The sequence below is a fragment of the Streptomyces sp. NPDC057002 genome (genome assembly GCF_042673825.1).
Lineage (GTDB): Bacteria > Actinomycetota > Actinomycetes > Streptomycetales > Streptomycetaceae > Streptomyces.
Map to the genome: position 1 here is coordinate 732,823 of NZ_JBHURZ010000004.1, position 56,850 is coordinate 789,672.

Annotated in this window: 51 protein-coding genes and 2 tRNA genes (2 of these 53 cut by a window edge); 24 read left to right on the plus strand and 29 right to left on the minus strand. The window is 71.8% G+C overall.

Features of this window, described 5'->3' with window-relative positions:
- Both cydD and ACFT32_RS23350 read left to right on the plus strand, forming a co-directional pair.
- Positions 1–2,296, plus strand: the 3' portion of a protein-coding gene (gene cydD / locus ACFT32_RS23345) for a thiol reductant ABC exporter subunit CydD (RefSeq protein ID WP_382492336.1). The gene continues 1,193 nt to the left of window position 1, outside the view; 2,296 of the gene's 3,489 nt are visible here — the last part of the coding sequence; the start codon falls outside the window, past its left edge; the stop codon is at positions 2,294–2,296.
- A gap of 118 nt (positions 2,297–2,414) precedes the next feature.
- Positions 2,415–3,467: a M23 family metallopeptidase gene (locus ACFT32_RS23350; RefSeq protein WP_382492339.1), complete on the plus strand. Its 1,053-nt coding sequence runs from the start codon at positions 2,415–2,417 to the stop codon at positions 3,465–3,467.
- 73 nt (positions 3,468–3,540) lie between these two features.
- Here ACFT32_RS23350 and ACFT32_RS23355 read toward each other — a convergent pair whose 3' ends face one another.
- The 4 genes from ACFT32_RS23355 to ACFT32_RS23370 form a co-directional block, all read right to left on the minus strand.
- Positions 3,541–4,428, minus strand: a complete 888-nt coding sequence (locus ACFT32_RS23355; protein ID WP_382492760.1) for an HAD hydrolase family protein — start codon at positions 4,426–4,428, stop codon at positions 3,541–3,543.
- Positions 4,429–4,517: 89 nt separating this feature from the next.
- Positions 4,518–5,420: an LLM class flavin-dependent oxidoreductase gene (locus tag ACFT32_RS23360; RefSeq protein WP_382492342.1), complete on the minus strand. Its 903-nt coding sequence runs from the start codon at positions 5,418–5,420 to the stop codon at positions 4,518–4,520.
- A gap of 83 nt (positions 5,421–5,503) precedes the next feature.
- On the minus strand, positions 5,504–6,052 hold the full coding sequence (locus tag ACFT32_RS23365; RefSeq protein ID WP_382492345.1) for an RNA 2'-phosphotransferase: 549 nt from the start codon (positions 6,050–6,052) through the stop codon (positions 5,504–5,506).
- Between the two features lie 152 nt (positions 6,053–6,204).
- Positions 6,205–7,962 (minus strand): SDR family oxidoreductase, encoded by a 1,758-nt coding sequence (locus tag ACFT32_RS23370; RefSeq protein WP_382492348.1) that lies wholly within the window; start codon positions 7,960–7,962, stop codon positions 6,205–6,207.
- A 181-nt stretch (positions 7,963–8,143) separates the two neighbouring features.
- On the opposite strand from ACFT32_RS23370, the gene ACFT32_RS23375 reads away from it, so the two are divergent.
- From ACFT32_RS23375 to ACFT32_RS23400, 6 genes are all read left to right on the plus strand, one after another.
- A complete protein-coding gene (locus ACFT32_RS23375; protein ID WP_382492762.1) occupies positions 8,144–9,112 on the plus strand; it encodes an ABC transporter ATP-binding protein in 969 nt (322 codons plus the stop codon).
- Positions 9,102–10,019, plus strand: a complete 918-nt coding sequence (locus ACFT32_RS23380) for an ABC transporter permease (protein ID WP_382492351.1) — start codon at positions 9,102–9,104, stop codon at positions 10,017–10,019. Before ACFT32_RS23375 ends, ACFT32_RS23380 begins: the two co-directional genes overlap by 11 nt.
- A complete protein-coding gene (locus ACFT32_RS23385) occupies positions 10,016–10,927 on the plus strand; it encodes an ABC transporter ATP-binding protein (RefSeq protein WP_184593781.1) in 912 nt (303 codons plus the stop codon). Before ACFT32_RS23380 ends, ACFT32_RS23385 begins: the two co-directional genes overlap by 4 nt.
- A gap of 9 nt (positions 10,928–10,936) precedes the next feature.
- Entirely contained in the window at positions 10,937–11,656 is a 720-nt protein-coding gene (locus ACFT32_RS23390; protein ID WP_382492354.1) for an ABC transporter permease subunit, read from the plus strand.
- A gap of 115 nt (positions 11,657–11,771) precedes the next feature.
- Positions 11,772–12,044 (plus strand): hypothetical protein, encoded by a 273-nt coding sequence (locus ACFT32_RS23395; RefSeq protein ID WP_382492356.1) that lies wholly within the window; start codon positions 11,772–11,774, stop codon positions 12,042–12,044.
- Positions 12,045–12,312: 268 nt separating this feature from the next.
- Positions 12,313–12,399 (plus strand) — tRNA-Ser (locus ACFT32_RS23400).
- A 37-nt stretch (positions 12,400–12,436) separates the two neighbouring features.
- On the opposite strand, the gene ACFT32_RS23405 is transcribed toward ACFT32_RS23400, so the two are convergent.
- The 9 genes from ACFT32_RS23405 to ACFT32_RS23445 all read right to left on the minus strand — a co-directional run bounded on the left by ACFT32_RS23405 (position 12,437) and on the right by ACFT32_RS23445 (position 22,386).
- Positions 12,437–13,255 carry an HAD family hydrolase gene (locus tag ACFT32_RS23405; RefSeq protein ID WP_382492359.1) on the minus strand — a complete coding sequence of 273 codons (819 nt, stop codon included), beginning with the start codon at positions 13,253–13,255 and terminating at the stop codon, positions 12,437–12,439.
- The gene (gene serS / locus ACFT32_RS23410; RefSeq protein WP_382492362.1) at positions 13,252–14,529 is read right to left on the minus strand and encodes a serine--tRNA ligase; all 1,278 of its coding nucleotides are present in this window, start codon (positions 14,527–14,529) and stop codon (positions 13,252–13,254) included. Before serS ends, ACFT32_RS23405 begins: the two co-directional genes overlap by 4 nt.
- A gap of 550 nt (positions 14,530–15,079) precedes the next feature.
- Positions 15,080–16,012 carry a prephenate dehydratase gene (gene pheA, locus ACFT32_RS23415; protein ID WP_382492365.1) on the minus strand — a complete coding sequence of 311 codons (933 nt, stop codon included), beginning with the start codon at positions 16,010–16,012 and terminating at the stop codon, positions 15,080–15,082.
- A gap of 62 nt (positions 16,013–16,074) precedes the next feature.
- Entirely contained in the window at positions 16,075–17,361 is a 1,287-nt protein-coding gene (gene efeB, locus ACFT32_RS23420; RefSeq protein WP_382492366.1) for an iron uptake transporter deferrochelatase/peroxidase subunit, read from the minus strand.
- A 6-nt stretch (positions 17,362–17,367) separates the two neighbouring features.
- Positions 17,368–19,434, minus strand: a complete 2,067-nt coding sequence (locus ACFT32_RS23425) for a copper resistance protein CopC (RefSeq protein ID WP_382492369.1) — start codon at positions 19,432–19,434, stop codon at positions 17,368–17,370.
- 13 nt (positions 19,435–19,447) lie between these two features.
- On the minus strand, positions 19,448–19,921 hold the full coding sequence (locus tag ACFT32_RS23430; RefSeq protein WP_382492371.1) for a copper chaperone PCu(A)C: 474 nt from the start codon (positions 19,919–19,921) through the stop codon (positions 19,448–19,450).
- On the minus strand, positions 19,918–20,571 hold the full coding sequence (locus ACFT32_RS23435) for an SCO family protein (protein ID WP_382492373.1): 654 nt from the start codon (positions 20,569–20,571) through the stop codon (positions 19,918–19,920). Before ACFT32_RS23435 ends, ACFT32_RS23430 begins: the two co-directional genes overlap by 4 nt.
- Positions 20,572–20,666: 95 nt before the next feature.
- A complete protein-coding gene (locus ACFT32_RS23440; protein WP_382492375.1) occupies positions 20,667–21,410 on the minus strand; it encodes a YcnI family protein in 744 nt (247 codons plus the stop codon).
- Positions 21,411–21,570: 160 nt separating this feature from the next.
- Positions 21,571–22,386, minus strand: coding sequence for a hypothetical protein (locus ACFT32_RS23445; protein WP_382492377.1), 816 nt, complete (start codon positions 22,384–22,386; stop codon positions 21,571–21,573).
- 244 nt (positions 22,387–22,630) lie between these two features.
- Here ACFT32_RS23445 and ACFT32_RS23450 point away from each other — a divergent pair, with 244 nt between their 5' ends.
- Positions 22,631–23,101: an ATP-binding protein gene (locus ACFT32_RS23450; protein ID WP_382492379.1), complete on the plus strand. Its 471-nt coding sequence runs from the start codon at positions 22,631–22,633 to the stop codon at positions 23,099–23,101.
- Between the two features lie 89 nt (positions 23,102–23,190).
- Here the strand turns inward: ACFT32_RS23450 and ACFT32_RS23455 are convergent, their stop codons facing one another.
- Positions 23,191–26,184, minus strand: a complete 2,994-nt coding sequence (locus ACFT32_RS23455) for a glycine--tRNA ligase (RefSeq protein WP_382492382.1) — start codon at positions 26,182–26,184, stop codon at positions 23,191–23,193.
- Between the two features lie 183 nt (positions 26,185–26,367).
- Between ACFT32_RS23455 and ACFT32_RS23460 the strand changes: the two genes are divergently transcribed.
- Together ACFT32_RS23460 and ACFT32_RS23465 are read left to right on the plus strand one after the other, a co-directional pair.
- The gene (locus ACFT32_RS23460; protein ID WP_382492384.1) at positions 26,368–27,285 is read left to right on the plus strand and encodes an intradiol ring-cleavage dioxygenase; all 918 of its coding nucleotides are present in this window, start codon (positions 26,368–26,370) and stop codon (positions 27,283–27,285) included.
- Between the two features lie 9 nt (positions 27,286–27,294).
- Positions 27,295–28,158, plus strand: a complete 864-nt coding sequence (locus ACFT32_RS23465; RefSeq protein ID WP_382492387.1) for a triphosphoribosyl-dephospho-CoA synthase — start codon at positions 27,295–27,297, stop codon at positions 28,156–28,158.
- Here ACFT32_RS23465 and ACFT32_RS23470 read toward each other — a convergent pair.
- Positions 28,148–29,611: an aminopeptidase P family protein gene (locus ACFT32_RS23470; RefSeq protein ID WP_382492391.1), complete on the minus strand. Its 1,464-nt coding sequence runs from the start codon at positions 29,609–29,611 to the stop codon at positions 28,148–28,150. The genes ACFT32_RS23465 and ACFT32_RS23470 overlap by 11 nt on opposite strands.
- 76 nt (positions 29,612–29,687) lie before the next feature.
- Entirely contained in the window at positions 29,688–31,202 is a 1,515-nt protein-coding gene (locus ACFT32_RS23475) for a PP2C family protein-serine/threonine phosphatase (protein ID WP_382492394.1), read from the minus strand.
- Between the two features lie 503 nt (positions 31,203–31,705).
- On the opposite strand from ACFT32_RS23475, the gene ACFT32_RS23480 reads away from it, so the two are divergent.
- Entirely contained in the window at positions 31,706–32,371 is a 666-nt protein-coding gene (locus ACFT32_RS23480; protein WP_382492397.1) for a bifunctional DNA primase/polymerase, read from the plus strand.
- 55 nt (positions 32,372–32,426) lie between these two features.
- Entirely contained in the window at positions 32,427–33,044 is a 618-nt protein-coding gene (locus ACFT32_RS23485) for a hypothetical protein (RefSeq protein ID WP_382492400.1), read from the plus strand.
- Positions 33,045–33,242: 198 nt separating this feature from the next.
- On the opposite strand, the gene ACFT32_RS23490 is transcribed toward ACFT32_RS23485, so the two are convergent.
- The 3 genes from ACFT32_RS23490 to ACFT32_RS23500 form a co-directional block, all read right to left on the minus strand.
- Positions 33,243–34,208, minus strand: a complete 966-nt coding sequence (locus tag ACFT32_RS23490; RefSeq protein ID WP_382492402.1) for a DUF5926 family protein — start codon at positions 34,206–34,208, stop codon at positions 33,243–33,245.
- Between the two features lie 111 nt (positions 34,209–34,319).
- Positions 34,320–34,871 (minus strand): ATP-binding protein, encoded by a 552-nt coding sequence (locus ACFT32_RS23495; protein WP_382492405.1) that lies wholly within the window; start codon positions 34,869–34,871, stop codon positions 34,320–34,322.
- Positions 34,872–35,111: 240 nt separating this feature from the next.
- Complete coding sequence (locus ACFT32_RS23500) at positions 35,112–35,939, minus strand: glycerophosphodiester phosphodiesterase (protein ID WP_382492407.1); 828 nt, start codon at positions 35,937–35,939, stop codon at positions 35,112–35,114.
- 288 nt (positions 35,940–36,227) lie between these two features.
- Here ACFT32_RS23500 and ACFT32_RS23505 point away from each other — a divergent pair, with 288 nt between their 5' ends.
- The 3 genes from ACFT32_RS23505 to ACFT32_RS23515 all read left to right on the plus strand — a co-directional run bounded on the left by ACFT32_RS23505 (position 36,228) and on the right by ACFT32_RS23515 (position 38,733).
- Complete coding sequence (locus ACFT32_RS23505; protein WP_382492410.1) at positions 36,228–37,700, plus strand: S1C family serine protease; 1,473 nt, start codon at positions 36,228–36,230, stop codon at positions 37,698–37,700.
- Between the two features lie 64 nt (positions 37,701–37,764).
- A tRNA-Ser gene (locus ACFT32_RS23510) sits at positions 37,765–37,851 on the plus strand.
- A gap of 90 nt (positions 37,852–37,941) precedes the next feature.
- Positions 37,942–38,733, plus strand: a complete 792-nt coding sequence (locus ACFT32_RS23515; RefSeq protein ID WP_382492412.1) for a glycosyltransferase family 2 protein — start codon at positions 37,942–37,944, stop codon at positions 38,731–38,733.
- Here the strand turns inward: ACFT32_RS23515 and ACFT32_RS23520 are convergent.
- From ACFT32_RS23520 to ACFT32_RS23530, 3 genes are read right to left on the minus strand one after another with little or no spacing between them, the layout of a single operon-like run.
- Positions 38,730–39,497, minus strand: coding sequence for a PIG-L deacetylase family protein (locus ACFT32_RS23520; protein ID WP_382492415.1), 768 nt, complete (start codon positions 39,495–39,497; stop codon positions 38,730–38,732). The genes ACFT32_RS23515 and ACFT32_RS23520 overlap by 4 nt on opposite strands.
- 9 nt (positions 39,498–39,506) lie before the next feature.
- Complete coding sequence (locus ACFT32_RS23525) at positions 39,507–39,716, minus strand: ferredoxin (RefSeq protein ID WP_382492417.1); 210 nt, start codon at positions 39,714–39,716, stop codon at positions 39,507–39,509.
- A gap of 43 nt (positions 39,717–39,759) precedes the next feature.
- A complete protein-coding gene (locus ACFT32_RS23530; RefSeq protein WP_382492420.1) occupies positions 39,760–40,251 on the minus strand; it encodes a hypothetical protein in 492 nt (163 codons plus the stop codon).
- A gap of 381 nt (positions 40,252–40,632) precedes the next feature.
- On the opposite strand from ACFT32_RS23530, the gene ACFT32_RS23535 reads away from it, so the two are divergent.
- Positions 40,633–44,712: a hypothetical protein gene (locus tag ACFT32_RS23535; RefSeq protein ID WP_382492421.1), complete on the plus strand. Its 4,080-nt coding sequence runs from the start codon at positions 40,633–40,635 to the stop codon at positions 44,710–44,712.
- A gap of 176 nt (positions 44,713–44,888) precedes the next feature.
- Here ACFT32_RS23535 and ACFT32_RS23540 read toward each other — a convergent pair whose 3' ends face one another.
- The 4 genes from ACFT32_RS23540 to ACFT32_RS23555 form a co-directional block, all read right to left on the minus strand.
- The gene (locus ACFT32_RS23540; RefSeq protein WP_382492424.1) at positions 44,889–45,461 is read right to left on the minus strand and encodes a GNAT family N-acetyltransferase; all 573 of its coding nucleotides are present in this window, start codon (positions 45,459–45,461) and stop codon (positions 44,889–44,891) included.
- A 41-nt stretch (positions 45,462–45,502) separates the two neighbouring features.
- Positions 45,503–46,054 carry a DinB family protein gene (locus ACFT32_RS23545; RefSeq protein ID WP_382492427.1) on the minus strand — a complete coding sequence of 184 codons (552 nt, stop codon included), beginning with the start codon at positions 46,052–46,054 and terminating at the stop codon, positions 45,503–45,505.
- A gap of 9 nt (positions 46,055–46,063) precedes the next feature.
- The gene (locus ACFT32_RS23550) at positions 46,064–46,522 is read right to left on the minus strand and encodes a hypothetical protein (RefSeq protein WP_382492429.1); all 459 of its coding nucleotides are present in this window, start codon (positions 46,520–46,522) and stop codon (positions 46,064–46,066) included.
- Positions 46,523–46,844: 322 nt separating this feature from the next.
- Positions 46,845–47,711 carry a bifunctional DNA primase/polymerase gene (locus tag ACFT32_RS23555; RefSeq protein WP_382492431.1) on the minus strand — a complete coding sequence of 289 codons (867 nt, stop codon included), beginning with the start codon at positions 47,709–47,711 and terminating at the stop codon, positions 46,845–46,847.
- A gap of 368 nt (positions 47,712–48,079) precedes the next feature.
- Here ACFT32_RS23555 and ACFT32_RS23560 point away from each other — a divergent pair, with 368 nt between their 5' ends.
- The 6 genes from ACFT32_RS23560 (at position 48,080) to ACFT32_RS23585 (ending at position 53,814) form a co-directional block, all read left to right on the plus strand.
- Positions 48,080–48,406 (plus strand): hypothetical protein, encoded by a 327-nt coding sequence (locus tag ACFT32_RS23560; protein ID WP_382492434.1) that lies wholly within the window; start codon positions 48,080–48,082, stop codon positions 48,404–48,406.
- A gap of 167 nt (positions 48,407–48,573) precedes the next feature.
- Positions 48,574–49,530 (plus strand): bifunctional MaoC family dehydratase N-terminal/OB-fold nucleic acid binding domain-containing protein, encoded by a 957-nt coding sequence (locus ACFT32_RS23565; RefSeq protein WP_382492437.1) that lies wholly within the window; start codon positions 48,574–48,576, stop codon positions 49,528–49,530.
- The gene (locus ACFT32_RS23570; RefSeq protein ID WP_382492440.1) at positions 49,527–49,946 is read left to right on the plus strand and encodes a MaoC family dehydratase; all 420 of its coding nucleotides are present in this window, start codon (positions 49,527–49,529) and stop codon (positions 49,944–49,946) included. Before ACFT32_RS23565 ends, ACFT32_RS23570 begins: the two co-directional genes overlap by 4 nt.
- Positions 49,947–50,130: 184 nt before the next feature.
- Positions 50,131–51,339 (plus strand): lipid-transfer protein, encoded by a 1,209-nt coding sequence (locus ACFT32_RS23575; protein WP_382492442.1) that lies wholly within the window; start codon positions 50,131–50,133, stop codon positions 51,337–51,339.
- Positions 51,340–51,436: 97 nt separating this feature from the next.
- Positions 51,437–51,997 (plus strand): SigE family RNA polymerase sigma factor, encoded by a 561-nt coding sequence (locus ACFT32_RS23580; RefSeq protein WP_382492444.1) that lies wholly within the window; start codon positions 51,437–51,439, stop codon positions 51,995–51,997.
- A gap of 137 nt (positions 51,998–52,134) precedes the next feature.
- Positions 52,135–53,814 carry a long-chain fatty acid--CoA ligase gene (locus ACFT32_RS23585; RefSeq protein WP_382492447.1) on the plus strand — a complete coding sequence of 560 codons (1,680 nt, stop codon included), beginning with the start codon at positions 52,135–52,137 and terminating at the stop codon, positions 53,812–53,814.
- A 41-nt stretch (positions 53,815–53,855) separates the two neighbouring features.
- On the opposite strand, the gene ACFT32_RS23590 is transcribed toward ACFT32_RS23585, so the two are convergent.
- Together ACFT32_RS23590 and ACFT32_RS23595 are read right to left on the minus strand one after the other, a co-directional pair.
- A complete protein-coding gene (locus ACFT32_RS23590) occupies positions 53,856–54,398 on the minus strand; it encodes a GNAT family N-acetyltransferase (RefSeq protein ID WP_382492449.1) in 543 nt (180 codons plus the stop codon).
- 104 nt (positions 54,399–54,502) lie between these two features.
- The gene (locus ACFT32_RS23595) at positions 54,503–55,708 is read right to left on the minus strand and encodes an MFS transporter (protein ID WP_382492452.1); all 1,206 of its coding nucleotides are present in this window, start codon (positions 55,706–55,708) and stop codon (positions 54,503–54,505) included.
- Between the two features lie 140 nt (positions 55,709–55,848).
- Here ACFT32_RS23595 and ACFT32_RS23600 point away from each other — a divergent pair, with 140 nt between their 5' ends.
- Complete coding sequence (locus ACFT32_RS23600; protein ID WP_382492455.1) at positions 55,849–56,427, plus strand: TetR family transcriptional regulator; 579 nt, start codon at positions 55,849–55,851, stop codon at positions 56,425–56,427.
- Positions 56,428–56,469: 42 nt separating this feature from the next.
- Here the strand turns inward: ACFT32_RS23600 and ACFT32_RS23605 are convergent, their stop codons facing one another.
- Positions 56,470–56,850 carry the final stretch of a PAS domain-containing protein gene (locus ACFT32_RS23605; protein WP_382492458.1) on the minus strand. 4,269 nt of this gene lie beyond the right edge of the window, so only the last 381 of its 4,650 coding nucleotides appear in the window; its start codon lies beyond the right edge, outside the window — the gene reads right to left on this strand; its stop codon occupies positions 56,470–56,472.

The following is a 56,850-nucleotide window of genomic DNA, read 5'->3' on the forward strand; positions in this document are numbered from 1 at the left end:
CGATGCCGACCTGGACCAGTGGCGCTCCCGGATCGCGTGGGTGCCGCAGCGGCCGCATCTGTACGCCGGGACGATCGCCGAGAACGTACGGCTGGCACGGCCCGACGCCGATGACGACGCCGTACGGCAGGCGCTGCGCGACGCCGGGGCTCTGGAGTTCGTGGACGCCCTGCCGGAGGGCGCGGAGACCGTGCTCGGCGAGGACGGGGCCGGGCTGTCGGCCGGGCAGCGGCAGCGGCTCGCGCTGGCCCGGGCGTTCCTCGCCGACCGGCCCGTGCTGCTGCTCGACGAGCCGACGGCCGCGCTGGACGGGGCCACCGAGGCCGAGGTCGTGGCAGCGGTACGGCGGCTGGCGGCCGGGCGGACGGTGCTGCTGGTGGTGCACCGGCCGGCCTTGCTGGGGGTGGCGGACCGGGTGGTGCGCCTGGCCGAGCCCGAGGCGACCGCTGTGCCGGTCACGCCGGCCTCGGTGCACAAGGCGGGTTCCGTCGAGGGTGAGCTGCCCGCACCGGTCGACCTGACCGAGCCCGACGGGGAATCCGCTCCGGGGCCTGTCCTCACCCGCGTGCGTGCCATGTCCGGCGCCCGGCGCGGGCGGCTGGGACTCGCGCTGCTGCTCGGCAGTCTCGCGCTCGGGAGTGCCGTAGGGCTCATGGCCACCTCCGGGTGGCTGATCTCACGGGCCTCGCAGCAGCCGCCCGTGCTCTATCTGATGATGGCCGTGACGGCGACGCGGGCCTTCGGGATCGGGCGGGCCGTGTTCCGGTACGCCGAGCGGCTGGTCTCGCACGACGCCGTGCTGCGGATGCTGGCGGACACCAGGGTCGCGGTGTTCCGCAGGCTCGAGCGGCTGGCGCCCGCCGGGCTGCGCCGGACCCGCCGGGGCGATCTGCTCTCCCGGCTCGTCGCGGACGTGGACGCGCTGCAGGACTACTGGCTGCGGTGGCTGCTGCCGGCCGGGGCGGCCGTCGTCGTGTCGGCGGCGTCCGTCGGCTTCACGGCGTGGCTGCTGCCGGAGGCCGGGGCCGTACTCGCGGCCGGGCTGCTGGCGGCGGGTGTGGGCGTGCCGCTGATCACCGGTGCCGTGGCGCGGCGGGCCGAGCACCGGCTGGCCCCCGCCCGCGGCGTACTGGCGACACGAGTGGCCGATCTGCTCACCGGCACCGCGGAGCTGACCGTCGCCGGTGCCCTGCCCGCGCGGACCGCCCGGGCACGCGAGGCCGACGGGGCGCTCACCCGGATCGCCTCGCGCGCCGCCACCGCCACGGCCCTCGGCGACGGGCTCACCGCGCTGATCTCCGGCCTGACCGTCACGGCCGCCGCCCTGGTCGGCGCTCAGGCGGTCGCGGCCGGGCGGCTGGACGGCGTGACCATGGCCGTCGTCGTCCTCACCCCGCTGGCCGCCTTCGAGGCCGTGCTCGGGCTCCCGCTCGCCGTGCAGTATTGGCAGCGGGTGCGCCGGTGCGCCGAGCGGGTGTACGAGGTGCTGGACGCCCCGGAACCCGTGGGGGAGCCGGAGCGGCCCCGGCAGGCGCCCGTGTCGCCGTTCCCGGTCGCCCTCAAGGGGCTGACCGCGCGGTACGAGGGGCAGGACCGGGACGCGCTGGGCGGGCTCGACCTGACCCTCGATGAGGGCCGCCGGGTCGCTGTGGTCGGACCGTCCGGATCCGGCAAGACGACGCTGGCGCAGCTGCTGCTGCGGTTCCTGGACGCGCGGGCGGGTGCGTACACGCTGGCGGGTGTGGACGCGTACGCGCTGCACAGCGACGACGTACGGAGGCTCGTCGGGCTGTGCGCGCAGGACGCGCACCTCTTCGACAGCTCGCTGCGCGAGAACCTGCTGCTCGCCAAGAAGGACGCCACCGAGGACGAGCTGCGTGCCGCGCTCGGGCGGGCCCGGCTGCTGGACTGGGCGGACGGCCTGCCCGACGGGCTCGACACGCTCGTCGGCGAGCACGGGGCACGGCTGTCCGGAGGGCAGCGGCAGCGGCTGGCACTGGCCCGCGCACTGCTCGCCGACTTCCCCGTCCTGGTGCTCGACGAGCCCGCCGAGCACCTCGACCTGCCGACGGCGGACGCGCTCACCGCCGATCTGCTGGCCGCCACCGAGGGCCGTACGACCCTGCTCATCACGCACCGGCTGGCAGGGCTGGAGGCGGTCGACGAGGTGCTCGTGCTGGATCAGGGACGGGTGGTGCAGCGCGGGTCGTACCCGGAGCTGGTGGCGGTGGACGGGCCGTTGCGGGAGATGGCGGAGCGGGAGGCGGCGTCGGAGGAACTGGCGGGAGCGCGGTAGCGGCGTGAACCGCGCACCGGGGCGGCCTCGCGCGCACTGATCCATTCGGAGCAGCGGGTCCCCCAGGCGTACGACGTGAACAGGACCGGGCCCGCAGGGCTGGGCGAGGATCGCTGACATGCGCTCATATCGCCGCTATCGCCTGCTCGTTCCGGCCTTGCTGTGCGCGCTGGCGGCCCTCGCGGCCCGGCCGACGGTGGCGGACAAGGAGCCCGGGAACGGCGGGGACACGGGCATCAGCGCCGAGGTGGCGCGGCTGTACGAGGACGCGGCGGTGGCGACCCAGCTGTACGAGGCCGGTCGCAAGGAGGCCGATGTGCAACGGGCCAAAGCGCAGCGGGCGGAGGCTCTCCTGGACACGCAGCGTCGGCACATCGCGGGCCTGAACGAAGATCTGGGCCGGATCGCCCGTGCCCAGTACCGGGGCAGTGGTGGTCTGCCGGTGGCCGCGCAGATGATCCTCGCCGACAGCCCCGACGACCTGATGCGAGGTCAGCACGCCTTCTCACAGACGAATCTCGCCGTGAACAACGCGATCTCCAAGAGCCGCCGGGCCGAGGCACGGCTCACCGCGGACGAGGCCAAGGCCGCGGCCGAGTGGGAGGCGCTGGAGAAGCGGAACGTCCAGCTGGCCGACCTTAAGGCCGGCATCGAGCAGAAGCTCGAGGAGGCCCGCTCGCAGCTCCAGGGGCAGGCGGACGCCTCGGTCGCCGCCGGGGCGTGCCGTGGGGCCGTCCGGCTCGACCAGCCGGAGACGGGGTTCACTAGTGCGTGGGTCGCGCCCGTGGAGACGTACGAGCTGTCCGCGTCCTACGGCAGCGGCGGGGCGCGGTGGTCGAGCCGGCACACCGGGCAGGACTTCGCGGTGCCGATCGGCACGCCGGTGCGGTCCGTGGGGACGGGCCGGGTGGTGAGGGTGTCCTGCGGCGGGCCCTTCGGCATCGAGATCGTGCTGAAGCACGCGGGGGGCTACTACACGCAGTACGCGCATCTCGCGTCCGTCGCGGTCGACCAGGGGGAGCACGTCAGCCCCGGGCAGTGGATCGGCCAGTCGGGCACCACGGGCAACTCCACCGGGCCTCATCTGCACTTCGAGACCCGGGTCACACCGGAGATGGGCTCGGCGGTGAACCCGGTGTCGTGGCTGGAGGCGCGCGGGGTGTCGCTCTGACGCAGCGGCTCGACCGCTTCGGAAGGCTCGACCGCTCGGGAAGGCTCGACCGCTTTGGAAAGAGCGGGCGACACTACACCCGCTCGGCCACCAACTGCTCGATCACGACCGCGACCCCGTCCTCGTTGTTCGCGACCGTCCGTCCCGAGGCCGCGGCGATCACGTCCGGGTGGGCGTTGCCCATCGCGTACGACCGGCCGGCCCAGGTCAGCATCTCGACGTCGTTCGGCATGTCGCCGAAGGCGACGACCTCCTCGTGCGAGATGCCGCGCTCGGCGCAGCACAGGGCGAGCGTGCTGGCCTTGGACACTTCGGGACCGCTGATCTCCAGCAGGGCGCTGGGGCTGGAGCGGGTCACACCGGCGCGGTCGCCGATCGCGAGCCGGGCCAGGGTCAGGAAGGCGTCGGGGTCGATCTCCGGGTGGTAGGCCAGGATCTTCAGCACCGGCTCCGCGGCCGCCCGGTGGTCAGGACCCAGCAGTTCCTCCGCCGGGGCGAGGCTGTCGGGGATCTCCATGTGCAGCTTCGGGTAAGCCGGCTCCTGGTAGAAGCCGTAGGTCTGCTCCACCGCGTACACCGTGCCCGGCGCCGCGTCACGCAGCAGCCGAACGGCGTCCAGGGCGTTCTCCCGCTTCAGCTCCCGCACCTTCACGAACTTGTGGGTGCCGGGGCCGCCGTGCAGGTCGACCACGGCGGCGCCGTTGCCGCAGATCGCCAGTCCGTGGCCGTGCACATGGTCGCTGACGACGTCCATCCAGCGGGCCGGGCGGCCGGTGACGAAGAAGACCTCGATGCCCGCCTCCTCGGCGGCGGCCAGTGCGGCCACCGTGCGGGGGGACACCGACTTGTCGTCGCGCAGCAGGGTGCCGTCTAGGTCGGTGGCGATCAGCCGCGGCGGGAGGGTCTCGGCCGCGGTATCGGGCTGTCGGGTCGCTGAGGTCACCGGGTCATTGTCCCGCAGATGCCCGCACGGGCGTGCGGGGCTCCGCACAGATGAGTCAATGCCGCTCTCACCAGGGCTTTCCCGAGGATATGGAGCCCTCAAGGGCCTCAGCGCAGCTGCGCCGGTGCCTCCATGGCGATCTGCTCGAAGACCTTCTCGTCCGCCGCGAAGGGCGAGTCCGGGATGGGCCAGTGGATCACGAGCTCCGTGAAGCCCAGTTCCGCGTGCCGGCCGGCGAAGTCGACGAAGGCGTCCAGCGACTGGAGCGGGCCGGTGCGGTCCGGCGTGAACCCGCTGAGCAGGACCCGGTCGAGGCCGGTCATGTCCCGGCCGACCTCGGCGCAGGTGTCGGCCAGCTTCTCGGCCTGCCCGCGCAGGGCCTGGATCGACTGTTCAGGAGTGCCGTTCTCGTACAGCTTGGGATCGCCGGTGGTCACCCACGCCTGGCCGTAACGGGCGGCGAGCCGCATCCCGCGCGGGCCGGTCGCGGCCACCGCGAACGGCAGCCTGGGGCGCTGCACACAGCCGGGGATGTTCCGCGCCTCATGAGCCGAGTAGAAGTCACCCTCGTACGACACCGCGTCCTCGCTGAGCAGCCGGTCGAGCAGCGGGACGAACTCGGCGAACCGGTCGGCGCGCTCGCGCGGGGTCCACGGATCCTGGCCGAGCGCGGTGGCGTCGAAACCGGAGCCGCCCGCGCCGATGCCCAGCGTGACCCGCCCGCCGGAGATGTCGTCCAGGGAGATCAGCTCCTTGGCGAGGGTCACCGGGTGCCGGAAGTTCGGCGAGGTCACCAGCGTGCCGAGCCGAAGCCGGTCGGTGACGGCCGCGGCGGCGGTGAGGGTCGGCACGGCACCGAACCACGGGCCGTCCCGGAAGCTGCGCCAGGACAGATGGTCGTAGGTGTACGCGGTGTGGAAGCCGAGCTGCTCGGCGCGCGTCCAGGCCGTACGGCCGCCTTCGTTCCAGCGGCGGTACGGGAGGATCACGGTGCTCAGATGCAGACTCATGGCAACGAGCCTAAAGGAGCCCTGCGGGACGCCCGTGTTTCACGTGAAACAGTCACCGTCAGCGGCTGGTCGTGCACCACAGGTCAGTGGGGTGCGGGGAAGCGGAGATACCGCGGCGGTACGGCCTCGGTCAGCCACACGCCATTCGCGCTCACACGGAAGACATGGCCGTCGCGGTGCATGGCGGCCGTGTCCACCGTCAGTACGATCGGCCGGCCACGGCGGGCGCCGACCCGGGTCGCCGTCTCGTGGTCGGGTGAGAGATGCACGTCATGCCGGTTCATCGCCCTGAGCCCCTCGACACGGATCGCGTCCAGGTGGCGGGCGACGGTGCCGTGGTAGAGGTGCGTGGGCGGGGTCGCCGGCGGCAGCCCGAGGTCGATCTCGACACTGTGGCCCTGGCTGGCACGGATCCGGGTGCCCTCGACGGCGAAACGGCGCTTGTCGTTGGTGGTGACGACATGGTCCAGTTCGTCGCGGGTGAACCGGAATCCGTGCGCGGCGGCCGCGGCGATCAGCGTGTCGATCTCCACCCAGCCGCCCTCGTCGAGCACCAGCCCGATCCGCTCCGGCTGGTGGCGCAGATGCTTGGAGAGATACTTCGACACCTTGACGGTGCGTCTTTCGTCCATGCCACCAGAGTGCGGGAGAGACGGGAATCACGCGATCGAGTATTGCTTTCGAGGTTTGATCCACAGCCAAGTATGGTTATCCACAGGGGAATTGGCGGTTCTGTGGACAACAGGCCCTCAAGGCAAGGGTTTTGGGCCCGCCGCGCAGCCTTTCACACCGGCGGCTTCAGCCGTGCGATCCCCCGCAACACCCCCGGCGCCAGCCGCGACAGCACCCGCGCACCCCGTGCCTCCGGAGTGACCGGAACCACCGCCTCGTCACGCACCACCGCCCCCAGGATCGCGGCGGCCACCTTCTCCGGCGGATAGTTCCGCAGCCCGTACAGACGGGCGGCGCGCTGCTGGAGCCGAGTCTCCTCCTGGGCGTCGACCCCGGCGAAGTGCGCTGTCGACGTGATGGCGGTATTGACGATGCCGGGACAGACCGCCGTCACGCCGATCCCCTGCCCGGCGAGCTCCGCCCGCAGGCACTCGCTGAGCATCAGCACGGCAGCCTTGGAGGTGCTGTAGGCGGGCAGGGCCCGGGACGGCTGGTACGCCGCCGCGGACGCCACGTTGACGATGTGGCCGCCCTGCCCGCGCTCGGTCATCCGCCGGCCGAAGAGCCGGCAGCCGTGGATCACGCCCCAGAGATTGACGTCGAGGACCTTCTTCCAGTCCTCCGGCGTGGTGTCGAAGAAGGACCCGGACAGTCCGATCCCGGCGTTGTTGACCAGGACGTCGACCACGCCGTACTCGAGGGTGACCTTCTCGGCGAGTTTCTCCATGGCCTGCTCGTCGGAGACGTCGGCCGTCTCCGCCCAGGCCGCCGAGGCGCCCATGAGACGGGACGACTCGGCGGTGCGGGCCGCCGCCTCGGCGTCCCGGTCGACGGCCACCACGCGTGCGCCCGCCTCCGCGAACGCGAGCGCCGTCGCCCGCCCGATGCCGCTGCCCGCCCCGGTGACCAGTACCAGCTGCCCGGAGAACCGCTCGGCGTGCTTCCCGCTCGCCGCCGCCGGGGACCGGCCGTCCTCGACGGACGTCGCGAAGTCCCCGATCCACGAAGCGAGCTGATCCGGACGGGTGCGCGGGATCCAGTGCCCCGCCGGGAGCGTCCTGCGGGTCAGCCGCGGAACCCACTGCTCCAGCTCGTCGTGGAGCCGCTCCGACAGGAAACGGTCCCCCAGGGGCGTGATGAGCTGCACCGGCGCGTGGGCGTGCGCGTCCGGGCGCGGCCTGCGCAGCCGGGGCCGCACGTTGTCCCGGTACAGCCAGGCACCGTGCGCCGCGTCCGACGGCAGGGACGAGGTCGGGTAGCCGTCGCGCGGCACCTTCTCGACCCGCTCCAGGACCCTCGGCCAGCGCTTGCCGAGCGGGCCGCGCCAAGCCAGCTCGGGCAGCACGGGCGTGTGCAGCAGGTACACGTACCAGGACTTCGCGCCCTGCCCGAGGAGCTGGCCGACCCGGCGCGGGGTGGGCCGCTTCACGCGCCGGCTGATCCAGTGGCCGAAGTGGTCAAGGGACGGCCCGGACATCGAGGTGAAGGAGGCGATACGGCCCTCGGTGCGCCGCACGGTGGTGAACTCCCAGGCCTGCACCGAGCCCCAGTCGTGCCCGACCAGGTGCACGGGCCGGTCCGGACTGACCGCGTCCGCGACGGCCAGGAAGTCGTCCGTCAGCTTCTCCAGCGTGAACCCGCCCCGCAGCGGCCGCGGCGCCGTCGACCGTCCGTGGCCGCGGACGTCGTACGCCACGACGTGGAACCGCCCGGCGAGCCGCGCGGCGACCTCGGACCACACTTCCTTGCTGTCGGGGTAGCCGTGCACGAGGACGACCGTCGGGCGACGTGGATCGCCCATATCGGCCACGCACAGCTCGACTTCGCCGGTCCGTACCCAGCGCTCCCGCGCGCCCGTGAGCAACGTCATCCGGCGAATCTGGCAGTTGTTAGAGAGTTCGTCAATAGGGCGCTGCTCCGGCCCGCCACCCGGCGTGGTAACTCTCGAGAACCAGCTCCCCTAGGGGCCCGTAATACTCAGGGCTGACCCGAATACAGCTCCACGGAGTGACGCCCGCCACGCTCACGGGCCCTACCTTCGAGGGGTGACTGTGATCGCGACCGAAAGCCTGAGCAAGCGGTTCCCGAGGGTGACCGCGCTTGACCGGCTCTCCGTGGACGTCGGGCCCGGTGTGACCGGACTCGTCGGAGCCAACGGAGCCGGCAAGTCCACACTGATCAAGATCCTGCTGGGTCTGTCCCCCGCCACCGAGGGCCGCGCCGACGTGCTCGGCCTCGATGTCGCCACCAAGGGCGCCGACATCCGGGAGCGGGTCGGCTACATGCCCGAGCACGACTGCCTGCCGCCGGACGTCTCGGCCACCGAGTTCGTCGTCCACATGGCGCGCATGTCCGGCCTGCCGCCCACCGCGGCGCGTGAGCGAACGGCCGACACGCTGCGTCACGTCGGGCTGTACGAGGAGCGCTACCGCCCCATCGGCGGCTACTCGACCGGTATGAAGCAGCGCGTCAAGCTCGCCCAGGCCCTGGTGCACGACCCGCAGCTGGTCTTCCTGGACGAGCCGACCAACGGCCTCGACCCGGTCGGCCGCGACGAGATGCTCGGCCTGATCCGCCGGATCCACACCGACTTCGGCATCTCCGTCCTGGTCACCTCGCACCTGCTGGGGGAACTGGAGCGCACCTGCGACCACGTCGTCGTCATCGACGGCGGCAAACTCCTGCGCTCCAGCTCCACTACGGACTTCACCCAGACCACGACGACCCTCGCGATCGAGGTCACCGACACCGACGAGCACCCGGACGGCACCCGCGCGGTGCGCGACGCGCTGCACGCGCGCGGGGTGAGCGTCGAGGACGGCAGCGGCCTGCCGGGCGCCGGCCACGTCCTGCTGCTCACCGCGCAGGGCGAGGAGACGTACGACCTGGTCCGGGACGTGATCGCCGACCTCGGACTCGGCCTGGTGCGCATGGAACAGCGCCGGCACCACATCTCCGAGGTCTTCACGAGCAGCGACGAGCGCGAGCAGCGGAAGGAGGCGGTCAGCCATGGCGGTTGAGCACTCCACGGGGACATCCGCCCCGGCACCGGGTGACCAGACCCGCATCCACAACATCGGCTACCGCACCTACGACGGCCCCCGCCTGGGCCGCGCCTACGCCCGCCGCTCCCTGTACTCGCAGTCCCTGCGCGGCTCCTACGGCCTCGGCCGCTCGGTGAAGTCCAAGGTGCTGCCGATGCTGCTGTTCGTGGTGATGTGCGTGCCCGCGGCCATCATGGTCGCCGTCGCGGTCGCCACCAAGGCCAACGCCCTGCCCGTGGACTACACGCGCTACGCGATCGTCATGCAGGCGGTCATCAGCCTGTACGTCGCCTCGCAGGCACCCCAGTCGGTCTCGCGCGACCTGCGCTTCAAGACCGTGCCGCTGTACTTCTCGCGGCCCATCGAGACCGCCGACTACGTCCGCGCCAAGTTCGCGGCGCTGGCCTCGGCGCTGTTCGTCCTCACGGCCGCTCCCCTGCTCGTGCTCTACGTGGGCGCGCTGCTGGCCGAGCTCGACTTCGCCGACCAGACCAAGGGATTCGCACAGGGACTCGTCTCCGTGGCACTGCTCTCACTGCTGTTCGCCGGTATCGGCCTGGTCATCGCCTCCTTCACCCCGCGCCGCGGCTTCGGTATCGCGGCCGTGATCGCCGTGCTGACCATCACCTACGGCGCGGTCTCCACCCTGCAGGCCATCGCCGACGTCCAGGGCAGCAGCGACGCCGTGCCGTTGATCGGGCTGTTCTCGCCGATCACCCTCGTCGACGGTGTGCAGTCCGCGTTCCTGGGCGCGACCTCCGCCTTCCCCGGCGGGGTGGGCCCGAGCAACGCCGAGGGCGCCGTCTTCGTCCTCGTCGCCCTGGGCCTGATCGCGGCGAGCTACGGCCTCCTGATGCGCCGCTACAAGAAGGTGGGACTGTGACCACGCTCTCCATCGACCATGTCTCCCGCTGGTTCGGCAACGTGGTCGCCGTCAACGACATCACCATGACCATCGGCCCCGGCGTCACGGGCCTCCTCGGCCCCAACGGCGCCGGAAAGTCCACCCTCATCAACATGATGGGCGGCTTCCTGGCCCCCTCCACCGGCACGGTCACCCTCGACGGGCAGCCCGTGTGGCGCAACGAGCAGATCTACCGCCACATCGGCGTCGTCCCCGAGCGCGAGGCGATGTACGACTTCCTCACCGGGAAGGAGTTCGTCCTGGCCAACGCCGAGCTGCACGGCCTGGGCGCCAAGGCGGCCCAGAAGGCGCTGGCCACGGTCGAGATGGAGTACGCCCAGGACCGCAAGATCCAGACGTACTCCAAGGGCATGCGCCAGCGCGTGAAGATGGCCTCGGCCCTGGTCCACGACCCGTCCCTGCTCCTGCTGGACGAACCTTTCAACGGCATGGACCCGCGCCAGCGCATGCAGCTGATGGACCTGCTGCGCCGCATGGGCGACGAGGGCCGCACGGTGCTGTTCTCGTCCCACATCCTCGAAGAGGTCGAGCAACTCGCCTGGCACATCGAGGTCGTCGTCGCCGGCCGGCACGCCGCCAGCGGTGACTTCCGCAAGATCCGGCGCCTGATGACCGACCGGCCGCACCGCTACCTGGTGCGTTCCAGCGACGACCGCGCCCTCGCGGCCGCGCTGATCGCCGACCCGTCGACGTCCGGGATCGAGGTCGACCACGCCGAGGGCGCGCTGCGCATCCAGGCCGTCGACTTCGGCCGTTTCACGGCTCTGCTGCCGCGTGTGGCCCGCGAGCACGGCATCCGCCTGCTCACGGTCTCGCCGTCCGACGAGTCCCTCGAGTCCGTCTTCTCGTATCTGGTCGCGGCGTAGGAGGCCCTGATGTACGACCCCACAGTCGCCCGGCTCACCTACCGGGCACTGCTCGGCCGGCGCCGGGCCCTCATCCTCGGTGCCCTGCCCCTGCTGCTGATCGTCATCGCCGTGGTGGTGCGCGCCCTCACCGGTGCGGACGACCAGACGGCCTCGGACCTGCTGGGCGGGCTCGCCCTCGCCACGATGGTGCCGCTCATCGGCGTCATCGCCGGAACCGGCGCGATCGGTCCGGAGATCGACGACGGCTCGGTGGTGTACCTGCTGTCCAAGCCGATCAAACGGCCGACCATCATCTTCACCAAGCTGATCGTCGCCGTCGCCGTGACCATGGTGTTCTCCGCGGTGCCGACGCTCATCGCGGGCTTCATCCTGAACGGCAACGGCCAGCAGATCGCCGTGGCCTACACGGTGGCGGCGCTGGTCGCTTCCATCGCGTACGCGGCCCTGTTCCTGCTGCTCGGCACGGTCTCCCGGCACGCGGTGGTGTTCGGTCTCGTCTACGCGCTGGTCTGGGAGGCCCTGTTCGGCTCCCTGGTGCCGGGCGCCCGCACGCTGAGCGTCCAGCAGTGGTCGCTGGCCGTGGCCCAGAAGGTGTCCGGCGGTGACCTGGTGACCTCGGACGTCGGCCTGGCGACGGCGACGGTGCTGCTGGTGGCCGTCACGGTCCTGGCCACCTGGTACGCCGGTCAGAAGCTGCGTTCGCTGACGCTCGCCGGCGAGGAGTGACGTTGCCCGGGCGAACGCCCGGGCCTTGACGGGGGCTTCACCTCTGTCGGGGCACACTGGGCAAACGGGATGTAGGGGAACCATACGGGAGTTGGACGGCGGGGAGGAGACGGGGATGGCGGGCGAGAGGGCGCAATACGAGGACGGCGGTCAGGCCGGGGCGGAGCCCGGGGCCGGGTCCGGCTCTGGAGACGACGCATGGGACGACCTCGTCCTGGACGACGTCTTCATACGCTCCGCCGAGACCTCCGAGCCGTCCGCCCGGGCCCGGATGCTCGCCGAGCGCTGGCGCCGCGAGGAGCCGGAGCCGCAGCCCTGGCGCTCCGACGAGCCGCCCGCGGGCTGGTTCTTCAGCAAGGTCCGGCGGCGCAGATGGCGCAGGCGCTGAAGGCGGGCGTTTAATCGGTGGCGCCCAATTCGCCCGGCGGGCAGAGTGGTTGTGTCCACCCCGCCGGGCGAGGAAGCCCGGCGCCGAGTTCTGGGAGAGGAGCGGGACGATGTCCATGCACGGCAGTACGTCCAGCTCCCTTCAGGGCAGCCCGCGGCGGGCTCCGGAGTAGTCGCTACCCCACTCCGTAGAGCTCGCCCCATACGGGGAGCTGCCCGGGGCGGCCGCTTCGAGCACGCGAATCGCATATCGCGTGGGCCGCCCACCCGGAGGATTGGCCGAGTGGTAAGGCACCGGTTTGCTAAACCGCGGTCGGGCTTCAGCGCCCGCGCACGTTCGATCCGTGCATCCTCCGCCGAGCACTACCGAGCACGGGACAACAGGCTCGGTGTTCAGCCCAGCATCCGTTCCAGCACCACAGCGATCCCGTCCTCCTCGTTCGAGGACGTCACCTCGTCGGCCACGGCCTTCAGTTCCTCGTGGGCGTCCGCCATGGCGACACCGTAGGAGGACCAGGCGAACATCGGTATGTCGTTGGGCATGTCGCCGAAGGCGATCGTGTCGGCCGCCTTCACCTTGAGCCGGCGGGCCGCCAGGGACAGGCCGGTGGCCTTGGACAGGCCCAGGGGGAGGAGTTCGACGATGCCCGCCCCTGCCATGACGACGCTGACGAATCCGCCGGCGGTGCGCGTGGCCACCTCGCACAGCTCGTCGTCCGACAGCGTCGGGTGCTGGATGTACAGCTTGTTCAGCGGCGCGGTCCACAGGTCCGACGCGTCCGCGAACGGGGTCGCGGGGAGGGTGCCCTGGACCGCGTAGCCGGGGCCGACCAGCACCTCTCCGTCCAGGCCGTCGCGGCTCGCGGCCAGATACAGCGGGCCGACCTCCGCCTCGATCTTGGCCAGCGCCACCCCGGCCAGCTGCCGGTCCAGCGTCACCGACGTCAGCAGGCGGTGGGCGCCGGCGTCGTAGACCTGCGCGCCCTGGCCGCAGACGGCCAGCCCCTGGTAGCCCAGGTCGTCGAGGATGTGCCGGGTCCACGGGACCGCGCGGCCGGTGACGACGATGTGCGCGGCGCCCGCCGCGGTGGCCGCGGCGAGCGCGTCACGGGTGCGTTCCGAGACCGACTCGTCGGAGCGCAGCAGCGTCCCGTCGAGGTCGGTGGCGATCAGCTTGTACGGGAAGCCGCCCGAAGGGGCCGTGTCGCTCACTTGGACACCGGCTCCAGGACCTCCCGGCCGCCCAGGTACGGGCGCAGCACCTCGGGCACGCGCACCGAGCCGTCGGCCTGCTGGTGGTTCTCCAGGATCGCGACGATCGTGCGCGGTACGGCGCACAGGGTGCCGTTGAGCGTGGCCAGCGGCTTGACCTGCTTGCCGTCACGGACGCGGATCGACAGCCGGCGGGACTGGAACTCGGTGCAGTCCGAGGTCGAGGTCAGCTCGCGGTACTTGCCCTGGGTCGGGATCCACGCCTCGCAGTCGAACTTGCGGGAGGCCGAGGCGCCCAGGTCGGCGCTCGCCACGTCGATCACGCGGTACGGCAGCTCCAGCGAGGTCAGCCACTGCTTCTCCCACTCCAGCAGCCGCTGGTGCTCGGCCTGCGAGTCCTCCGGAGCGACGTAGGAGAACATCTCGACCTTGTCGAACTGGTGCACGCGGAAGATGCCCCGGGTGTCCTTGCCGTGCGAACCGGCCTCGCGGCGGAAGCAGGGCGAGAAGCCCGCGTAGCGCAGGGGGAGGCGGTCGGCGTCGAGGATCTCGTCCATGTGGTACGCCGCCAGCGCCACCTCGGACGTGCCGACCAGGTAGAGGTCGTCGTCGGCGAGGTGGTAGACGTCCTGGGAGGCCTGGCCGAGGAAGCCCGTGCCCGCCATGGACTGGGGACGGACCAGGGCCGGGGTGAGCATCGGGGTGAAGCCGGCCGCGGTGGCCTGGGCCATCGCCGCGTTCACCAGGGCCAGCTCCAGGAGCGCGCCGATGCCCGTCAGGAAGTAGAAGCGCGAGCCGGAGACCTTGGCGCCGCGCTCGACGTCGATCGCGCCGAGGATCTGGCCGAGCTCCAGGTGGTCCTTGGGCTCGAAGCCCTCGGCGGTGAAGTCGCGGATCGTGCCGTGCGTCTCCAGCGTGGCGAAGTCCTCCTCGCCGCCCACGGGCACGTCCGGGTGGACGAGGTTGCCGAGCCTCTGGAGCAGCTCCTGGGTCTCGGTGTCGGCCGCGTCGCGGTCCGCGTCGGCCGCCTTGACGTCGGCGGAGAGCTGGCCCGCCTTCTTCAGCAGCTCGGCCTTCTCGTCTCCGGCCGCCTTGGGGATGAGCTTGCCGAGCGCCTTCTGCTCGGCGCGCAGCTCGTCGAAGCGGACGCCGGACGACCTGCGCCGCTCGTCGGCAGACAGGAGGGCGTCGACGAGCGCGACGTCCTCTCCACGGGCGCGCTGGGACGCGCGCACACGGTCGGGGTCCTCACGAAGCAGGCGAAGGTCAATCACGAGCCCAAGGCTACCGGTGCGCGATGACCGCCCACGACTCACTATTCCGGCTGCGCATTACGTACCGTTATGGGGGAATTGCGCAAAGTGTCAATAAACAGCCCGGCTCTCCCCGGAACGAGGCATCCGCCGGGCGCCGCATTGACTCGAATCCCTTGCGGGAGACGGGACTTGGGATCCGGTTGTCCACAGGGATCCACACCGGTCGAAGAGTTATCCACAGGCTGTGTGGAAGATCTGTGGACTTCGGAATTGATCACTCCGCAAGGCCCTCCCACCCCTCAGAATTCCCGGTACAAACCCGCTCTATCCTCACTTTCGGTGGAATCAGCTCACCCCGAAGAGTTACACAAAGGAAAACGGTGGACGAAGGGTGACCTGCCCGTCGATGGACGCATCAGGGGTCCGTAGGGCGATTTGTCGACTGACTCACGCTTCGTTGTCGACTTGTCCCCAGGTCGAGAAGCCAACCTGTGGATAACTTCTGTGGATAACGACAATCAGCAGGTACGACAGCCCGGGACCGGCCCGGGACCGGCCTGGAACCGGCCTAGAACCGGCCGTCCTGGCACCGCGCCACCCAGTCCGCCGCCTCCGCGAACTCCTCGTCCGACGTCCCCAGCCGCGGCGGCTGGACATCCCCGGGCCGGATGTCCGCGCGCGGATAGGAGCCGAGGTAGCGCACCTGGAGGCAGATCCGCTTCAGGCCCTTCAGGGCATCGGCCATCCGGCGGTCGGAGATATGGCCCTCGGCATCGATGCAGAAGCAGTAGTTGCCGATGCCGGCACCGGTGGGCCGGGACTGGAGCAGCATCAGGTTGATGCCCCGCGTGGCGAACTCGCCCAGCAGGTCGCGCAGACCACCGGGGTGGTCGTCGCGCTGCCACAGCACGATGGACGTCTTGTCCGCGCCGGTCGGTGCCGCGGGCCGGGCGGGCCGGCCGACCAGCACGAACCGGGTCTGGGCGTTCTCCGCGTCGTGGATCCCCGTCTCCAGGGCCTCCAGGCCGTAGCGGGCGGCCGCGAACTCACCGGCGAAGGCCGCGTCGTACTGGCCCTCCTGGACCAGCCGGGCGGCGTCCGCGTTCGAGGCGGCCGACTCCCAGTGCGCGTCCGGCAGGTGCTTCTTCAGCCAGTTGCGCACCTGCGGCTGGGCGGCCGGGTGGGCGGAGACCGTCTTGATGTCCGACAACTCGGTGCCCGGGCGGACCAGCAGCGCGAAGGTGATCGACAGCAGCACCTCGCGGTAGATCATCAGCGGCGCGCCGGCGACCAGCTCGTCGAGGGTGGTGGTGATGCCGCCCTCGACGGAGTTCTCGATCGGCACGAACGCGGCCTCGGCCTCGCCGGTCCGTACCGCGTCGAGCGCGGACTGGACGGAGACGTACGGGGTGAGTTCCCGGGTGGCGGCCTCGGGAAGCGTGCGCAGGGCGACTTCGGTGAAGGTGCCCTCAGGGCCGAGATACGCATAGCTCGCTGGCATGACCTCACCCTAATGGGCCCGCGGAATCGACATCCCCCACAAGCCCACTCAGAGACGAACTCTCACCCCTCCAGCAACTTCTGCCCCACGTACTCGCCCTCCGCGGCCCCGCCCGGCACCGCGAACAGCCCGCTCGACTCGTGCCGGATGAACTGCGACAGGGCGTCGCCGCGGTCGAGCTTGCGCTGCACCGGCACGAAGCCGCGCAGCGGATCGGCCTGCCAGCAGATGAAGAGCAGACCCGCGTCGGGCACCCCGTCGGTGTCGATGCCGTCGTGGAACGAGAACGGGCGGCGGAGCATCGCCGCGCCGCCGTTCTGGTCGGGCCGGGTGATCCGGGCGTGGGCGTTGATCGGGACGACCAGGTTGCCCTTGGCGTCCGTCTTCTCCAGGTCCATCGCGGTCGTCTCGGTGCCTCCGGACAGCGCAGCCCCGTCGGACTTGCGGCGCCCGATCACGTCCTCCTGCGCCTTGCCGGAGAGCTTCTCCCAGTCGTCGAGGAGCATGCGGATACGGCGTACGACGGCGTAGGAGCCGTTCGCCATCCAGGCCGGTTCGCCCTTCTGCGGCACGAAGATCCGCTGGTCGAAGTCGGGCTCGGCCGGCTTCGGGTTGCGGGTGCCGTCGATCTGGCCCATCAGGTTGCGGGCCGTCATGGGGTGGGCGGTGGCGCCCGGCGAGCGGTTGAAGCCGTTCATCTGCCAGCGGACCCGGGCCGCCGAGCCGGTGTCCTTCTGGATGGCGCGCAGGGCGTGGAAGGCGACCAGGGAGTCGTTGGCTCCGATCTGCACCCACAGATCGCCGTTGCTGCGGCTCTTGTCGAGGTGGTCGGAGGAGAACTCGGGCAGCGGGTCGAGCGAGGCCGGGCGCTGCTTCTCCAGGCCGGTCCTGGCGAAGAAGCTGTGGCCGAAGCCGAAGGTGATCGTCAGCGACGAGGGCCCGGCGTCCCGGGCCACGCCGGTGTCGTCGTGGCCGCTCGGCTCGCCCGCCATCAGCCGCCGGGCCGTCTCCGACCAGCGGCGCAGCAGGGCGGCCGCCTCAATGCGGCCGGCGCCCGCCGCCAGGTCGAAGGCGACGACATGGCCGCGGGCCTGGAGGGCGTCGGTGATGCCGGGCTGATGTTTCCCGTGAAACATCGCCCGGTCGGTGCCGAGCGAGGTGAGCGGCGCGGCGGCCTCGGAGGGCGCGGCGGCGTATCCCCCGGCCGCGCCCGCCGTGCCGAGCACGAGCCCGGTGGCACCGGCGGTGCCGAGCATCCGGCGCCGTGAGATGCCCCCTCCGGCGGAGGCCGCGTCGGTCTCTCCCGGGGTGCCGGGAGTACGGGCCTCCGGAATGGACTGGTCAACCATGGTCGTTCAGCCGATCTGCGCGTTCTTGGAAACGGTCACCTCGTCGATGTCGGAGGTCCGCACGGTCACCTCGACCTGCCAGTCGCCGGCCATGGGGATCTGCACTCCGTTCGCCGACCAGTGTCCGGTAGCGATGTGGTCGGGGACGACGGGCAGGGGCCCGATGTCCTTGGCTTTCAGGGTGAAGTCGACCTTCACCTCGGGGATGTCGAAGGCCCGGCCGTTGGGCCGCTCCACGTAGACGTGCATCTCGTTGTCGCCCACGCGCGCGGGGTCGAGGTCGATCGTGACGATGCCCTTGCCGTCCTCGCCGCCGGTGTCGAACGGCATGTTCAGGGTCAGCGCCCCGGACGCTCCGGCGTCGGCGGAGGCGGACGCGGAGGACGAGGCGGCCGCCTTGGCCTCCTGCTCCGTGCGGCCAGGCTCGGTCTGCGTCAGCACGGTGGTGACGGCGAGCAGGACGACCGCGATGCCGGCCTCGGTCAGCACGGAGCGGCGCAGTCCGAAGCGGTTCGGATCGGCGTCCCGCAGCTGCTTCTGCCGGGCGGTGTCCCGAGCGGCCCGCTGCCGGGCGAGCTGCGCGGCGCGCTCGGCGTCGGCGGGCTCGGCGTTGTCGCCGGGCTCGGAATCAGGCTGCTCGTCGGCATCGGCATCGGCATCGGCGTCGGCGTCGGTGTCGGTGTCCGTGCCGGCCCGGTCGTCGACGGAGGTGCCGGTGTCTGTGTCGCCGGACGCATCAGCTCCCGCACCGACGCGCGCCAGTTCCCGCTCCGCCGATGCCGGCACCGTCTCCAGCAGCCGCCCCGTCCAGCGCCGTGAGATCCACGCGACGCCGACCAGGACGGCCACGAGGGCGATCTTGGCCAGGAGCAGCTGCCCGTACCGGGTGTCGGTGAAGGCCGACCAGGAGCCGAGCTGGCGCCAGGACTGGTAGGTCCCGGTCGCGATCAGCGCGAGCACGCTGCCGAAGGCGACCCGGGAGAAGCCGCGTACGGCCGACGCGTCCACGGGCGTGTCGGCGGGTGCCCGGTACAGGGCGACCAGGAGCGCGCCCAGCCCGCCGAGCCACGCGGCGACCGCCAGCAGATGGACGACGTCGACCGGCATGGAGATGCCCGCCTGGAGCCCGACCGAGGCGTGCTCCGACATCGCCCAGCTCGCGGCGAGCCCGGCCGCCACGACAACGCCGCCGATGGCGAGACCGAAGGTCAGGTCGCGCTTCTCCTGGGCGTCTTCCCTTGAATCAGGCTGTCGGCGCGCAGCGCCGTCGTTCAGGGTGGTGGTGGGAGACGGACGGGCGTACGCCCCGAACAGCACGGAGATGAACAGTGCAGCGGCGGCGAGCAGCAGCAGCCGGGACACCAGGGCAGCGCCGGTCTTGGTCTCGAGCACCTGCCCGAGCAGGGACAGGTCGAAGACGTCGGCGACCTTGCCGGAGCCGGTGAAGGAGCCGCGCAGAAGCAGCAGCGCGAGGGTCGCGGCGGTGAGCGCGAGCCACCCGGAGACGACGAACCGCTGCACCGGCCGCACCCCGGAGCCGCGTCGCCAGCAGGCGAGCACGAAGGCGGCGCCGCCGGCCATCATGACGAACCCGGCGTATGACACATAGCGCCCGAAGCCGTACAGCCAGCCGACGACCCCGTCGTCGGTCGTCTGCTGGGAGACCGTCGCGGATGTCTTGGAGGGGGCGCCGATCGAGAAGGTGTAGGCGCCGGCGACGGGATGGCTGTCCGCGGAGACGACCTGGTAGGCCACCGTGTACGTGCCGTCGGGCAGGCCCGGCTTCAGCCCCACGGCATACGTCGTGCCGCTGACGTTGGACGGCTCGGCCGTGTCGACGCGCTTGCCGTCGGGGTCGAGCACGCGCAGCGAATCGTCGGACAGCGCGACCTGCTCGGAGAAGGTGAGCGAGATCCGGGCCGGGGCCTCCTGGACCACCGCCCCCTGCCCGGGGTCGCTGCCGGTCACCGCGGCGTGCGCGGAGGCCGGTCCGGCCCCGGCGAGAAGTGCGCAGACCGCGCCCAGGAGCAGCAGCACCAGGGTCCGGACGCGGGGGGCGATGGTCTGTGTCACAGGGATCCCTCCCTCAGTGTCCGGTCTTCGGGTGGTAGGTCGCCGACTTCACCGGCATCTCGACCTTGACGGGGCCGGAGCGGGCGAAGCGCAGCTCGAGGGTGACCGTCTGGCCTTCCTCCGGCTTGCGCTTCAACTGCTCGAACATCAGGTGGTCGCCGCCGCTCTTCAGCACCAGTTCGCCGTGGGCGGGGACCTTCAGGTCCTTGACCTCCTGCATGGCTCCGCCGACGGTCTCGTGCACGGTGACCTGACCGGCGACATCGCTCGTGACCGAGGTCAGCTCGTCGGCGGCACCGCCCTTGTTGGTGACGGTGAAGAAGCCGGCCGCCATCTCGTCGGAGACCGGCTGCGGCATGTACGCGGAGCCGACGGAGAGTTCCGCCTTGCCGTCCGCGGAGCCACTGCCGGAGTCGGAGCCGCCGCAGCCCGCCAGGGTCAGTGCCCCGGTCAGGACGAGGGCTGCCGGGCCGAGTCGACGCCTCACGGGTTCGCTCCCTTGACGAGCTCGGGGAGGTCCTTGGTGTAGTCGTCGACGCTGGCGTCCTCGCCGTAGAGCACATAGCCGCCGTCGGTCTTCGGCGAGAACGCGATGACCTGGGTGCCGTGCTCGGAGATGATCTTGCCGTTCTTGTCCTTCCGCGGCGCGTCGAGGGAGATGCCGAGGGTGCGGGCGCCGGCCTGGATGGTCGCGAAGTCGCCGGTGAGGCCGATGAACTGGGGGTCGATGCCCTTGAGCCACTTGCCGAGCTCGGCCGGGTTGTCGCGGTCCGGGTCGGTGGTGACGAACACGACGCGCAGGTCGTCCTGTTCGGCCTTGGGCAGCTGCTTCTTGGCCACGGCGATGTTGCTCATGGTCGACGGGCACACATCGGGGCAGTGGGTGTAGCCGAAGTAGATCAGGGTGGGCTTGCCCTCGGTCTCCTTGCGGAGGTCGTACTTCTTGCCCTGCGTGTCGGTGAGGACCAGGTCCGGCTTTTCGAACGGCTTGTCGAGGACGGTGGCGGCCTTCTCGGTGCCGGCCTCCTCCGACACCACGGCGACGGGCTTGTCGCTGTCGCCTCCGCTGCCGCAGGCGGTCAGGGTCAGAGAGGCGGCGGCGAGCAGAGCGGCCGCGGCGAAGGTCTTGGTGCGCATAGAAAGGAATCCCAGATGTCGGTGACCCGGCGCGCACCGGGGTGTCCCCGCCCGAGGGGCGAGGACCCGGCGCGCGCCGTGCAACGGAAGCGGCGTCAGGCGTTGGAGCGCCGACGCCCGGCGAGCACGCCGTAGGCGACGCCCGCCGCGCCGACCACGATGCCGACGATGCCCAGGACGCGGGCGGTGGTGTCGGTGCCGTCGGAGGAGCCGGTGTCGGAGGCGGTGGTCTTGGCGGCGGCCTTCTCGGCCGGCGCGGAGTCGGAGGCCTCGTCGCCCGACGAGCCGTGGTGCCCGTCCTCGGAGGCGGCGGACAGCTCCAGCACGGGGGCCGGGTTGTCGGGCTCCTCCTTGCCCTCCTGCGGCACCTCGATCCAGCGGACGACCTCCTTGTTGGAGTACGTCTGCAGGGCCTTGAAGACGAGTTCGTCGGCGTCCTCGGGCAGGGTGCCGATGGAGACCGGGAACTTCTGGAAGAAGCCGGCCTTGATGCCGTCGCCGTCTGCGGTCCAGGTGACCTTGGTGACGGCCTCGGAGATCTTCTCGCCGTGCATCTCCAGCGGCTTGTCCAGCTTGGACTTGGTGACCTTGATGTCCCAGCCGGGCACCGGCTCCGGCATGACGGATGCCAGCGGGTGGTCGGTGGGGAAGTTGACCTCGAGCTTGGTGGTCGAGGCGTCGTCGCGCTCGTTGGGGACCTTGAAGTCCACGACCGCGTAGCCGCCCTTGGCGGCCGTCCCCTCGGGCTGCACGCTGACATGCGCGAAGGCGGGGGCGGACAGGGCGAGAACGGTGACGGCGGCGGCGGCACCGGCCGCGGCGATACGGGAAGCCTTCATAGAAGGGAGCACTCCGCTGTGAGTCGGGTCGGGATGAGGAAGAGGGATCCGCGCCCGCGCGCGTGCCGCACGACGGCGGCCTCTTCTCCGAGCCGTCCGGGAATCCGAGGACTCAGAGGAATCCGGGAATCCGAAGAAGCGGAGTGGTGGTCGCGTCGCGTCAGGCGGCGAGGGCGAATGCGGCTGTGGGAACCGTGACGGCCGGCGGGCCGCGCCGGATCACCGTGTGCTGCAGTGCGGTGGTGCACGCCATCTCAGGCACGGGCCGCACGGCGTGCGCGGGGCACGGACGTGCCTCCGGCGCTCCCGGGAGTCCGGCACGCAGGGCGCGCACCAGCGCGAACGCCGCCCGCAGGGAGCGCACGAGCGTCCCTTCGGTGACGCCCTGCGCCGACAGTTCGGTGAGCCGCAGCAGCGCCAGGTCGCCGTGGCGCAGCAGCCAGCCCGCGGCGATCGCCGCGAGGACATGGCCGAGCAGCATCGGCAGGGACGGCCACAGCGAGGCCGGTGCGGCATCCGTGGCCACATGCGTGTGGGCGCCGCCCGTCGGCTGGAGCCGGGCATCGGTGAGGATCTTGTGGGCCTGCGCCGGGCTGATCGCCGCCGCCGTGGTGCCGCACAGGAGCCGCGCGGCCTGCTGGACCAGCGCGGCGTCGCTCGCGCCCGCCGGTACCGAGGACGTGGTGGCGGCGGCCGTACCGTGCTGCCCCAGCCCGAACAGGGTGTGCAGCACCGTCTGGCCGACCGCGAGCAGTGCCGCGATGCCCGGCAGCGAGCGCACGCGCCCCGTGAGCGGGGCCGCCACCGCGACCACCCCGAGGAACCCTGCGCCCAGCGTCCACAGCGGAATGCCCTCGCATGACGCCAGCGCGTGACCTGCCCCGGCCAGCACGACACAGACCGCGGCGAACACCGCGGCCCGCAGGATCCGGAGCGGGTGTCCGGAGCGCGTCGCGCGCGCGTGGGGGGCAGTCATGGCGGGCTCATCATCGCACTGGCCCCGCAGACCTCGTGCGGCAGGTCCACAAGATGCCGTACGACCGGAACGTCACCCTCTGGTCCCGCGCGCCCCCACTTGCACCGATGTTCGCTCCTACATACACCGATCAGGACCAGCGCGCATCCGCCGTATGGGCGGCGTCACGTCAACTTCACGCTTACATGCGGGGACTCGGGGCAATACGTAACGGTATGTCGAGCCGCAGCCAGGAGGCTGGAGCATGAGCATCTGGTGGTCACTCCATTTGCGGCGCGAAGCTGCCAGCGTGCCTCTCGCCAGGCGCCTGCTGATCGGCACGATGGAGACCGCGGGCGTCGACCCGGACATCTCCTACGACCTCTCCGTCGCCCTCAGTGAGGCCTGCGCGAACGCCGTGGAGCACGGCGGGGACACGGCGCGCGGCGGCTCCGGTTCGGAGGCGTACCGGGTGACGGCCTACCTCGACGGCGAGAAGTGCCGGATCGAGGTCGCCGACGCGGGCCCGGGGTTCCCCGCGTCCTCCGCCGCCCGGCCCCGCCCGCCGATCCGCCCCTCGCACTCCGACGCGGAGAACGGCAGAGGGCTGTGCCTCATCCAGGAGCTCGCCGACCACGTCCACATCGGCAACAAGCCGGGCCGGGGCGGTGCCGTGGTGAGCTTCGACAAGGTCCTCAAATGGCGCGAGGGCGCCGCGCCGCTGATGGCGGTCTGACCCCGCGGCGGTGTTTCACGTGAAACACCACCGCCGTGTGAACCACTACCGCCGTGTTTCACGTGAAACGTCTGCTGCCGTGTCTGTCTCTACAGCGCACTCCAGTCCAGCGTCGTCCGCGCCAGCCCCGCCACCTGAGTGAGCAGCGCCAGCCGGGCCGCACGGACCGCCGGTTCGGGGTCCATCACCAGCACCTCGTCGAAGAACGCGCTGATCGCCTCGACCAGCGGCCCGGCGACCTCGACCAGTGCCCCGAGGTCGTCCTCGCGGCCGTGCAGCGCCTGGCGTACGGCCTCGGCGCTCTCGGCGAGACGCAGTTCGGCGGGCGCGGTCAGCACGGACAGGTCCGCCGCCTCTACGCCGCCTTCGGGGAGGATGCGCACGGCCCGCTGGAACGCGGCGGCGAGCGCCTCGAACGCCTCCGTGCCGATGTGCCGCTCCAGCGTGGCCAGTGTCCGGTCGCCGTGGGCGGGCCGGTCGGCCCACACCAGGACGGCCTGGACGAGCCGGTGTTCGTGCCCGGCGTCCGTGAGCTGCTGCTCATAGCGCCGGGTGATCAGCTCGGCGGCCTCGGCGACCCGCTCGACAGGCACCTCGACGCCCTGCGCCGCATACCGTACGGCCGCCGCGCGCAGCCCGTCGCTCACCCGTACCCCGGCCACCGCGGGCAGGGTCCGCAACACGTTGAGCAGCCCGATCGCGGCCCGGCGCACCCCGTACGGATCGGAACTCCCGGTCGGTGCGGCCCCGATGATGAACATCCCGGTCACCAGGTCGAACCGGTCGGCGAGCGACAGCACGGCACCCGCGTCCCCGGCGGGAAGGGCGCCGCCGGCGGAGCGGGGCAACTCCATCTCGGCGAGAGCCCGGGCGACCTCCGCGGACTCGCCGGCCCGCCGGGCGTACTCCTCGGCCATCACCCCGGCCAGTCCCGAGAACTCGATCACCATCTGGGACGCCAGATCGAACTTCGCCAGCGCACCGGCGCGGCGGACGACGTCCACCGCCTCCTGAGCCAGCCCGGCACGCCCGGCCAGATCGAGGGAGAGGACGGCGAGGCGCTCGGCGCGGTCGGCGACCGTACCGAGCCGGTCCTCGAAGGTCAGCTTGTCCAGTCGGCTCCGAAACTCCGCCGGCGGCACCTTCAGATCCGCCCGCCAGAAGAACGCGGCGTCCTCGTAACGGGCCCGCAGTACCGCCTCGTTGCCCGCCCGCACCACATCGTCGTCGCACAGGGCGTTGGCAAAGGTGACGAAGTGCGGCATGAGGCGCTCGCCGTCCAGCACCGGCAGATAGCGCTGGTGCTTGCGCATCACCGTGGTCAGGACGCTGGCGGGCAGTTCGAGATACCGCTCGTCGAACGACCCCCGCACGGCGTACGGGAACTCCAGGATGTCGGTGATCTCGTCGATCAGTCCGGCCTGGCCATCCACGTCGATCCGCCCGCCGACCTCGGCCGCCGCCTCCAGGGCACCGCGGACGACCGCGCCGCGCCGTGACTCCCGGTCGAGCAGGATGCCGTGCATGTGCAGGAAGTGCGGGTAGCCCTCGGCGGCGGTCACCCGGACCTCGGGGTAGGGGGCCTGGCGCTGCACCCGCGTCGTGTCGCCCGCGGAGAGGGAGGAGACGACGACGGGCAGGGGAGTACGCCCCAGCAGCGCGAGCAGCCAGCGCACGGGACGCGAGAACGACAGCCCCGGGTCGCTCCACCGCATGTTGCGCCCGGCCCGCAGCCCGGACACGACCTCGGCCAGCAGCTCGCTGAGCACCTCGACGGCCGAGCGCCCCTCCTCGTGACGGGTGAGCGCCACATACTCGACGCCCTTGACGTCGACGATCCGTACGTCCGTCGGTTCGGCGCCCTGGCTGCGCGCGAAGCCCAGCAGAGCCGGGGTGGGAGCGCCGTCCTTGAAGGCGGCGGCGACCTTCGGCCCGCGCACGGTCCGCATCGTGTCCCGTTCACGCGGCTGCACACCGTCGACGGTGATCACGATCCGGCGCGGTGTGGCCATCACGGTGATCGCGCCGTGCCCCAGCCGGGTGTCGGCCAGCTTCGCGGTGACCGACTCGCGCACCGCCTCGGTGGTGGCGGGCACATCGGCGTACGGCAGTTCCTCCACGCCGATCTCGAACAGCAGCGTCTCGACGCCGGGCACCTTGGGCAGCGCGGGCCGCTCGGCCGGGGCCGGTGCGGCCGCCACCCCGAGCGGATACTCCAGCGCGGCCCGCCGCCGCTCCCACAGCTTCGCCGTCTCGTGCGTCAGCCCGCGCATCAGCGAGAACGCCTTGGCCCGCTCGGTGGTGCTGATGGCGCCGCGCGCGTCGAGCACATTGAAGGTGTGGCTGCACTTGAGCACATAGGTGTACGCGGGAACCGGCAGCTCCAGGTCGAGCAGGCGCCGGGCCTCGGACGCGTACGCCTCGAAGAGCCGGTGGTTGGTGTCGAGGTCGGCGTCATCGAGGTAGTAGCGGCTCATCTCGTACTCGTTCTGGCCGAACACCTCGCCGTATGTGATGCCCGGCGCGTAGACGATGTCCTTGAAGTGGGACACGCCCTGAAGGTTCATCAGGATGCGTTCGAGGCCGTATGTGATCTCCACCGACACCGGGTCCAGGGCGACACCGCCGACCTGCTGGAAGTAGGTGAACTGGGTGATCTCCATGCCGTCCAGCCAGACCTCCCAGCCCAGCCCCCAGGCGCCGAGCGCGGGTGAGGCCCAGTTGTCCTCGACGAACCGCACGTCGTGCGCGCCGAGGTCGACGCCGAGCGCCCTCAGGCTGCCCAGGTACAGCTCCTGCGGGTTGCCGGGGTCCGGCTTGAGGATGACCTGGAACTGGGTGTGCGTCTGGAGCCGGTTGGGGTTCTCGCCGTAGCGCGAGTCGTCCGGCCGCACACTCGGCTCGACGTAGGCCACGCTCCAGGGCTCGGGACCGAGCACACGCAGCGCCGTGGCCGGGTTGGCCGTACCGGCTCCGACCTCGGTGTTCAACGGCTGCGTGATCATGCAGCCGTTGTCGCTCCAGTACTTCTGCAGGGTGAGGACGGCGTCCTGCATGGTCAGCGCCGTCTGGACGTTCTTCATGATCGAATCGCCTGTTCCCCGAGTCGGCCCGGCAAGGTCGGCCATGATCTCATAAGCCAACTACCTCTGACCTGCTGCTTTTTGACCTGCGGCCTTGCTGGCCGGATGCCTCCGGCCGATTCACAGCGGGCTCTCAGCCCAGCCTCACGAACCTGACGGCCGGCGTCCTTAGGTTCCACGTCCATGACGGGAAACCACAAGAACACCACCATCACCCGGCGCCGTGCCCTCGCGGTCGCGGGCGGCACGGTCGCCGCGGGCGGCCTGGCCGCGGCCGGCTACCAGTCGGCCTTCGCGGACACGACGACGACCACGGCGACGGGCACCGCCTCCAGGACCACGGCCACCTCCTCCGCGAGCTCCGGCACCTGCATGGAGCTGATGTCGAGCGTCACGGAGGGGCCGTACTACCTCGACGGCGCACTGGTCCGCAAGAACATCACCGAGGGCAAGAGCGGCGTCCCGCTGACCCTGCGCCTGACCGTCGTGGACGCCACCGACGGCTGCACCCCGGTCCCCGGCGCGGCCGTGGAGATCTGGCACTGCGACGCCTGGGGCTACTACTCCGGCTACACCACCGCCAACCCCGGCGGCTCGGCCCCCGCCGAGAGCGAGGACGGCTCCACGGCGAACGACAAGACCTATCTGCGCGGCTACCAGGTCGCCAACGCCAACGGGGTCGTCAAGTTCGAGACGATCGTGCCGGGCTGGTACACCCCGCGCACCTGCCACATCCACCTGAAGGTCCACACCGGCGGCGCGAAGGAGGACGGCACGTACGAGGGCGGCAAGGTCAACTTCACCGGCCAGCTGTTCTTCGACGACGAGATCGCCGAGTCGATCTTCGCCCTGGAGCCGTACAGCAAGCACACCGGCAGCTACACCAAGCTCGCCGACGACATGGTCTACGACGGCGGCGGCGCGTCCAGCGGCCTGCTCACGCTCGAAGCGGTGCACAAGAAGGACCCGTCCAAGGGCTACAAGGGCTTCCTCACCCTGGGCATCGACCCGGACGCCGAGAACACCGGCGCGGGCAGCGGCGGCGGAGGCGGCACACCCCCGAGCGGCGCCCCCGCTCCCTCGTCGTCCCCTTCTTCCTGAGGTACGGCGATGAACAGCCGTGAGGACGAGTCGCTCGCGCAGGCCGCCGTCGACGCGCTGGTCGGCCAGCTGGCCCTGGCCCCCAAGCCGGGCCTGCCCGACCCGCGTGATCTGACGGCCCGGGCCACCCGCCGGGACCACAGGGCGCTGCGCTGGTCGGCCAGGGCGCTGCTGCCCGGCCTCACGGCGATGGCCGCGGCGGCCCGCCGCACGGGCGAGCCCAGCGCCCGGCTCCGCGCGGACCTGGGCGCGATCGGCCGCTCCACCGAACACACGGTGGGCCTGACGGGCGGGGGCCACCGGGGTGCCCTGTGGACGCTCGGCCTGCTGGTCGCGGCTGCGGCGCTGCAACCGGGGGCGCGACCGGCGGACACCACGGCCCTGGCCAAGCAGCTCGCCGCCCACCCGGACCGCCGCGCCCCACGCCGCCCCTCCCGCGGCTCCACGGTGTCGGCCAAGTACGGCGCGGCCGGCGCGAGAGGAGAAGCCAGGGCCGGCTTCCCTCACGTCCGCCGTGCCCTGACCACTCTCACCACGTCCCGCGCCCGGGGCGCGACCGAGCCTCAGGCCCGCCTCGACGCCCTGCTCACGGTGATGTCCACGCTCCAGGACACGGAACTCCTCCACACGGCGGGCCCCATGGGCCTGCGCCATGTCCAGGCGGGAGCGCGTGGTGTCCTGGAGGCGGGCGGTACGGCGACCGAGCCGGGCACCGAGGCGCTGCGGGCCCTGGACACAGACCTTCAGTCGCGCGCCTGGATCCCCCGGGGCAGCGCCCCTCTACTTGCGGGCACGCTGTTCCTGGATGCCTTGGGGGCGCGGGGAACTGCGCGACAAGCCACGAATCACCCGCAGACGAAACTCAGCCCTTGAGGGAGGCCATCCAAGCCTCCACCTCGTCCGACCGCCGGGGCAGCGCGGCACTCAGGTTCCGGTTCCCACTGTCGGTCACGAGGATGTCGTCCTCGATCCGCACACCGATACCCCGGTACTCCTCGGGCACGGTCAGATCGTCGGCCTGGAAGTACAACCCGGGCTCGACGGTCAGGCACATCCCCGGCTCCAGCACACCGTCGACGTACGTCTCGGTCCGCGCGGCAGCGCAGTCGTGCACATCCATGCCGAGCATGTGACCCGTGCCGTGCAGCGTCCACCGCCGCTGGAGCCCCAGCTCCAGCACCCGCTCCACCGGCCCCTCGACGAGCCCCCACTCGACCAGCTTCTCCGCCAGCACCCGCTGCGCGGCATCGTGGAAGTCCCGGTACTTCGCGCCCGGCTGCACGGCCGCGATCCCGGCCTCCTGAGCCTCGTACACCGCGTCGTAGATCTTCTTCTGGAGCTCGCTGAACCGCCCGTTGACCGGCAGCGTGCGCGTCACATCCGCCGTGTAGTAGGTGTGCGTCTCCACACCCGCGTCGAGCAGCAGCAGATCGCCCGAGCGCACGGGCCCGTCGTTGCGCACCCAGTGCAGGGTGCAGGCGTGCGGCCCGGCCGCGGCGATCGTGCCGTAGCCGATGTCGTTGCCCTCCACGCGTGCGCGAAGGAAGAACGTGCCCTCGATGTACCGCTCGGAGGTCGCCTCGGCCTTGTCGAGGACCTTCACCACGTCCTCGAAGCCGCGCACGGTCGAGTCGACCGCCTTCTGCAGCTCGCCGACCTCGAAGTCGTCCTTGACCAGCCGCGCCTCGGAGAGGAAGACCCGCAGCTCCTCGTCGCGCTCGGCGGTGACCTTGTCGGTCAGCGCGGCCTCGATGCCGGCGTCGTACCCGCGTACGGCCCGCACCGGACCGGTGGCCTCGCCCAGTGCCCCGGCCAGCTCGCGCACATCGGAGGCGGGGATGCCGTACAGCTGCTCCGCCTCGGTGAGGGAGTGGCGGCGGCCGACCCACAGCTCGCCCTGGCCGTCCAGCCAGAACTCGCCGTTCTCCCGGTCGGAACGCGGCAGGAGGTAGATCGTCGCCTCGTGGCCCTCGCCCTTGGGCTCCAGGACCAGGACACCGTCCTCGGTCTGGTTGCCGGTGAGGTAGGCGTACTCCACGGAGGCGCGGAAGGCGTACTCGGTGTCGTTCGAGCGGGTCTTCAGATTGCCCGCGGGGATCACCAGACGCTCGCCCGGGAAGCGCGCGGACAGCGCGGCCCGGCGGGCGGCGGTCTCGGCGGCCTGGGGGACGGGCTCGAGGTCGCGCAGCTCGGTGTCGGCCCAGCCGCTCTTCATGTTCTCGGCAAGCTCGTCGGACACGCCGGGGTACAGTCCGTTCTTCCGCTGCTTGATCGGCTCTTCTTCGGCAGTCTCCGGGGTCTCCGAGAGCTCCTCCGCCACGGTCATCCTCCTCGATACGGCACTGGACCGTCCTCCACTGTACGGCGGCGCGGAAGAGGTCTCAGGGCGATGACGAGGAGCGTTACTCGAACCGCACCGCCAGCAGGACGACATCCTCCGCACCGTCCGCCGCGTCCAGCCCCTCCGGCAGCACGTTCCGCAGGACGTGGTCGGCGAGCGCGCCCGGGTCGTGCCGCAGCGCCCGCGGCACTCCGGCGGCCGCCGCGTGCAGCCGGGCGAAGGCACGGTCGGTGGCCTCGCCGGTGCGGTGCAGCAGCCCGTCGGTGTACAGCAGAACCGTCTCTCCGGGTTCGGCGAGGATCTCCACGCTCGGCGCCTCCCAGCAGGCGAGCATGCCCAGCGGGGCCGAGACCGACGTCTCCACGAACTCCGTGCGGCGCTGTCCGATCAGCAGCGGCGGGCTGTGCCCGGCACCGGCCAGCGTGATCTTGCGGGCGGCCGGTTCGCAGTAGCCGAACAGCGCGGTGGCCGAGCGGGCCGGCTCGGTCAGGCGCAGCAGCAGCTCCAGATCGGACAGGACCGCGACCGGATCCTCCCCCTCCATCACCGCGTACGCGCGCAGGGAAGCCCGCAGCCGTCCCATCGCGGCGACCGCGCTGGGCCCCGACCCGGTGACGGAGCCGACGGCCAGACCGAGGGCGGCGTCGGGCAGCGGCAGCGCGTCGTACCAGTCGCCTCCGCCGCGCGGGCCGGTGCGGTGCCTGGCGGCGAGCTGGACGCCGGACACCCGCGGCAGCCGCGACGGCAGCAACTCGTCCGACATCGTCGCCATGGCCGTGCGCGTGCGCTCCAGCTCGAGGAGCCGGGCGAGGTGTTCGGCGGCGTACCGGGCGTACAGGCCGACGAGGTGGCGCTGCCGCTCGCCCGGCTCGGCGGGTTCGTCGTAGAGCCAGACGGCGGCCCCGAGGCGGCCCGCGGTTCCGGTGCACAGGGGGAGGGCGTAGCTGGCGGCGTAGCCCAGCCGGGCCGCGACCTCGCGGTGGCGGGGATCGAGCCCCTCCGCGGCGAACAGGTCGGGCTCGGCGATCCCGTCCTCGCCGCCCGGCAGCCCGTCGAGGATCCGGCCGTAGGACAGGGCGCTGCGCGGCACGGTCTCGATGTGGCCGAGGTCGGCGCGGGCCAGGCCCAGGCCGATGGTGGTGTCCGGGCCGAGGCCGTCTCCGGGTTCCAGTACGACGAGGCCGCGCCGGGCGCCCACGAGGGCGGCGCCGGCCCGCAGCACTTCCTGGAGCGCCTCGTCGAGCGCGGCCGTACGGGCCAGGCGTTCGGTCAGCTCGTGGAGGGTGGTGAGGTCGGACACCCAGCCGGCGAGACGGTCCTGCAGCACCGCGCCGGGTGGGGCCGGGGGGTTTGCGGGGACGGCCGGGGAGGTACCCGGCGCGCCGGGCGCGACAGTGTGTGCGGGTGCCGGAACCGTTGAATCGATTCCGGCCACTTTCGGAGGGTGCGGGGCGTTCATGGTCTCCGGCCTTCCGACCGGCGCGTACTGCTCAAAAGCATCGCAAACCCCCATGTCATTCTGCGCCGCCAGCAGTGTCTCCACATGTACACGCACTCGTGAGGAGATGTCCAGCATTGTCCTGCCGGGATTCCTGGTGTCCGTGAGGTCGGAGGGAGTAACTCCCCTTCCTCTTACAGAAATGTAAAGTTGGCCTAAAACTGCCGCAGGGGACGGCTTATTGCGGTCGACTGGGCTTGCTCGACGGAGCGTCACGACGGTCGTGATGGGTACGTACTCGGTGAAGGCCAGGGGTGGTTGGGAATCACCCGGAACCTGGCGACGGACCCGGGCGTCCTATCCACCGACGACCGTGCCCCATCCTCCCGTGGCGGAGGCGGAGAGAAATACGCGCGACGGCAAACGCCATACTTCGCCACCCCTACGCCACGCCCGTGCTTTTGATACACGCAGTATGGGCGGGACGGCCGCGGAGGCAGTCAAAGCTCGACCCATTGGGGTTCCCCCTGCTCACGGCAGGGGTGTGATGCGCCAACAGGTACGCACAGTGAAGTGATCGACACATGTTGTGATGTGGACCACGGTGTTGCCAGGCGTGCAACGGAAAGGAACGAGCGCTCATGCGCGAGATCCTCGGAAGGCGACGCAGGCTCCTGTCCAAGCGCGGTGACGGGACGCCTGAGCTGATCGGCGCGGCCCTGACCTACGCGACGGAATGGCAGTGGCCCGTACTCCCGGGCGTGGCGGCGGACCCGCAGGGGCTGGGCCGCTGCGGCTGCCCCGACCCCGAATGCACGGTGCCCGGCGCGCACCCCTTCGACCCCGGCCTCCTCGCGGCCACCACCGACGGGCGCATGGTCCGCTGGTGGTGGGGCAACCGGCCGACGGCGCCGATCGTCATGGCCACCGGCGGCAAGGCGCCCTGCGCGGTGTCGCTGCCCGCCCTGCCGGCGGCCCGCGCCCTCGAGGCGCTCGACCGCATGGGCATGCGGCTCGGCCCGGTCGTCGCCTCCCCCGCCCGCTGGGCGATCCTCGTGAAGCCGTACTCCATGGAGCAACTCGGCGAACTGCTCTACACCAAGGACTTCGTGCCCGGCTCGCTCCGCTTCCACAGCGAGGGCGGCTATCTGGCCCTGCCGCCGTCCGAGACGGGCCAGGGCGAGATCCGCTGGGAGCGGGCGCCGCTGCCCGGCTCCGCCTCGCCGTGGGTGCCCGATGTCGAGGCCGTGGTGGACGCCGTGGTCGAAGCCCTCACTCGTACGGGTGTGAGCGCGCCCGAGTTCTAGGACCGTCGGGCGCGCCGGGCCCGGCGTCGGCCTCGGGGCGTTAAGTTCCGGGGTCATGCCGCGTCATGCCCGGGACGGCTCCCGGGACCCCCGAAAGGCCAGACTGCTCGCCCTCGCGGGCGTCGTGGCGGTGTGCGCGGTCGCGCTGCCGCTGGCGGTGGCGTCCGCGGGATCCGTACGCGGTGGCCCCGCCTCCCGTCCCGTACATGACGAGGTACGTCCCGGCCCGGGCGGTCCCTCTTCAGGCGCCGACGACAAGGCGCTCGGGGCGTCCGGAGCAGCTCCCTCCGCCGTTCCCACCCTGCCCACACTCGGCCAGGGCCTGGCGACCGCCGTGCGCTGCGGTCCCGAAGTCTCCTCCCCCGACGGCATCGAGGCACAGACCTGTGTCGTGACGCAGGGTGCGCGGACCTGGGCGCGGACCTACTACCGCAACGCGACCGGCGAGGCGCTGGACGCCGTGCTGACCCTGATGGAGCCCGGCGCCCGGACCGTGCGGATGACGTGTGCGGTGAGTGCCGATGACGAGCCGCGGACGTGCGAGACGCCCCGGGAGCCGGTGCGCGGGAATCTGGCGGCGTACACGGCGGTCGCGGAGTTCGCCCGGCGGGCGGGAGAGGGTCCGCTGCTGCTGCGCTCGGGAAGCAACTCACCGGCGTGGACGGGCAGTTGACGAGCGGCTGCGTTCAGTGAACGGTCGCGAAGACGAAAAGACCCGGTTGCTGGCGACGGGGGATGCACCAGCAACCGGGCTACAGGAACGGTAACAAGAGATCGGCGGTTCGCAAATTCGATCTCTCCCTTTCCAGTCACCGACTGGCTTGTCTCCAGCGGGAGTTGTGAAGGGAGTTACCGAACCCGGTGGCGCATGTCAGCTGAGCGTGACCTGCCGGTTGGTGAGGCCGCCGCGGGCGCGGCGCTCGTCCGGGGTGAGCGGCTCTTCCGTGGCCAGGGCGGCGGTGAGACGCTCGGCGAACTCCGCCGCCGGCTTCTCCACATCCTCGGCCGTGACCCCGCTCGGCAGGTCCCACACCGGCACCGTGAGCCCGTGAGCGCGGAAGGAGCCCACCAGGCGGGTGCCCTCGCCGAGGCTGGAACGGCCCGCCGCGTGCAGCCGCGCGAGAGCGTCCAGAAGCTGCTCCTCGGCATGGGGCATGACCCACCGCAAATGGTTCTTCTCCGGCGTCTCGCACCAGTAAGCGGCGTCCACGCTCTGGAGCTTGACGGTCGGGATGGCCGCGGCGTTGGCCCGCTCCAGAGAGGCGGTCACCTCCGGCGTGGCGTTCTCCGTGTCCGGGACCCAGAACTCGAAGCCGCTGTGCACTTCTGGCTCGAAGGTGCCCTCCGGGTCGAGCAGATCCTGCAGCCGCGGACCGCCGGCCGGGGCGCGGCGGCCCTGCACGGGCGTACCGGGCTGGGCCTCGAGGGCGCGCTGGAGGGTGTCGGCGAGGTCGCGGCTGATGTCGCCGGACGAGGTGTCGTTCTGCAGACCGAGCAGGACCGAGCCGTCGTCGCGGCGCAGGGCGGGCCAGGCCATCGGCAGGACCGTGGCCAGCGTGACCGCGGGGACGCCCTCGGGCAGGCCGTCCTTGAGGGGCAGTTCGACCGTGGCCGCCGGGACCAGCTCGCGCAGGGCCACCCAGTCGCACTCGCCGGGCAGGCCCTCGAAGGGGCGGTGCACCAGCTCGGTCGCGGCGTGGGAGGCGGCCCGGCCGTGACAGGCCTTGTAGCGGCGGCCGCTGCCGCAGGGGCAGGGTTCGCGGGCGCCTACGACCGGGACCTCGCCATCCGTGATCTGCGGGCGCTTGGCCTTCGTCTGGGGTCGCTTCTTGGCCATCGATGGGTCTCCCGGTTACGGCTCGTCTCGTACTTTCGCGAGCCTAGCCGTTCAGGCCTCGGGCGACGGGATCCTGTGGACAACACTCGGTCCAGCGCGGCGTACGGGCGCTCAGTCCATGTCGTCGAAGGCGTCCGCGAAGTCGAGCCCGGGTATCTGGGACACCGCGGGGGCCGCGACGCGCGTCACGAAGTCGTCGCGTCGGTGGCCGGCGTCCGGGTCGTACACGTCGTCGTGGACGATGACCCACACGGTGACCTCGCCGCGGATGTCGTCGCGGACACCCCAGTCGTCGGCCAGCGCGGTGATGATGTTCAGCCCGCGGCCGCCGTGCGCCGTGACCGACGGGGTCGCCGGGGCGGGGCGGGTCGGGCCGCCGCCGTCCGTGACCTCGACGATGAGCCGGCCGGCCGGGTCCACACTCCACGCGGCACGGATGTCTCCGTCACCGGACAGGGCGTCGCCGAGAGGCCTGCCGTGTTTGCACGCGTTGCTCAAAAGTTCGGAAAGGATCAGTACGGCATCGTCGATGACCGAATCCGCTACGCCACCGCTGCGCAACTGCGCACGCATACGATGCCTTGCTTTCCCCACGCCCGCAGGGCCATGGGGTACGGCCATGCTCGACGACGTGGGCACCTCCTGTGCCACCACCAACGCCACCCCCGAGACCTCCTTCGCCCCACGCCACGGTGTGGATGCCCCATTGGCCTGAACCGGAAACCGGCCAATCAACGTCCTGTGACGCATTCACCACGATCGAATACGGACCGAACGCGCCGGAGCACTCCCCGTAATCGAGTGGCTTGATTTCTTCGGTGTGGCCGAGACGGGAGGATCCCGCCCGTCAAGGGGTGGGGTCAAGGGGTGTGCGTGGGTCTGATGGGACTTGTGTGCTCGGCCTCAGCGGCCGAGGCGGTTCAGCACGGCGCGCGGACGGTTGGTGATGATGGCGTCGATACCGAGGTCGATGCAGAGATCCACGTCCTCCGGCTCGTTCACGGTCCACACGTGCACCTGGTGGCCGGCCCGCTTCAGGCGCTCCACATAGACGGGGTGGTTGCGCACGATCCGGATCGAGGGGCCGGCGATCCCCACGCCCAGGGGCAGCCGCCCGTCGCGCAGCCGGGGCGAGACGAACTGCGTCAGATAAACCGTCGGCAGGGTCGGGGAGGCGGCCCGCACCCGGTGCAGCGAGCGGGCCGAGAAGCTCATCACCCGCACCCGGGACTCCTCGGCGGCGGCCGGGGCGTCGAGGCCGAACCGCTTCAGCAGGGCCAGCAGCCGCTCCTCGACCTGTCCCGCCCAGCGCGTGGGGTGCTTGGTCTCGATGGCCAGTTCCACCCGGCGCCCGGCATCGGCGACGAGTCCGAGCAGCCGTTCCAGGGTGAGTACGGAGGTCGCCTCACGGTCCTCCGGGGGGTGCTCCCAGTCGGGTTCCTCGTCGCGCCCCTTCCAGGCCTCGCGCGTCTTCCAGGAGCCGAAGTCCAGGGCGGCGAGGTCGGCGAGCTCCAGGGCGGAGACCGCGCCCCGGCCGTTGGACGTACGGTTGATCCGGCGGTCGTGCACGCACACGAGGTGGCCGTCGGCGGTGAGGCGCACATCGCACTCGAGGGCGTCCGCACCGTCCTCGATGGCCTTGGTGTACGCGGCCAGGGTGTGCTCCGGGGCGTCCTCGGAGGCTCCGCGGTGGGCGACGACTTGAATCACATGCTGCCGTGCGTGGGTCACCGCGTCATGGTGCCACCGAGTGCGGGTACGCGTCCGGTCGTACGGACCCGACGGATGCGCAGGCCCGTACGGAGGTGCTGGAATTGCATAGTTTTCGCCATTAATGACCTATATAAAGAATGGCCGCGGACCCACAGCCACCGCTTATGGTGCTCTGACGTCCCGTGGGAAAAGCTGACGGCATACAAAGGGACAAGCACAGCTGTATCGCGCCGGACCGTCGCCAGCGTGAAAAGGCGTGACCGAGTGCGACCCAGGAAAAGCAGCCGTGGATCGAGGAGAGAAGCTGTGAGCACCGAGAACGAGGGCACCGCGGTACCCCCCGCCCCGTCCGCACCCCCCGTGCCGGTGGATGCTCCCGCTGCTCCGGCGCCCCAGGGGCCGTACGGACAGGACGCCCAGGTGCAGGCCGCCCAGGGAGAGGGCGCTTCCGGTGGTGCCGGTCATCCCGGCGACTCCGGTGGTGCCGGCGGTCATCCTGGCAATTCCTCCTCCGCCCCCGACCCCTCCTGGCCGCCGCCCCCGCCCCCGGCCACCCCGTCGTACGGCGACGGCGGTGCCGGATCGTCGTACGGCGACGGCGGTGCCGGTTACGGAGCGGGCGGCTGGGGTTCCTCCTACCAGCAGCCGGCGCCGAAGCCCGGCCGCGGCCGCAGCGGCCTGGTCGTCGCGATCCTGGCGGCCGCGCTGCTCGCGGGCGGTCTGGGCGGCGGCCTCGGCTACACCCTGGCGAAGAACAACGACGAGAACTCCGGCTCCACGACGGTCTCCGCCTCCACCAGCGGCGGCGACCTCAAGCGCGACCCGGGCACGGTCGCGGGCGTGGCCGCCAAGGCGCTGCCGAGCACGGTCACGATCGAGGCCGAGAGCAACAGCGGCGAGGGCGGCACCGGCACCGGCTTCGTCTTCGACAAGCAGGGCCACATCGTCACCAACAACCACGTGGTGGCGGGCGCGGTCGACGGCGGCAAGCTCACCGCGACCTTCCCGAGCGGCAAGAAGTACGACGCCGAGGTGGTCGGCCACGCGCAGGGCTACGACGTGGCGGTCGTGAAGCTCAAGAACGCCCCGTCCGACCTGAAGCCCCTCACCCTCGGCGACTCGGAGAAGGTGGCCGTCGGCGACGCGACCATCGCGATCGGCGCCCCCTTCGGGCTGTCCGACACGGTGACGACGGGCATCATCAGCGCCAAGAACCGCCCGGTGGCCTCCAGCGACGGCAGCGGCAGCCAGGCGTCGTACATGAGCGCCCTGCAGACCGACGCCTCGATCAACCCGGGCAACTCCGGCGGTCCGCTGCTGGACGCGCAGGGCAACGTCATCGGCATCAACTCCGCGATCCAGTCCACCGGCAACGGCGGCTTCGGCACCGGCCAGTCCGGCTCGATCGGCCTGGGCTTCGCCATCCCGATCAACCAGGCCGAGTACGTCGCCCAGGAGCTGATCAAGACCGGCAAGCCGGTGTACGCGAAGATCGGTGCGTCCGTCTCCCTGGACGACAGCTCGGACGGTGCGCAGATCACCGACCAGGGCGCGGGCGGCGCCGCACCCGTGGAGCCCGGCGGCCCGGCCGCCAAGGCGGGCCTCAAGCCCGGCGACGTCATCACCAAGCTCGACGACCGGGTGATCGACTCCGGCCCCACCCTGATCGGCGAGATCTGGACCCACAAGCCCGGCGACAAGGTCACCATCACCTACGAGCGCGGCGGCAAGCAGCAGACCGTCGACGTCACCCTGGGTTCGCGCACCGGCGACAACTGATCCCCATCCGCGCGCACCGACCCGTTACCCTTGTCCCCGCGTCGCCGATCACCGGCCGGCGCGGGGAGGCGTGCCCGAGCGGCCGAAGGGAACGGTCTTGAAAACCGTCGTGGCAGCGATGTCACCGTGGGTTCAAATCCCACCGCCTCCGCGCAGGTCATAGATGTTGCGGGTGAGAGGGGCTGTCGAGCGCGAGTGTGCTCGGTGGCCCCTCTCGCCTGTTCGTTGTGAGAGGGGGCGCGTGAGCCGGCGCATCGTCGTCGTCACCGCTGTGCACGGTCCGTCGGCCCGGTTTCTGGCGGAGGCCCACGGATCTCTGTGCGAGCAGCGGCTGCCGGAGGGCTGGGAGTGGCACTGGGTGATCCAGGAGGACGGGGAGGGGCGGGACGTAGCGCCGTATGTGCCCGATGACACGCGGGTGACGTTCCGGCAGGGCCGGGCCGGTGGGCCCGGGGTGGCTCGCACCATCGCGCTGGCGCATGCCGAGGGCGCGTATGTGAAGGTCCTGGACGCCGACGACCGGTTGCCGCCGGGCGCGCTCGCGCGGGACCTGGCGGTGCTGGAGGGCGACCGCACCCTGGGGTGGACGACCTCGCGGGTGCTGGATCTCCTGCCGGACGGGTCCACGGTGGGGTTCGCGGGCGACCCCGACCAGGGGCCGATCGAGCGCGGGGCGGTGCTCGACCACTGGAAGGCGAACGGCTTCCTCGCGCAGATCCATCCCGCCTCGCTGTGCGTGCGGCGGGAGTTGCTGCTGGCCCTGGGCGGGTGGATGGCCCTGCCCGCGTCGGAGGACACGGGGCTGCTGCTCGCGCTGAACGCCGTGAGCCGCGGGTGGTTCTCGGGGGAGGTGGGGCTGCTGTACCGGAAGTGGGAGGGGCAGGTGACCGGGCAGGCGGCCCATGTGGACCGGGCCGAGCGGGATGCCCGGATGGCCGTCGTGGAGGCCCGGGCCCGGGCGCTGTCGGGGCTGCGGTGGAGCTCTCCGACGGGCGCTGACCGGCGCGCGGGCCCTGGCCTGGGGCAGGCCTAGGGCAGGAGGTCCGTGTGCGGCGGTGCCGTGCTCAGGAGGTCGTGGCGGATGTACCACTCGGTGCCGAGCAGCCGCTCCCGCTCGGGTGCCGGGAGGGCGGCGATCAGGCCCGGGGCGGCTCCTCGTGCCACCTCGGTGCGGTGGGCCAGGACGGCGGCGGTCTTCTGCTCCAGCCACGGGGTGACGTCGACGGTCGCCGTGATCCGGTCGTCGGGGACCGTACGCATCGTCTTGCCCGTGGGGGCCAGGTGCCCGCCCCATGCCCGGAGGGCGGAGTGCGGGTGCGTGGCCAGGTACAGGGCGCTCGGCTGCCAGGGCTCACCCGCGTCCGGGTAGAGGCGTTCGAGCCCGGCGGCGTGGACCGCGAGCAGGGTCGTGCGGTGGGTGTGCACATGGTCCTCGTGCCCGGTCAGGCCGCCGTAGCCGTCGTGGGTGACGACGATCTCGGGGCGGAAGTCGCGGATCTCCGCGACCAGTTCCCCCACCGCCTCGTCGAGCGGGGCGTCGCACCAGCGGGGTCTGCCGGGCGCCGAGTGGGGCACGCGTGAGTCGGCGTGACCGAGCATGCGCGGCTTGCCGGCGCCGAGGATGTGGCACGCCTCGGCCAGTTCCGTGGCGCGTGGGGTGTCCGCCGCCCAGGTCGCGGTGACGACCGCCGTGCGAGCGCCCGCGGCCGCGTGCCGGGCGAGGACGCCGCCCGCCACCAGGGACTCGTCATCGGGGTGGGCGAACACCGCCAGCAGGCTCGGCGACAGCGACGGCATCGGTCCTCGCTACGGCCGGCCCGGCGACGAGGGCGCGTCAGTGATCGTGATGGCCTGGCTGGGGCACTTCTCCGCCGCTTCCAGGACCGTCGGGTCGTCCGTACGGTCCCGGCCAGGGCGGACGACGCCGAATCCGTCGATGAACTCGAAGACCGCCGGGGCCCGGTAGGCGCACTCGGCGGAGCCGTAACAGAGGTCGCGGTCGACAGAGACCTTCATGACCCTTCCCCTGCCCAGCGCGCCGCCGGCTGAACCGGCCCGGCTAGCGGGTGCCGGCCGCGGCGAGCCAGTGGGCGACCCGGCGGACGGCGGGCTCGTCGAGCCGTTCGACGAGGGCCTGGACGGTCGTCTCGTCCTCGGGGGTGAGGTCGTAGAGGCCCGCCTTGCCCAGCCCGGCCATGAGGACCTGGTGGCGGCGGCCGGTCATCCGCTCGGTGAGCACGGTCGGTTCGCCGGGGGACTCCGCGCCCGGCCTCGGCTGAGGTGAGGGCGAGGGTGAGGGCGAGGGTGAGGCCGCCTGCGCCGACGGGGTGTCGAACAGGTGCCAGGCGCCGTCCTTCGGCCCCCAGAGGGCGACGGTCACCTCGTCGCCCCGGGCGCGCATGGTCTGGGTCATCTCGCCGAGCGCGTACAGCACGGGCGAGCGGTGGGGCGACTCCGCGGCGGGCCGCCAGGACCTCGCGGCCGGCCGGTAGAGCATCGCCACCCAGCGTGGATCGCCCTGCGGTTCCGGGCTCTCGGGACGTGTCTCCATCGCGCTCACCCCTGTACGTCGCTGGTACGTCGCTCCGGAAGCGGTACGGCAGGCGCCGACCATAGCTGACGGACCGTCAGTTATCCAGGGTTGCAAGGCGCGTCACGGCGGGGAGGATCACCGGAGGCGGACCACGTCGTCCGACACCGGTCCCTCCCCTCGTGGGGACCGGTGTCGAACGGTGGAGCTACCGCCGTCCGGCGCGGATGGCAGCGGACGGAAGCGGAAGGAAGCTGACCGGAATGGTCCGTTGCTGCTCCCGGATCCTGCCATTTCCGGCTGCCCGCGAGGAGAATCCGGTGCCGGACGAGCGTTATTACCGCAGGTCAGCCGTATAGAGTGAGTTTTCCGGTCCGGACGTCCAGGCGTGACAAGTAGGGAGTGGAGACCTTGAGTTCCGACTCGGGGGCACGCACCGCCTTCGCGGAACGCCTCGCACTGCTGTACAAGGAAGCCGGGAACCCTCCCCTCAAGCGTGTGTCCGAAGCGGTCGTCCGGCTCCAGCGGGTCGACGAACGCGGGCGGCCCGTGCGGGTGTCCGCCCAGCGCATCAGTGACTGGCGGCGGGCCCGGAACGTACCCGCCCAGTTCGCCGCTCTCGCGGCCGTGTTGCTCGTGCTGATACCCGAGGCGCGGCGCTCGCGGCCCACTCCGGTGTCCCCGGGCCTGTACGAGCTCGGCCAGTGGCAGCGGCTGTGGGAACGGGCGGTGGCCGACCCGGTCGGCGAACGGCCCGAGGCATCTCCTGCCGAGGAGCAGGACCCGCCCGCGCCCGGCGGGGTGTGCCCGTACCGCGGGCTGGCCTCCTACCGCCGGGAGGACGCCCGTTGGTTCTTCGGCAGGGAGCGGAGCACGGACGCGATCGTCGCGCAGCTCGGGGCCGTGGCGGACGCGGGCGGCCTGGTCATGCTCGTGGGAGCGTCGGGAGCGGGCAAGTCCTCGCTGCTGAACGCCGGTCTGGTGCCCGCCCTGCGGGACGGCGCGCTGGGCGGCGACGACGGCGCGGAGCAGGGCCGGGCACGGACGGTCGTGCAACTCGTCCCGGGCGGCGACCCGCTGGCGGAGCTGACCCGGTGCATCCCCGACCTGGGGCCCGTTCTCCTGTCCGAGGCGGGAGAGCCGCCTGACGTCCCGTCTGCCACGGAACCGGAAACGGAGTTGAGGGCAGAGGAGCCTGACGGATCCGCCGTGGAACAGAGCGGACCCGGCATTCTCCCCTCCGCGGACGCCGTCCGTGCCGCCGTCGCCGCCTGGGCGCGGCGCGAGGCGCCCTCCGGTGCGCGTCCCGTCTTCATCGTGGACCAGTTCGAGGAGACGTTCACCCTCTGCCCCGACGAGGCGGACCGGCGTGCCTTCATCGAGGTCCTGCACGCCGCGTGCTCACCCACCGGACCGGACGAACCGGCCCCGGCGGTCGTGGTCCTGGGCATCCGCGCCGACTTCTACGAGCGGTGCCTGAGATATCCCGAACTGGCCGACGCGCTCCAGCACCGGCACATGGTGCTCGGGCCGCTCACCACCGCTGAGCTGCGCGAGGCGGTGACCGGACCGGCCAAGGCCGTCGGCCTGGAGCTGGAACCTGGCCTGGCGGAGCTGATCGTCCGGGAGGTCAGCGCCGACGGCCCGCGCGGGGCACACGACGCGGGCGTGCTGCCGCTCCTCTCGCACGCCCTGCTCGCCACCTGGCAGCGCAGGAAGGCGGGCCGGCTGACCCTCGCCGGCTACCGCGCGGCCGGCGGCATCCAGGGCGCCGTCGCGGCGACCGCGGAGCGGGCCTGGTCCGACCTCGACCCGGCGGCGCGCACGGCGGCACGGCTCCTCCTGCTCCGCCTGGTCCGGCTGGGCGAGGACACCCAGGCCACCCGCAGGCGGGGCACCCGCCGGAAGCTGGCGGAGGAGTCGACCGACCCCGGCAAGACCGAGGAGTCCCTGGAGGCGCTGGTCCGCGCCCGGCTGGTGACCCTCGACGCGGAGACGGTGGAGATCACCCATGAGGCGCTGCTGCACGCCTGGCCGCGCCTGCGCGACTGGATCGACGACGACCGGCAGGGCAATCTGCTGCGCCAGCGCCTGGAGGAGGACGGCCGGGCCTGGGAGGAATCGCACCGCGACACGTCACTGCTCTACCGGGGCTCCCGGCTGGAACAGGCCCATGGCTGGGCGAAATCCGCCGGGGACACGTTCCTGACCCGGAGCGCGGTGGAGTTCCTGGCCGCCTCGGTCCGGCTGCGCCGGCGCATCATCTGGATCAGCCGGGGCGCGGTGGCGACGCTGGTCGTCCTGGCGATGCTGGCCGTCGGGTCGGCCGTCATCGCCTCGAAGCAGCGGGACGACGCCGTGTTCGAGCAGGTGCTCGCCCAGGCCGACCGCGTCCAGGACACGGATCCGTCGCTGTCCGCGCAGCTCGATCTGGTGGCGCACCGGCTGCGGCCGGACGACAAGGGCGCGAACAGCCGTCTGATCTCCATCGTGAACGCCCCGCTGGCCACGCCGCTGGTCGGCCACACGGGCGCCGTCTACCTCACGACGTTCAGCCCGGACGGGCGGACCCTGGCGACGGCCAGCTACGACCGGACCGTACGGCTGTGGGACGTGGCCGACCCGAAGCGCCCGAAGCCCCTGGGCGAGCCTCTCACCGGCCACACCAGCTGGGTGAGCAGCGCGGTCTTCAGCCCGGACGGCCGCACCCTCGCCAGCGCGTCCGACGACGGCACGATCCGGCTGTGGGACGTGACGGACCCCGGCCGGCCGAAGCGGCTCGGCAAGCCGCTGACCGGCCATGACGGCTCGATCTACCTGGTCGCCTTCAGTCCGGACGGCAAGACGCTGGCCTCCGTCGGCGACGATCACACCGTCCGGCTGTGGGACGTGGCCGATCCGCGCCGGCCCCGGGCGCTGGGCAAACCCCTGACCGGGCACAAGGCCGCCGTGCGCTCGGTGGCGTTCAGCCCGGACGGGAAGACGCTGGCGGCCGGTGGCGACGACGGGGCGATCCGGCTGTGGGACGTGACCGACCCCCGGCGTCCGGAGCGGGCCGGGGAGCCGCTGACCGGCCACACCGCCACCGTGCACTCGGTGGCCTTCAGCCCGGACGGCCGTACGCTCGCCAGCGGCAGCTCGGACAACACCGTGCGGCTGTGGAACATGGCCGATTCCCATCGCCCGGCACCGATCGGTACGCCGCTCACCGGCCATACCGGGGCGGTGTGGTCCGTGGCGTTCAGCCCCGACGGGAACATGCTCGCCGCCGCCAGCGCGGACAGCACCGCGAGTCTGTGGAAGGTCAGTGATCCGGCGTACCCGTCGCAGGTCGGCGGGCCCCTGGCGGGCAGCAGCGGCGAGATGTACGCGCTCGGCTTCAGCCCCGACGGGCGCACCCTCGCCACCGGGGCGGGCGACAACAAGGTCCGCCTGTGGTCGCTGCCGATGTCGGACATGATCGGCCGGACCGGAGTGTTCCGCCCGGACGGGCGGGTGCTCGCGACGGCGGCGCTCGACGGGCGGGTGCGGCTGTGGGACGTGCGGACGCCCGGCAGGCCGGTGCGGATGGGCCGGCCGTTCCGGCCGGACGGCGGCGTCCGCTCCCTGGAGTTCTCCCCGGACGGCCGCACCCTCGCGGTGGTGACGGGCAGCCGGGCGCTGGAGCTGTGGAACCTCCGCGACCCGGAACACCCTGGTCGGCACGGCTCCGCCATCCCTCTGCCCATCAAGTTCGCCGACCCGCTGGTCTTCAGCCCGGACGGGAAGGTCCTGGTGACCGCCTCCGACGACCGCACCATCCAGCTGTGGGACATCCGCGATCCGTCCCGTCCCCGTCGGCTGGGCGAGCCCCTCACCGGTCACAAGGGGTACGTCAACGCCGTCGTCTTCAGCCCGGACGGCCGTACGCTCGCCAGCGGCAGCGCGGACGGCACCATCAGGCTGTGGAACGCGGCCGACCCCGGCCGGCCGACCCTGCTGCGCGCACCTCTGCGGGGCCATCTCGGAGCCGTCAACGCCCTCGCCTACAGCCCCGACGGCCGGACGCTGGCCAGTGCCGGCGACGACAACTCGGTGCGTCTCTGGGACATCGAGGACCCCGCCGAGGCCTCCGAGCAGGCACACCTCACGGGTCACACGGAAGCGGTCGTGTCACTGACGTTCAGCCGGAGCGGCCGCACCCTGGCCAGCGGCGGCAATGACAGCACCGTCCGGCTGTGGAACGTCTCCGACCCCGCCGGGGCCACCGCGATCGGCCAGTCGATGAGCCCCAACGCCAAGACCGGCAACTTCCTGGCGTTCAGCCCGAACAGTCACATGCTCGGGGTGTCGAGCGGCGCCGACAGCATCCGGCTCTGGAACCTGGACACCGACGAGGCCGTACGCCGCATCTGCTCGATGACCCGGGGTGTTCTGACGCCGGACACCTGGCGCGCGTACCTGCCCCGGCTCTCCTACGACGCGCCGTGCGCCGGCCGGTGAGCCCGGTGCAGGGCAACAGGGCGGAACCACAAGGAAGTTGAGTGATACGAGTCACAACCCGGCTTTCCTGACGGTCAGTCGGCTCTTCCCGCGCAAGCGCTTGTTACCCTTGGCCATAGCCCGACCGCTGGTGCATCCCCCGTCGCCAGCGGTCGGGCATTCGCATGCCGGTCCGCTCAGCGCAGGTCGAGGCGCATCAGGATGCGAGGATGGCCCGCCAGCACCGATGTGGTCGGTGCCGCGTAGGTGAAGCCGGCCCGCTCGAAGTTCTTCCTCAGACCGGCGTAGGCCATCGTCAGATCGACCTTGGCGTCGCCGTTGTCGAGGGGGTACGCCTCGATCGCCGGTGCCCCCTGGGCGCGGGCGAAGCCGACCGCTCCGGAGATGAGGGCGTGCGAGATGCCCTGCTTACGGTGGCCGGGGCGGACCCGGACGCACCACAGCGACCAGACGGGCAGATCGTCGACGTGCGGGATCTTGCGGTTGCGGGCGAAGGCGGTGTCCGAGCGCGGTGCGACGGCGGCCCAGCCGACCGGTTCGTCACCGTCGTAGGCGAGCACCCCCGGGGGAGGGTCCGCGCCGCACAGCTCCGCGACGTAGTCACCGCGGGCCGGGCCGCGCAGTTCCTTGTTGAGCTTCGACGGGATCCGGTAGCTCAGGCACCAGCAGACATTCGCCCCGGGCGACTTCGGCCCGAGCACGGCGCGGACGTCCTCGAAGTCCGTGGCCGGGCGGACGTCGATGCTCATGGCACCACGATGTCACGCCCCTGACGGCTTCGCCGCCCCCGCTACACAGCGGACTGAGCAGCCGACGCCGACGCCGAAGCCGCCCGCAGCAGACGCAGCTGGCCGATCTCGGTCACGTTCTTCATCAGCTCGGCGTTCACCCAGGCCACCATGTGCGCGACGGTGTACTGAGGGTCGCCCTGCGACGGGAACGAAGCCGTGGCGTCCAGGTCGGTGTCGGTGAGGTCGTCCAGGACCTCCAGCCACTGAGTGCGCAGGTCGCGCAGCCACTCGACGGTCGGGGCGCCCTCGCCGGGCCAGGCGATGTCCGTGCGGTCGCGGGGCGTCCGGCCCCGCGCGTGGTCCAGGGTCACGCTCCACCACCAGCCGATGTGCCAGCTCACCCAGGCGATCGTGGGGACGGGCACGGGGTCGGGCTCGGTGTCCGCCCAGTCCGGCACCCAGGTGCCGTCGGACGCCCGGCGCATCGTCCAGCAGAGGGGCGCGGGCTCCCAGAGGAAGTCCTCGGGCTCCAGCCGCTCCAGGTGGTACTCGAACAACGACCAGGTGAACTCGAACTGCCAGCGCGGCAGTTCCGTACGGGAAACGCTCATCGGGCGACCCTACGCAGGCGCCCGCGCGTCCCGGGCCAGTCCCGGCCAGTCGATGTCCCGCAGCGCCGGTTCCGAGTCGCAGTCCGACGGCAGGCGAGGAGCGGACTGGAACCAGACCACGGCCAGGCGCGAGCGGTACAGGACCGGGTCGCGGGCCGGATCGAGGGCGGCGGAGTGGAACGTACCGAGGCAGGCCACGGCGGGCAGGACCTCGACGGGACCGAGTCCGCCCGCGTACTGGTCGGGGCGCTCGCGCGGGGGCGGGACGAGGTGGACGGGCGTGCCGGGATGGGACCGCTCGGCGGCGCGCAGCAGCTCGCGGATCCGCAGATCGTTCACCGGCTTGCAGGGATAGCCCTCCAGCGGGTCGCCGCAGGCCGAGAGCAGATCGCCGTACGTCGACGAGAACCGCAGTTCGGCGAGGTCCACCGAGCGGCCGGAGGCGAGAACGAGGCGTGCGAGCGCCATGGCCGGCGGTCTGGCGTACTGGTGCATGGAGGTCTTTCGGTGCTGGTGGACGAGGCCCTGCTCATGGCCGGTGTCCTGTCAGCCGGGTGGCTGACGTGGTTGTCGCGTGGGTGGACGTGGCCCGGTGCTCGTGGCTGGTGTCCGTCAGTCGGGCGGCTGATGCGGTTGTCGCGTGGGCTGACGACGTCCTGCTCATGGCCGGTGTCCTGTCAGCGGGGTGGCCGATGCGGTTGTCGCGTGGGTCGATGAGGCCCTGCTCATGGCCGGTGTCCCGTCGGCGGGGCGGCTGATGCGGTCGTCGCCCGGGCCGACGACGTCCTGCTCACGGCCGGTGCCCCGTCATCCGGGCCGCCGACGCGATCGTCGCCCGGGCCTCGCGCTCGGACAGGCCGGTGTTGAGAGCCGCTTCGACCAGGGGATCCACGAGCGCCGGGCCGATGCCGTCCTCGTAGGCCCGGCACGCCGCCCAGAACAGCCGGGTGTTGCGCTGGCCCTCGTGCGCGGCGAGGACGAACTGGACCAGGCCCTGGCCGTGCCCGCCGGCCGAAGGGGGCGTGGCCTGGTGGGCACGCGGCGGCGGGAGCAGCAGCCGCAGCAGGGAGCGCGGGCAGGGGGCGGGCGCCAGGTGCGCGGTCCCGGGGGCGGCGGCGTACGCCCCCTGGCCGGTGCGGGAGCCGGGGCCGACGAGGTAGCCGCCGGCGCCCCGGATGTCGATGCCGGGGGCGAGACGGCCCGCCGAGTTGGGGACCACCACGTCGGGCGGGCCGCTCAGCCAGAGGTGACGCCCGCCGGACGGGGTCAGGACCACCACCGTCGGGGGGATGGTGAACAGATGCCGCAGGGCCAGCTCGCGCAGGGCGGCCGAGGAGTCCGTGCCGGTCTTCACGTCCAGGTCGATGCCGATCAGCTGGTGCGGTGGCAGGCCGCAGGCGATGCCGTAGCCGGTCGCCCAGGGCGCGGCGGCGAACAGTTCACGGATGCGGGCCGGGTCGCTGGAGGCGTCGTACACGCCGTGTCCGAGGCGGCCGCACGCGCCGTGGCAGAGGGAGGGGGCGGGGTCGTCGCGGTGCGGGGAGCGCAGCGCCGGGAGCTTGGTGCGGGACAAGGGGATGACGGCCAGTCCGCGTTCGGCGGCTGACAGGGCGTGTGCGAGGGCCAGCGTCGTGGCCTGCCGGTCGGTGGTGGCCATGCTTCTAGTTTCGTACGTACGTTCGAAAAAGGAAAGAGGGGGCGGGTGCGACGCGCCGGGGCCGAGGCCTGTGTGCGAAAAGTGCTGGAACGCTTCGGCCCTTGCGGCACCAGGGTTCGAACCGCCTCTTCCGCCCCAGTCCGGTGCTGAAGTGACGCAAAGGGGTTTATCGACATGTCATCACGCTTGAGTGCGAATAGGGGCTTCCGGTGTGGTTCGCCGGGGATTCGGTGGGCAACTCTGGACTCGCGACGTCGAGCAACGGACCAGGGTGGTCGGCCAACTTCCCTGGAAGCAGCAGTACTTCTTCACGCAGTCCTTGGTTCTGAAGTCTCTGAAGTCTCAGAAGTCCTTGGAGGGACAACAACATGGCAAGCATCCGTACCGCCCGCGTCATCGCCGCCGTCTCCGCCCTTCCGCTCGCGGCCGCCCTCTTCAGCGGCATCGCGACGGCGGACAACGGCTCCTTCGCGGACAACGGATCGATCGCGTCCGTCACGGAGGCCGAGGCGGGTGTCCTCGGCAGTGGTGTCGGCGGTGACAACTTCGGCACCTCGTCCACCACGAATCAGCAGGCCGTCGGCGACGGTGCCTCGAACCAGAGCAACACCGCCCAGGTCAACGGCTCCGCCTTCACGGCCGTCAACCAGGGCAACGACAACACCGCCGTCAGCTTCACCCCGCTGTGGTGGTGAGCTGAGCGGGCCGGTGTACCGGCATCGGCCCGCCGTCCGTGTGGGTGTGCTTCATGGGGTGACAAGCGTCTGAGCGGCGGTACTTCGGTACCGCCGCGCAGGCGTTTCGGCGTCCGTGGGGTGCGATGCCTTGACGCCGACCCGGATCTGACGGACAGTCAGAAACCGTGAAGGGTGAGCCGGAGGTCCACGCGGAGTCCGAGGAGTCGGAGAGATCAGAGGAGTTCGAGGCGCGCCTGAAGGCCTACGAGGGCCGCCCGGCCGCCGCCACCGGGGTCGGCCGGGACCCCGTCAACCAGCCGATGATCAGGCACTGGTGCGAGGCCATGGGCGACACCAGCCCCGCCTACACCGGCCCGGACGCCATCGCTCCCCCCACCATGCTCCAGGCGTGGACCATGGCGGGCCTCACCCGCCGCCCGGAACGCACGGCGGCCTACGACGAACTCCTCCGCCTGCTCGACGAGTCGGGCTACGACGCGGTCGTCGCCACCGACTGCGAGCAGGAGTATCCGCGCCCCCTGCGCCCCGGCGACGAGATCACCTTCGACTCGGTGATCGAGTCGGTCTCGGAACTGAAGACCACGAAACTGGGCGCGGGTCACTTCGTCACGACCCGTACGGACATCCGGGCCGGCGGCGAACTCGCCGGCACCCACCGCTTCCGCATCCTCAAGTACGCCCCCGCACGCCGGCCGAGGAAACAGACGCCCGAACCGCCCGAGGAGCGCCGTCCCCGCCCGGTCGTCAACCGCGACAACGCCGGCTTCTGGGAGGGCGTGGCCCGCCACGAGCTGCTCATCCAGCGCTGCACCGGCTGCGGCGACCTGCGTTTCCCCTGGCTGCCGGGCTGCAACAGCTGCGGCTCCCCGGAGTGGGACACCGTCGAGGCGAGCGGCGAGGGCACGGTCTACTCGTACGTCGTCATGCACCACCCGCCCTTCCCGGCCTTCGAGCCCCCCTACGCGGTCGGGCTGATCGAGCTCGCGGAGGGCGTCCGGATCGTCAGCAACGTGGTCGGGGTGCCGTACGACAAGGTGCGGATCGGCATGCCGGTCCGGCTCGACTTCCGGCGCTACGACGACGAGCTGGTCCTGCCCGTCTTCCAGGGGGTGACGCGGTGAACGCCGGCGACCGGCTCCCGCCCCTGGAGATCCCCGTCACCCGCACCCTGATCGTCGCCGGGGCGATCGCGTCCCGCGACTACCAGGACGTGCACCACGACCCGGACCTGGCCCGGCAGAAGGGCTCCCCCGACATCTTCATGAACATCCTGACGACCAACGGCCTGGTCGGCCGGTACATCACGGACCACTTCGGCCCGCGGGCCGTGCTGCGCCGGGTGGCGATCCGGCTCGGCGCGCCCAACCACCCCGGCGACACGATGGTGCTGACGGGCACGGTCGAGGAGGTCGACGGCGACATGGTGACCGTCCGGATCGTCGGCGCGAACGGCCTCGGCAAGCACGTCACCGGCACGGTGACGGTCATGGTCCCGGTGGGAGCCGGGACGACGACGGACCCCGGCGGACGGTCGTGACCGGCGACGGCTCGCTGGTCGTGCGGCGGACCCGGCGGCGGCCGGTCGCAGGCCTCCGGGCCCGGACCGTGCCGCGCGGGAACCCCGGGCGCCGGCCCGGCAGGAGCGCAGGAGGCCCAGCAATGACTTCAGCAGGCCGGGCAATGACCCCAGCAGGCCGGGCAATGGCCCCAGCAGGCCCGTCATGAGTCCGCGTCGGCACGACACCCTCGGCGGGCGGGCGGCCATCGTCGGTATCGGGGCCACCGAGTTCTCCAAGGACTCGGGCCGCAGCGAGCTGCGTCTTGCCGTCGAGGCGGTGCGGGCGGCGCTGGCGGACGCCGGGCTCGCCCCGGCCGACGTCGACGGGATGGTCACGTTCACGATGGACACCAGCCCCGAGATCACCGTGGCCCAGGCGGCGGGCATCGGCGAGCTCTCCTTCTTCTCCCGGATCCACTACGGCGGCGGCGCGGCCTGCGCCACCGTCCAGCAGGCGGCCCTCGCGATCGCCGCGGGCGTGGCGGACGTGGTCGTCTGCTACCGCGCGTTCAACGAGCGCTCGGGCCGCCGCTTCGGCTCCGGGGTCCGGCACCGCGAGCCCTCGGCCGAGGGCGCCGCGCTCGGCTGGTCGCTGCCGTTCGGCCTGCTCACCCCGGCCTCCTGGGTGGCGATGGCGGCCCAGCGGTACCTCCACACGTACGGGCTGACGCCGGAGGTGTTCGGGCACGTGGCCGTGGTCGACCGCGCGTACGCGGCGACCAACCCGGCGGCGTACTTCCACAACCGGCCCATCACCCTGGCCGACCACGCCGCGTCCCGCTGGATCGTCGAGCCACTGCGGCTCCTGGACTGCTGCCAGGAGACCGACGGCGGCCAGGCCCTCGTGGTCACCTCGGTGGAGCGGGCCCGCGACCTGCCCCACCCACCCGCCGTGATCGCGGCGGCGGCCCAGGGCGCGGGACGCGCACAGGAGCAGATGACCAGCTTCTACCGCGACGACCTGACCGGCCTGCCCGAGACGGCGGTGGTGGCCCGGCAGCTGTGGCGGACCTCCGGACTCGCGCCTGCCGACATCGACGTGGGGATCCTCTACGACCACTTCACGCCGTTCGTGCTGACGCAGCTGGAGGAGTTCGGCTTCTGCGGCCCCGGCGAGGCACCGGACTTCGTGGCCGAGCGGCGCCTGCCGCTCAACACACACGGGGGACAGCTGGGGGAGGCGTACCTGCACGGGATGAACGGGGTGGCGGAGGCCGTCCGGCAGATCAGGGGGACGGCGGTGAACCCGATCCCCGGAGCGGAGCGGGTCCTGGTGACGGCGGGGACGGGCGTGCCTACGTCGGGACTCGTACTCACAGCCGACCCGGAGGGGACAACCCGCAGTACCCCGGTGCCTCCGCTCCACCTCTAGGAGGTGCAGCCGGCCCTACCCCTACAACCTGAGGGGGACCCCGCTTCGGGACCTGCGGCCGATCCGCCGGACCCGGCCCCGCTCATAGCGTTGAGCCATGACCACACTCGTCTGCACCAGCGCGTCGAAGGCCGCTTCACCAGCGGCGCAGACTCTTCCGTACCCGTCGTTCTCGTCGTACGTCAGGGCCCGCCAGCCGGTGCTGCTGCGTACCGCCCGCTCGCTCACCGGTAACCCGAGCGACGCGGAGGACCTGTTGCAGACCGCGCTCACCAAGACGTACGTCGCCTGGGAGCGTATCGAGGACCACCGCGCCCTCGACGGCTATGTGCGCCGGGCGCTGCTGAACACGCGGACGTCGCAGTGGCGCAAGCGCAAGGTCGACGAGTTCGCCTGCGACGAGCTGCCCGAGCCGGAGCCGGTGACCGGCAGCGACGACCCGGCCGAGCAGCAGGCGCTGCGCGACGCGATGTGGCGGGCGATCATGCGGCTGCCCGCCCGGCAGCGGGCGATGGTAGTCCTCAGGTACTACGAGGACCTCAGCGAGGTCCAGACGGCCGAAGTGCTCGGCGTCTCGGTGGGCACGGTGAAGTCGGCCGTCTCACGCGCGCTGGGAAAGCTCCGCGAGGACGCTGAGCTGGGACTTGTCCGTCAGTGAGCCCCGCCTCGCGGGCCTCCTCGGCCGCCGCTGAACCTCTCGTTCCGCTTGGCGTGATGTGATCGATCGCCCGGTCCTAGTGACATACCGCGCGGTATGTGCGCAGAATCAGCGCAACCTTTACCACCGCGTTGGCAATGTCGCCCCGGGAGGACGCCGTGCTGAGCACCATGCAGGACGTACCGCTGCTGATCTCGAGGATCCTGACCCACGGGTCCACGATCCACGGGACATCGCAGGTGACCACGTGGACCGGTGAGGACGAGCCCCACCGCCGCTCCTTCGCGGAGATCGGCGCCCGCGCCGCCCAGCTGGCCCACGCGCTCCGGGAGGACCTCGGCGTCACCGGCGACGAGCGGGTCGCGACTCTGGCCTGGAACAACGCGGAGCATGTGGAGGCCTACTTCGCGATCCCGTCCATGGGCGCGGTCCTGCACACCCTGAACCTACGCCTCCCGCCCGAGCAGCTTGCCTGGATCGTCAACCACGCCGCCGACCGCGTGATCATCGCCAACGGTTCGCTGCTCCCGCTGCTCGCCCCGCTGCTCCCGCACCTCAAGACGGTCGAGCACGTGGTCGTCACCGGCCCCGGGGACCGCTCCCTGCTCGCGGACGCCACCGCGCGGGTGCACGAGTACGAGGACCTGATCGCCGGCAAGCCCACGTCGTACGACTGGCCCGAGCTGGACGAACGCCAGGCCGCCGCCATGTGCTACACCTCCGGCACCACCGGCGACCCCAAGGGCGTGGTCTACAGCCACCGCTCCATCTATCTGCACTCCATGCAGGTCAACATGGCCCAGTCGATGGGGCTGACCGACGGGGACACCTCGCTGGTCGTCGTGCCCCAGTTCCATGTGAACGCGTGGGGTCTGCCGCACGCGACCTTCATGACCGGCGTGAACATGCTGATGCCGGACCGCTTCCTCCAGCCGGCCCCGCTCGCCGCGATGATCGAGAGCGAGAAGCCCACCCACGCGGCCGCCGTCCCCACCATCTGGCAGGGCCTGCTCGCCGAGCTGACCGCGAACCCGCGTGACGTCTCCTTCCTCGGCCAGGTCACCATCGGCGGCGCGGCCTGTCCGCCCTCCCTCATGGAGGCCTTCGACAAGCTGGGCATGCGGGTCTGCCACGCCTGGGGCATGACGGAGACGTCCCCGCTCGGCACGATCGCCCGCCCCCCGGCCAGTGCGATCGGCACGGCGGAGGAGCTCGCCTACCGTCTCACCCAGGGCCGCTTCCCGGCCGGCGTCGAGGGCCGCCTGACCGGCCCCGGCGGCGAACGCCTCCCCTGGGACGGCGAGTCGGCCGGCGAGCTGGAGGTACGCGGCCCGTGGATCGCCGGTGCCTACTACAACGGCCCGGACGCCGACCCGCTCCGCCCCGCCGACAAGTTCAGCGAGGACGGCTGGCTCAAGACGGGCGACGTGGGGACCATCTCCGCCGACGGCTACCTCACCCTCACCGACCGGGCCAAGGACGTCATCAAGTCCGGCGGCGAGTGGATCTCGTCGGTGGACCTGGAGAACGCGCTCATGGCCCACCCGGACGTCGCCGAGGCGGCCGTGGTCGCCGTCCCCGACGACAAGTGGGGCGAGCGCCCCCTGGCCACGGTCGTCCTGAAGGAGGGCGCCACCGCCACCTTCGAGACCCTGCGCGCCTTCCTCGCCGACGAGGGCAGCATCGCCAAGTGGCAGCTCCCGGAGCGCTGGACGGTCATCGAGGCGGTGCCGAAGACGAGCGTCGGCAAGTTCGACAAGAAGGTACTGCGCAGGCAATACGCGGAGGGCGACCTGGACATCACCAAGCTCGGCTGACCCCGCGGGACACCCCGGAGCCCCTGGCCACCGCCAGGGGCTCACCCCCGCACGGCGCTCCCCGCGTCCCACTCGTCCTCGAGAAGGCCGAAGACCAGCGAGTCCCGCCAGCCGTCGCGGATGAGCCGGGTGTGCCGCAGGCGCCCCTCCGGCGTCATACCGAGCTTGGCCAGCACCCGCGCGGAGCCGAGATTCCGCGGATCGCAGGTGGCATGGACGCGATGGAGCCGCAGCTCGCCGAAGGCGTGCGTGAGAAGCAGCCGCCCGATCTCCGTCCCGATGCCCCGCCCCCAGACGCGCGGATGCACGATGTAGGAGATCTCGCCCTGGCGCTGGACATCGCTGCGCACCCGCAGTTCCCCCATCCCCACCACCTCCTGCCCGAGGCGGGCCGCATAGGGGAACCTGCGCTGTGGCCTGTCCGACCAGGCGGCGACCGCGCCCGCCACGAACTCCCGCGTCTCGTCCGGCGTGTTCGGTCCCCACGGCTGGTAGCGGCAGGCCTCGGCCAGACCCGCCCAGGTGTGGACGGCGGCCCAGTCCTGCGAAACGATCCTGCTCAGGGTCACGGTTTCGCGGCGCACAGGACGATCATGTCCACCCCGGTGTACGGCTATCCGCGGCCCTTTCACCCACGGGAGGCCGTCCGCCCGCCCGGCGCCCCGCGTTCCCGCCCCGCGGCATCGCCTCACCTCCGCGCCGAGGTCAGCCCCCACCCCAGCACCAGCCACACCCCCGCCACCGCGCACACCCCGCCCCAGCCGAAGTGGCTGAAGGCGGCCCCGCCGAGAGCCGAGGCCCCGGCGCCGCCCGCGAAGCCGGCGACCACATAGGCGGTGTTGGCCGTGGCGGGGGTGGACGTGGCGGTCAGGGCGAGGGTCTGGTTGGCGACATGGGAGGCGACGAGCGCCGCGTGGATCGCGATCGCGGCGGCGAACAGCGCGGCCAGCGCCTGCCCGCCCAGCCAGAACAGCGGCACGGACACGGCCGCGAGCAGATACGCGGACCGTACGACACGCGCAGCGCCGAACCGGTCCACGAAGCCGCCGGCCAGCGGAGCCACCGCGCTCGCCGTCAGCCCGAAGAGCCCGAAGAGCCCGGCGGTCGCGGGGGACAGCCCGTACTCCGGCCCGGTCAGCAGCAGGGAGAGCGCCGTCCACAGCGCGCTCCACGCGCCGAACATCCCGGCCTGCCGCAGGCACGCCCGCCACAGCTCCGGTGACCCCCGCAGCACCGACGGCAGCGCGGCGAGCCCCGCGAACAGCGGGCCTTCCCGCCGGCGCCGCGACGGCAGGACGAGCGCGGTCGCGAGCCCCAGGACGAGGGTGAGCAGGGCAGCGCCCGCGAACACCCAGCGCCAGCCGAAGGCCTGCCCGGCCAGTCCGCCCAGGACCCGGGCCCCGACGATGCCGGTGAACAGTCCCGCGATGACGGCCGCGACATGACGGGCACGCCGGTCGGCGGGGGCGCGTTCGGCGACCAGCGGGACGAGCAGCTGAGGGATGACGGTCGTGGCCGAGGCGACGAACATGGCGATCGCGAGGGCGGTGGCGCCCGGGGCGGCCGCACTGGCGCCCAGCGCGACGGTGGTGACGAGGGTGAGCCCGGCGACCAGCCGGCGCCGGTTCGCGCTGTCGCCGAGCGGGGCGAAGAACAGCAGGCCGACCGCGTAGCCGAGCTGGGCGACCGAGGCGATCCAGGCGACGGCCGAGGGGGCCGAGCCGAAGTCGCGGGCCATGAGCGAGAGCAGCGGTGCGGCGAGGTAGATGTTGGCGGCGGTCACCGCGCTGCACACGGCGATCAGGGTGAGGAAGAGGCCGGGGGCGGGCGTACGCGCCTGCCGGGGAGGGGCCTGTTCGGCCCGGCGGGACGTGGTCGTGGTCGCTGACGGCATGGAAGGGGACTCCTCGGAGTCGGCTTGGAGCCGGCTCTAACAACTAACTGGTTGGTTGGATGATGGGGCAACAGTGTGAGCCGCCCTTCGATTCCCTGTCAACCAAACAGTTGGTTACTCGGCGCGCTACCCTCTCCCCCATGGCACCAAGGGACCCCGAGGCCACCAAGGCCCGGATCTTCGAGGCGGCGGTCGCCGAGTTCGCCCGGCACGGCATCGCCGGCGCCCGCATCGACCGCATCGCCGCCGAGGCGAAGGCCAACAAGCAGCTGATCTACGCCTACTTCGGCAACAAGGCGGAGCTGTTCGCGATCGTCCTCGAGAAGAAGATGCTCCACCTCGCCGAGGACGTCCCCGTCGTCCCGGACGACATCGAGAGCTGGATCGACCGCGTCATGGACTACCACGCCGCCCACCCGGAGCTGCTGCGCCTGCTCTTCTGGGAGGGCCTGGAGTACGGCAGCGCCGAACTGCCCCACGAGTCCGCCCGCCAGGAGCACTACGCCCGCAAGGTCGCCGCCCTCAAGGATGGCCAGGACCGGGGCGTCATCACGGACGCCGTCCCCGCGGCCGACCTGCTGTTCCTGCTCACGGCGCTGGCCAACTGGACCGCCGTCGTCCCGCAGATGCGGCGCATCCTGGTCGGCGACGGGGAGGACGCCCAGGCCCGCCTGCGCGCGTCGGTCAAGGAGGCGGCGCGCAGACTGACGGCACGGTAGGACAGGCCGCCCGGCCGCATGTTCAGCCGGCCCCGATCCGGCTCAGTTGGTCCCGATCCTGCTCAGCAGCTCGACGATCCGGGTCTGCACATCGCCGCTGGTGGACCGCTCCGCGAGGAACAGCACCGTTTCCCCGGACGCCAGCCGCGGCAGGTCGGCCTGGTCGACGGCTGCGGTGTAGACGACGAGCGGGGTGCGGTTGAGCTGCCCGTTCGCGCGCAGCCAGTCCACGATCCCGGCGAACCCGGCCTGCCGCTGATGCACCTGCATCAGGTCCATCACGACCAGGTTCGGCCGGAAGTCGCTCGCCAGCGTCACCGCGTCCGCGTCGCTCGCGGCCCGCGCGACCTGCATCCCGCGCCGCTCCAGCGTCGCCGTCAGCGCCAGCGCGATCTCCGCGTGCTCCTCGATCAGCAGCACCCG

Coding starts and splice junctions, on each gene's coding strand:
- ACFT32_RS23350 (WP_382492339.1), top strand. CDS start 2,415: ATGCGCTCATATCGCCGCTATCGCCTGCTCGTTCCGGCCTTGCTGTGC.
- ACFT32_RS23360 (WP_382492342.1), bottom strand. CDS start 5,420: ATGAGTCTGCATCTGAGCACCGTGATCCTCCCGTACCGCCGCTGGAAC.
- ACFT32_RS23365 (WP_382492345.1), bottom strand. CDS start 6,052: ATGGACGAAAGACGCACCGTCAAGGTGTCGAAGTATCTCTCCAAGCAT.
- ACFT32_RS23370 (WP_382492348.1), bottom strand. CDS start 7,962: ATGACGTTGCTCACGGGCGCGCGGGAGCGCTGGGTACGGACCGGCGAA.
- ACFT32_RS23380 (WP_382492351.1), top strand. CDS start 9,102: ATGGCGGTTGAGCACTCCACGGGGACATCCGCCCCGGCACCGGGTGAC.
- ACFT32_RS23390 (WP_382492354.1), top strand. CDS start 10,937: ATGTACGACCCCACAGTCGCCCGGCTCACCTACCGGGCACTGCTCGGC.
- ACFT32_RS23395 (WP_382492356.1), top strand. CDS start 11,772: ATGGCGGGCGAGAGGGCGCAATACGAGGACGGCGGTCAGGCCGGGGCG.
- pheA (WP_382492365.1), bottom strand. CDS start 16,012: ATGCCAGCGAGCTATGCGTATCTCGGCCCTGAGGGCACCTTCACCGAA.
- efeB (WP_382492366.1), bottom strand. CDS start 17,361: ATGGTTGACCAGTCCATTCCGGAGGCCCGTACTCCCGGCACCCCGGGA.
- ACFT32_RS23435 (WP_382492373.1), bottom strand. CDS start 20,571: ATGCGCACCAAGACCTTCGCCGCGGCCGCTCTGCTCGCCGCCGCCTCT.
- ACFT32_RS23440 (WP_382492375.1), bottom strand. CDS start 21,410: ATGAAGGCTTCCCGTATCGCCGCGGCCGGTGCCGCCGCCGCCGTCACC.
- ACFT32_RS23445 (WP_382492377.1), bottom strand. CDS start 22,386: ATGACTGCCCCCCACGCGCGCGCGACGCGCTCCGGACACCCGCTCCGG.
- ACFT32_RS23450 (WP_382492379.1), top strand. CDS start 22,631: ATGAGCATCTGGTGGTCACTCCATTTGCGGCGCGAAGCTGCCAGCGTG.
- ACFT32_RS23455 (WP_382492382.1), bottom strand. CDS start 26,184: ATGAAGAACGTCCAGACGGCGCTGACCATGCAGGACGCCGTCCTCACC.
- ACFT32_RS23460 (WP_382492384.1), top strand. CDS start 26,368: ATGACGGGAAACCACAAGAACACCACCATCACCCGGCGCCGTGCCCTC.
- ACFT32_RS23465 (WP_382492387.1), top strand. CDS start 27,295: ATGAACAGCCGTGAGGACGAGTCGCTCGCGCAGGCCGCCGTCGACGCG.
- ACFT32_RS23470 (WP_382492391.1), bottom strand. CDS start 29,611: ATGACCGTGGCGGAGGAGCTCTCGGAGACCCCGGAGACTGCCGAAGAA.
- ACFT32_RS23475 (WP_382492394.1), bottom strand. CDS start 31,202: ATGCTGGACATCTCCTCACGAGTGCGTGTACATGTGGAGACACTGCTG.
- ACFT32_RS23480 (WP_382492397.1), top strand. CDS start 31,706: ATGCGCGAGATCCTCGGAAGGCGACGCAGGCTCCTGTCCAAGCGCGGT.
- ACFT32_RS23485 (WP_382492400.1), top strand. CDS start 32,427: ATGCCGCGTCATGCCCGGGACGGCTCCCGGGACCCCCGAAAGGCCAGA.
- ACFT32_RS23490 (WP_382492402.1), bottom strand. CDS start 34,208: ATGGCCAAGAAGCGACCCCAGACGAAGGCCAAGCGCCCGCAGATCACG.
- ACFT32_RS23520 (WP_382492415.1), bottom strand. CDS start 39,497: ATGCCGTCGCTGTCGCCGAGCCTGCTGGCGGTGTTCGCCCACCCCGAT.
- ACFT32_RS23525 (WP_382492417.1), bottom strand. CDS start 39,716: ATGAAGGTCTCTGTCGACCGCGACCTCTGTTACGGCTCCGCCGAGTGC.
- ACFT32_RS23530 (WP_382492420.1), bottom strand. CDS start 40,251: ATGGAGACACGTCCCGAGAGCCCGGAACCGCAGGGCGATCCACGCTGG.
- ACFT32_RS23540 (WP_382492424.1), bottom strand. CDS start 45,461: ATGAGCATCGACGTCCGCCCGGCCACGGACTTCGAGGACGTCCGCGCC.
- ACFT32_RS23545 (WP_382492427.1), bottom strand. CDS start 46,054: ATGAGCGTTTCCCGTACGGAACTGCCGCGCTGGCAGTTCGAGTTCACC.
- ACFT32_RS23550 (WP_382492429.1), bottom strand. CDS start 46,522: ATGGCGCTCGCACGCCTCGTTCTCGCCTCCGGCCGCTCGGTGGACCTC.
- ACFT32_RS23555 (WP_382492431.1), bottom strand. CDS start 47,711: ATGGCCACCACCGACCGGCAGGCCACGACGCTGGCCCTCGCACACGCC.
- ACFT32_RS23560 (WP_382492434.1), top strand. CDS start 48,080: ATGGCAAGCATCCGTACCGCCCGCGTCATCGCCGCCGTCTCCGCCCTT.
- ACFT32_RS23575 (WP_382492442.1), top strand. CDS start 50,131: ATGAGTCCGCGTCGGCACGACACCCTCGGCGGGCGGGCGGCCATCGTC.
- ACFT32_RS23580 (WP_382492444.1), top strand. CDS start 51,437: ATGACCACACTCGTCTGCACCAGCGCGTCGAAGGCCGCTTCACCAGCG.
- ACFT32_RS23585 (WP_382492447.1), top strand. CDS start 52,135: ATGTCGCCCCGGGAGGACGCCGTGCTGAGCACCATGCAGGACGTACCG.
- ACFT32_RS23595 (WP_382492452.1), bottom strand. CDS start 55,708: ATGCCGTCAGCGACCACGACCACGTCCCGCCGGGCCGAACAGGCCCCT.
- ACFT32_RS23600 (WP_382492455.1), top strand. CDS start 55,849: ATGGCACCAAGGGACCCCGAGGCCACCAAGGCCCGGATCTTCGAGGCG.